Origin of the sequence: Marinomonas rhodophyticola (assembly GCF_026113935.1) — a bacterium.
In the GTDB taxonomy this organism is placed as follows: domain Bacteria; phylum Pseudomonadota; class Gammaproteobacteria; order Pseudomonadales; family Marinomonadaceae; genus Marinomonas; species Marinomonas rhodophyticola.
On the sequence record NZ_JAPEUL010000004.1, the window covers coordinates 346030 to 402302 of the forward strand.

At 44.5% G+C, this 56273-nt stretch carries 60 protein-coding genes and 5 pseudogenes (2 of these 65 only partly in view); 37 read left to right on the forward strand and 28 right to left on the reverse strand.

Features of this window, described 5'->3' with window-relative positions; genetic code table 11:
- From ONZ52_RS02285 to ONZ52_RS02330, 10 genes are all read left to right on the forward strand, one after another.
- Positions 1-2, forward strand: a 2-nt sliver of a protein-coding gene (locus ONZ52_RS02285; RefSeq protein WP_265217014.1) for a 3-hydroxyacyl-CoA dehydrogenase. 766 nt of this gene lie to the left of the window's left edge; only 2 of the gene's 768 nt are visible here; the start codon falls outside the window, past its left edge; the stop codon is cut by the window's left edge — 2 of its three bases fall inside, at positions 1-2.
- 24 nt (positions 3-26) lie between these two features.
- Positions 27-1562 carry an acyl-CoA dehydrogenase family protein gene (locus tag ONZ52_RS02290; protein WP_265217015.1) on the forward strand — a complete coding sequence of 512 codons (1536 nt, stop codon included), beginning with the start codon at positions 27-29 and terminating at the stop codon, positions 1560-1562.
- Positions 1549-1809, forward strand: a complete 261-nt coding sequence (locus ONZ52_RS02295; protein WP_265217016.1) for an acyl-CoA dehydrogenase C-terminal domain-containing protein — start codon at positions 1549-1551, stop codon at positions 1807-1809. The genes ONZ52_RS02290 and ONZ52_RS02295 overlap by 14 nt, the downstream gene beginning before the upstream one ends.
- 115 nt (positions 1810-1924) lie before the next feature.
- Positions 1925-2368 carry an AMP-binding protein gene (locus tag ONZ52_RS02300; RefSeq protein ID WP_265217017.1) on the forward strand — a complete coding sequence of 148 codons (444 nt, stop codon included), beginning with the start codon at positions 1925-1927 and terminating at the stop codon, positions 2366-2368.
- Complete coding sequence (locus tag ONZ52_RS02305; RefSeq protein WP_265217018.1) at positions 2365-3174, forward strand: AMP-binding protein; 810 nt, start codon at positions 2365-2367, stop codon at positions 3172-3174. Before ONZ52_RS02300 ends, ONZ52_RS02305 begins: the two co-directional genes overlap by 4 nt.
- Positions 3161-3496, forward strand: coding sequence for a hypothetical protein (locus ONZ52_RS02310; protein ID WP_265217019.1), 336 nt, complete (start codon positions 3161-3163; stop codon positions 3494-3496). The genes ONZ52_RS02305 and ONZ52_RS02310 overlap by 14 nt, the downstream gene beginning before the upstream one ends.
- A gap of 31 nt (positions 3497-3527) precedes the next feature.
- Positions 3528-3791 (forward strand): hypothetical protein, encoded by a 264-nt coding sequence (locus ONZ52_RS02315; RefSeq protein ID WP_265217025.1) that lies wholly within the window; start codon positions 3528-3530, stop codon positions 3789-3791.
- A gap of 10 nt (positions 3792-3801) precedes the next feature.
- The gene (locus ONZ52_RS02320) at positions 3802-4212 is read left to right on the forward strand and encodes an acyl-CoA thioesterase (RefSeq protein ID WP_111639332.1); all 411 of its coding nucleotides are present in this window, start codon (positions 3802-3804) and stop codon (positions 4210-4212) included.
- A gap of 35 nt (positions 4213-4247) precedes the next feature.
- Positions 4248-5000 carry an electron transfer flavoprotein subunit beta/FixA family protein gene (locus tag ONZ52_RS02325; RefSeq protein ID WP_265217026.1) on the forward strand — a complete coding sequence of 251 codons (753 nt, stop codon included), beginning with the start codon at positions 4248-4250 and terminating at the stop codon, positions 4998-5000.
- Entirely contained in the window at positions 4997-5929 is a 933-nt protein-coding gene (locus ONZ52_RS02330; protein WP_265217027.1) for an electron transfer flavoprotein subunit alpha/FixB family protein, read from the forward strand. The genes ONZ52_RS02325 and ONZ52_RS02330 overlap by 4 nt, the downstream gene beginning before the upstream one ends.
- Before the next feature lie 94 nt (positions 5930-6023).
- Here ONZ52_RS02330 and ONZ52_RS02335 read toward each other — a convergent pair whose 3' ends face one another.
- Entirely contained in the window at positions 6024-6149 is a 126-nt protein-coding gene (locus ONZ52_RS02335; RefSeq protein WP_265217028.1) for a hypothetical protein, read from the reverse strand.
- Between the two features lie 284 nt (positions 6150-6433).
- Here ONZ52_RS02335 and ONZ52_RS02340 point away from each other — a divergent pair, with 284 nt between their 5' ends.
- Complete coding sequence (locus ONZ52_RS02340; protein WP_265217029.1) at positions 6434-7888, forward strand: TrkH family potassium uptake protein; 1455 nt, start codon at positions 6434-6436, stop codon at positions 7886-7888.
- A gap of 166 nt (positions 7889-8054) precedes the next feature.
- On the opposite strand, the gene ONZ52_RS02345 is transcribed toward ONZ52_RS02340, so the two are convergent.
- Genes ONZ52_RS02345 through fdhD form a run of 3 tightly spaced genes read right to left on the reverse strand, consistent with a single transcriptional unit; the run spans position 8055 to position 11213 of the window.
- Complete coding sequence (locus ONZ52_RS02345) at positions 8055-9698, reverse strand: FdhF/YdeP family oxidoreductase (protein ID WP_321160237.1); 1644 nt, start codon at positions 9696-9698, stop codon at positions 8055-8057.
- Positions 9692-10381: a molybdopterin-dependent oxidoreductase gene (locus ONZ52_RS24510; RefSeq protein ID WP_321160238.1), complete on the reverse strand. Its 690-nt coding sequence runs from the start codon at positions 10379-10381 to the stop codon at positions 9692-9694. The genes ONZ52_RS02345 and ONZ52_RS24510 overlap by 7 nt, the downstream gene beginning before the upstream one ends.
- The gene (gene fdhD / locus ONZ52_RS02350; protein ID WP_265217030.1) at positions 10374-11213 is read right to left on the reverse strand and encodes a formate dehydrogenase accessory sulfurtransferase FdhD; all 840 of its coding nucleotides are present in this window, start codon (positions 11211-11213) and stop codon (positions 10374-10376) included. The genes ONZ52_RS24510 and fdhD overlap by 8 nt, the downstream gene beginning before the upstream one ends.
- 441 nt (positions 11214-11654) lie before the next feature.
- On the opposite strand from fdhD, the gene ONZ52_RS02355 reads away from it, so the two are divergent.
- Positions 11655-13037, forward strand: coding sequence for a peptidoglycan DD-metalloendopeptidase family protein (locus ONZ52_RS02355; protein WP_265217032.1), 1383 nt, complete (start codon positions 11655-11657; stop codon positions 13035-13037).
- An 87-nt stretch (positions 13038-13124) separates the two neighbouring features.
- On the opposite strand, the pseudogene ONZ52_RS02360 reads toward ONZ52_RS02355, so the two are convergent.
- Positions 13125-15249 (reverse strand): annotated as a pseudogene (locus ONZ52_RS02360) (TRAP transporter permease).
- 110 nt (positions 15250-15359) lie between these two features.
- A complete protein-coding gene (locus ONZ52_RS02365) occupies positions 15360-16388 on the reverse strand; it encodes a TAXI family TRAP transporter solute-binding subunit (RefSeq protein ID WP_265217033.1) in 1029 nt (342 codons plus the stop codon).
- Between the two features lie 277 nt (positions 16389-16665).
- Between ONZ52_RS02365 and ONZ52_RS02370 the strand changes: the two genes are divergently transcribed.
- The 5 genes from ONZ52_RS02370 to ONZ52_RS02390 all read left to right on the forward strand — a co-directional run bounded on the left by ONZ52_RS02370 (position 16666) and on the right by ONZ52_RS02390 (position 20852).
- Positions 16666-17283, forward strand: coding sequence for an HAD family hydrolase (locus ONZ52_RS02370; RefSeq protein ID WP_265217035.1), 618 nt, complete (start codon positions 16666-16668; stop codon positions 17281-17283).
- Positions 17284-17346: 63 nt separating this feature from the next.
- Positions 17347-18060 carry a class I SAM-dependent methyltransferase gene (locus tag ONZ52_RS02375; protein WP_265217037.1) on the forward strand — a complete coding sequence of 238 codons (714 nt, stop codon included), beginning with the start codon at positions 17347-17349 and terminating at the stop codon, positions 18058-18060.
- A 150-nt stretch (positions 18061-18210) separates the two neighbouring features.
- Positions 18211-20169 (forward strand): acetate--CoA ligase, encoded by a 1959-nt coding sequence (gene acs, locus ONZ52_RS02380; RefSeq protein WP_265217038.1) that lies wholly within the window; start codon positions 18211-18213, stop codon positions 20167-20169.
- A 28-nt stretch (positions 20170-20197) separates the two neighbouring features.
- Positions 20198-20605 (forward strand): response regulator, encoded by a 408-nt coding sequence (locus ONZ52_RS02385; protein WP_265217041.1) that lies wholly within the window; start codon positions 20198-20200, stop codon positions 20603-20605.
- Positions 20595-20852 carry a response regulator transcription factor gene (locus ONZ52_RS02390; RefSeq protein ID WP_265217043.1) on the forward strand — a complete coding sequence of 86 codons (258 nt, stop codon included), beginning with the start codon at positions 20595-20597 and terminating at the stop codon, positions 20850-20852. Before ONZ52_RS02385 ends, ONZ52_RS02390 begins: the two co-directional genes overlap by 11 nt.
- Here the strand turns inward: ONZ52_RS02390 and yidD are convergent.
- On the reverse strand, positions 20849-21109 hold the full coding sequence (gene yidD / locus ONZ52_RS02395; RefSeq protein ID WP_265217045.1) for a membrane protein insertion efficiency factor YidD: 261 nt from the start codon (positions 21107-21109) through the stop codon (positions 20849-20851). The two genes, ONZ52_RS02390 and yidD, sit on opposite strands and share 4 nt — an antisense overlap.
- A gap of 117 nt (positions 21110-21226) precedes the next feature.
- On the opposite strand from yidD, the gene ONZ52_RS02400 reads away from it, so the two are divergent.
- Genes ONZ52_RS02400 through ONZ52_RS02420 form a run of 5 tightly spaced genes read left to right on the forward strand, consistent with a single transcriptional unit; the run spans position 21227 to position 25021 of the window.
- Positions 21227-22093, forward strand: coding sequence for a prephenate dehydratase (locus ONZ52_RS02400; RefSeq protein ID WP_265217047.1), 867 nt, complete (start codon positions 21227-21229; stop codon positions 22091-22093).
- A gap of 19 nt (positions 22094-22112) precedes the next feature.
- Positions 22113-22919 (forward strand): TonB-dependent receptor plug domain-containing protein, encoded by an 807-nt coding sequence (locus ONZ52_RS02405; RefSeq protein WP_265217049.1) that lies wholly within the window; start codon positions 22113-22115, stop codon positions 22917-22919.
- On the forward strand, positions 22885-23457 hold the full coding sequence (locus ONZ52_RS02410) for a TonB-dependent receptor (RefSeq protein ID WP_265217052.1): 573 nt from the start codon (positions 22885-22887) through the stop codon (positions 23455-23457). The genes ONZ52_RS02405 and ONZ52_RS02410 overlap by 35 nt, the downstream gene beginning before the upstream one ends.
- Positions 23367-24098, forward strand: coding sequence for a TonB-dependent receptor domain-containing protein (locus ONZ52_RS02415; RefSeq protein ID WP_265217054.1), 732 nt, complete (start codon positions 23367-23369; stop codon positions 24096-24098). The genes ONZ52_RS02410 and ONZ52_RS02415 overlap by 91 nt, the downstream gene beginning before the upstream one ends.
- Positions 24099-24115: 17 nt before the next feature.
- Positions 24116-25021, forward strand: a complete 906-nt coding sequence (locus ONZ52_RS02420; RefSeq protein ID WP_265217056.1) for a hypothetical protein — start codon at positions 24116-24118, stop codon at positions 25019-25021.
- Here the strand turns inward: ONZ52_RS02420 and ONZ52_RS02425 are convergent, their stop codons facing one another.
- The gene (locus tag ONZ52_RS02425) at positions 25022-25783 is read right to left on the reverse strand and encodes an alpha/beta fold hydrolase (RefSeq protein WP_265217058.1); all 762 of its coding nucleotides are present in this window, start codon (positions 25781-25783) and stop codon (positions 25022-25024) included.
- 115 nt (positions 25784-25898) lie between these two features.
- On the opposite strand from ONZ52_RS02425, the gene ONZ52_RS24515 reads away from it, so the two are divergent.
- Both ONZ52_RS24515 and ONZ52_RS24520 read left to right on the forward strand, forming a co-directional pair.
- Positions 25899-26219: a CDP-alcohol phosphatidyltransferase family protein gene (locus ONZ52_RS24515; RefSeq protein WP_321160239.1), complete on the forward strand. Its 321-nt coding sequence runs from the start codon at positions 25899-25901 to the stop codon at positions 26217-26219.
- Positions 26203-26502, forward strand: a complete 300-nt coding sequence (locus tag ONZ52_RS24520; protein WP_321160240.1) for a hypothetical protein — start codon at positions 26203-26205, stop codon at positions 26500-26502. The genes ONZ52_RS24515 and ONZ52_RS24520 overlap by 17 nt, the downstream gene beginning before the upstream one ends.
- On the opposite strand, the gene yfaE is transcribed toward ONZ52_RS24520, so the two are convergent.
- From yfaE to ONZ52_RS02450, 4 genes and pseudogenes are all read right to left on the reverse strand, one after another.
- Complete coding sequence (gene yfaE / locus ONZ52_RS02435; protein WP_265217059.1) at positions 26499-26795, reverse strand: class I ribonucleotide reductase maintenance protein YfaE; 297 nt, start codon at positions 26793-26795, stop codon at positions 26499-26501. The two genes, ONZ52_RS24520 and yfaE, sit on opposite strands and share 4 nt — an antisense overlap.
- Positions 26779-27911: pseudogene (gene nrdB / locus ONZ52_RS02440) on the reverse strand (class Ia ribonucleoside-diphosphate reductase subunit beta). The gene yfaE and the pseudogene nrdB overlap by 17 nt, the downstream one beginning before the upstream one ends.
- Positions 27912-28072: 161 nt before the next feature.
- A complete protein-coding gene (gene nrdA, locus ONZ52_RS02445; RefSeq protein WP_265217060.1) occupies positions 28073-30337 on the reverse strand; it encodes a class 1a ribonucleoside-diphosphate reductase subunit alpha in 2265 nt (754 codons plus the stop codon).
- A gap of 301 nt (positions 30338-30638) precedes the next feature.
- Complete coding sequence (locus ONZ52_RS02450; RefSeq protein ID WP_265217061.1) at positions 30639-31406, reverse strand: heparan-alpha-glucosaminide N-acetyltransferase; 768 nt, start codon at positions 31404-31406, stop codon at positions 30639-30641.
- On the opposite strand from ONZ52_RS02450, the gene ONZ52_RS02455 reads away from it, so the two are divergent.
- Positions 31388-31945 carry an alpha-ketoglutarate-dependent dioxygenase AlkB family protein gene (locus ONZ52_RS02455; RefSeq protein ID WP_265217762.1) on the forward strand — a complete coding sequence of 186 codons (558 nt, stop codon included), beginning with the start codon at positions 31388-31390 and terminating at the stop codon, positions 31943-31945. The two genes, ONZ52_RS02450 and ONZ52_RS02455, sit on opposite strands and share 19 nt — an antisense overlap.
- A 37-nt stretch (positions 31946-31982) precedes the next feature.
- Here ONZ52_RS02455 and ONZ52_RS24525 read toward each other — a convergent pair whose 3' ends face one another.
- The 5 genes and pseudogenes from ONZ52_RS24525 to ONZ52_RS02475 all read right to left on the reverse strand — a co-directional run bounded on the left by ONZ52_RS24525 (position 31983) and on the right by ONZ52_RS02475 (position 35956).
- A complete protein-coding gene (locus tag ONZ52_RS24525) occupies positions 31983-32318 on the reverse strand; it encodes a pyridoxine/pyridoxamine 5'-phosphate oxidase (RefSeq protein ID WP_321160263.1) in 336 nt (111 codons plus the stop codon).
- A 65-nt stretch (positions 32319-32383) separates the two neighbouring features.
- Positions 32384-32623: pseudogene (locus ONZ52_RS24530) on the reverse strand (pyridoxamine 5'-phosphate oxidase); the annotation flags it as partial.
- Between the two features lie 2 nt (positions 32624-32625).
- Positions 32626-33258, reverse strand: a complete 633-nt coding sequence (coq7, locus tag ONZ52_RS02465) for a 2-polyprenyl-3-methyl-6-methoxy-1,4-benzoquinone monooxygenase (protein WP_265217062.1) — start codon at positions 33256-33258, stop codon at positions 32626-32628.
- A 14-nt stretch (positions 33259-33272) separates the two neighbouring features.
- Positions 33273-33614, reverse strand: a complete 342-nt coding sequence (locus tag ONZ52_RS02470; protein ID WP_265217063.1) for a histidine triad nucleotide-binding protein — start codon at positions 33612-33614, stop codon at positions 33273-33275.
- 44 nt (positions 33615-33658) lie between these two features.
- Positions 33659-35956, reverse strand: a complete 2298-nt coding sequence (locus ONZ52_RS02475) for a 7TMR-DISM family protein (RefSeq protein ID WP_265217065.1) — start codon at positions 35954-35956, stop codon at positions 33659-33661.
- A 58-nt stretch (positions 35957-36014) separates the two neighbouring features.
- On the opposite strand from ONZ52_RS02475, the gene ONZ52_RS02480 reads away from it, so the two are divergent.
- Positions 36015-36266, forward strand: a complete 252-nt coding sequence (locus ONZ52_RS02480) for a hypothetical protein (protein ID WP_265217067.1) — start codon at positions 36015-36017, stop codon at positions 36264-36266.
- An 82-nt stretch (positions 36267-36348) separates the two neighbouring features.
- Here ONZ52_RS02480 and purD read toward each other — a convergent pair whose 3' ends face one another.
- The 9 genes and pseudogenes from purD to dsbD form a co-directional block, all read right to left on the reverse strand.
- Complete coding sequence (gene purD, locus ONZ52_RS02485) at positions 36349-37635, reverse strand: phosphoribosylamine--glycine ligase (RefSeq protein ID WP_265217069.1); 1287 nt, start codon at positions 37633-37635, stop codon at positions 36349-36351.
- Between the two features lie 105 nt (positions 37636-37740).
- Positions 37741-39318 carry a bifunctional phosphoribosylaminoimidazolecarboxamide formyltransferase/IMP cyclohydrolase gene (gene purH, locus ONZ52_RS02490; protein ID WP_265217763.1) on the reverse strand — a complete coding sequence of 526 codons (1578 nt, stop codon included), beginning with the start codon at positions 39316-39318 and terminating at the stop codon, positions 37741-37743.
- Between the two features lie 87 nt (positions 39319-39405).
- Positions 39406-39684 (reverse strand): DNA-binding transcriptional regulator Fis, encoded by a 279-nt coding sequence (gene fis, locus ONZ52_RS02495; protein WP_012070668.1) that lies wholly within the window; start codon positions 39682-39684, stop codon positions 39406-39408.
- Positions 39685-39802: 118 nt separating this feature from the next.
- Positions 39803-40770, reverse strand: a pseudogene (dusB, locus tag ONZ52_RS02500) (tRNA dihydrouridine synthase DusB).
- A 156-nt stretch (positions 40771-40926) separates the two neighbouring features.
- Positions 40927-42228, reverse strand: a complete 1302-nt coding sequence (locus tag ONZ52_RS02505; protein WP_265217071.1) for a zinc-ribbon and DUF3426 domain-containing protein — start codon at positions 42226-42228, stop codon at positions 40927-40929.
- A gap of 45 nt (positions 42229-42273) precedes the next feature.
- Positions 42274-43164, reverse strand: coding sequence for a 50S ribosomal protein L11 methyltransferase (prmA, locus tag ONZ52_RS02510; protein WP_265217073.1), 891 nt, complete (start codon positions 43162-43164; stop codon positions 42274-42276).
- 119 nt (positions 43165-43283) lie between these two features.
- Positions 43284-44624, reverse strand: a complete 1341-nt coding sequence (gene accC, locus ONZ52_RS02515; RefSeq protein ID WP_265217074.1) for an acetyl-CoA carboxylase biotin carboxylase subunit — start codon at positions 44622-44624, stop codon at positions 43284-43286.
- Between the two features lie 20 nt (positions 44625-44644).
- Entirely contained in the window at positions 44645-45094 is a 450-nt protein-coding gene (gene accB, locus ONZ52_RS02520) for an acetyl-CoA carboxylase biotin carboxyl carrier protein (protein WP_265217075.1), read from the reverse strand.
- 393 nt (positions 45095-45487) lie between these two features.
- The gene (gene dsbD, locus ONZ52_RS02525) at positions 45488-47308 is read right to left on the reverse strand and encodes a protein-disulfide reductase DsbD (RefSeq protein ID WP_265217076.1); all 1821 of its coding nucleotides are present in this window, start codon (positions 47306-47308) and stop codon (positions 45488-45490) included.
- Positions 47309-47418: 110 nt separating this feature from the next.
- On the opposite strand from dsbD, the gene ONZ52_RS02530 reads away from it, so the two are divergent.
- From ONZ52_RS02530 to ONZ52_RS02575, 10 genes and pseudogenes are all read left to right on the forward strand, one after another.
- The gene (locus ONZ52_RS02530) at positions 47419-48216 is read left to right on the forward strand and encodes an SPOR domain-containing protein (RefSeq protein ID WP_265217077.1); all 798 of its coding nucleotides are present in this window, start codon (positions 47419-47421) and stop codon (positions 48214-48216) included.
- Between the two features lie 12 nt (positions 48217-48228).
- Positions 48229-49246, forward strand: a pseudogene (locus ONZ52_RS02535) (DUF2333 family protein).
- A 9-nt stretch (positions 49247-49255) separates the two neighbouring features.
- Entirely contained in the window at positions 49256-49759 is a 504-nt protein-coding gene (locus ONZ52_RS02540; RefSeq protein WP_265217078.1) for a GNAT family N-acetyltransferase, read from the forward strand.
- Between the two features lie 886 nt (positions 49760-50645).
- Positions 50646-51083 carry a hypothetical protein gene (locus tag ONZ52_RS02545; protein ID WP_265217079.1) on the forward strand — a complete coding sequence of 146 codons (438 nt, stop codon included), beginning with the start codon at positions 50646-50648 and terminating at the stop codon, positions 51081-51083.
- A gap of 101 nt (positions 51084-51184) precedes the next feature.
- Complete coding sequence (locus tag ONZ52_RS02550) at positions 51185-51661, forward strand: hypothetical protein (protein WP_265217080.1); 477 nt, start codon at positions 51185-51187, stop codon at positions 51659-51661.
- Positions 51662-51794: 133 nt separating this feature from the next.
- Positions 51795-52058 carry a CopG family ribbon-helix-helix protein gene (locus ONZ52_RS02555; RefSeq protein ID WP_265217082.1) on the forward strand — a complete coding sequence of 88 codons (264 nt, stop codon included), beginning with the start codon at positions 51795-51797 and terminating at the stop codon, positions 52056-52058.
- Complete coding sequence (locus tag ONZ52_RS02560) at positions 52055-52345, forward strand: type II toxin-antitoxin system RelE/ParE family toxin (RefSeq protein ID WP_265217084.1); 291 nt, start codon at positions 52055-52057, stop codon at positions 52343-52345. The genes ONZ52_RS02555 and ONZ52_RS02560 overlap by 4 nt, the downstream gene beginning before the upstream one ends.
- Positions 52346-52635: 290 nt before the next feature.
- A complete protein-coding gene (locus ONZ52_RS02565; protein ID WP_265217086.1) occupies positions 52636-52857 on the forward strand; it encodes a hypothetical protein in 222 nt (73 codons plus the stop codon).
- A 52-nt stretch (positions 52858-52909) separates the two neighbouring features.
- Complete coding sequence (locus ONZ52_RS02570) at positions 52910-53386, forward strand: GNAT family N-acetyltransferase (protein WP_265217088.1); 477 nt, start codon at positions 52910-52912, stop codon at positions 53384-53386.
- 61 nt (positions 53387-53447) lie between these two features.
- On the forward strand, positions 53448-53819 hold the full coding sequence (locus tag ONZ52_RS02575) for a VOC family protein (RefSeq protein WP_265217090.1): 372 nt from the start codon (positions 53448-53450) through the stop codon (positions 53817-53819).
- 338 nt (positions 53820-54157) lie between these two features.
- Here ONZ52_RS02575 and ONZ52_RS02580 read toward each other — a convergent pair whose 3' ends face one another.
- A complete protein-coding gene (locus ONZ52_RS02580; protein ID WP_265217092.1) occupies positions 54158-55504 on the reverse strand; it encodes an anti-phage deoxyguanosine triphosphatase in 1347 nt (448 codons plus the stop codon).
- A 110-nt stretch (positions 55505-55614) separates the two neighbouring features.
- On the opposite strand from ONZ52_RS02580, the gene ONZ52_RS02585 reads away from it, so the two are divergent.
- Complete coding sequence (locus ONZ52_RS02585) at positions 55615-55920, forward strand: LysR family transcriptional regulator (protein WP_265217094.1); 306 nt, start codon at positions 55615-55617, stop codon at positions 55918-55920.
- A gap of 32 nt (positions 55921-55952) precedes the next feature.
- Here the strand turns inward: ONZ52_RS02585 and ONZ52_RS02590 are convergent, their stop codons facing one another.
- On the reverse strand, positions 55953-56273 hold the final stretch of the coding sequence (locus tag ONZ52_RS02590) for a phosphoadenylyl-sulfate reductase (protein ID WP_265217096.1). The gene runs 414 nt beyond the window's last position; 321 of the gene's 735 nt are visible here — the last part of the coding sequence; its start codon lies beyond the right edge, outside the window; it ends in the stop codon at positions 55953-55955.

Below are 56273 nucleotides of genomic sequence, written 5' to 3' on the forward strand. Positions count from 1 at the left end.
AGTTTGATGATTGTATTCTGGAGTCGATGATGACCTATCAAGCGCCTTATAAAGATATGCAACGGCTGGTGGCACAAGCCTATCATCAACAAGGTTTAGCGACGCTGGAGTCGCTAGACGGTTTTGATCCTGAATTGGCCAATGCGGTGATGGAAGAAGCGGCGAAATTCGCCGCTGGCGTGCTTGCGCCATTGAATTCCGTTGGCGATGTGCAAGGCTGTCGTTTTCAAGACGGCCATGGGCAACAGGGAAAAGTCATCACACCAGATGGCTGGCAAGAGGCGTATCAGCAATTTGCTGCATCAGGTTGGATTGGTCTGGCGTTGCCAGAAAAATTTGGTGGACAAGGTCTTCCTAAGTACATCGCTCAGCCGGTTAATGAAATGTGGCTGTCGGCTAATTTGGCCTTTGTGATGTTTCAAGCCTTGGCTCAAGGCGGTTCAGAGATTCTATTGAACTTTGCCAGCGACGCCATTCAAAACCGCTATTTGCCCAACATTGTCAGTGGTGAATGGACCGTGGCAATGGCGTTGACTGAGCCTAATGCCGGATCGGACTTAGGGGCACTTAACACTAAGGCGATTCCGCAAGCGGATGGCACTTATGCCATTAAAGGCCAGAAAATTTACATTACCTATGGTGAGCATGATCTAACTGACAATATTGTTCATTTGGTATTGGCGAGAACCCCTGATGCGCCAGCAGGGAGTCGCGGCATTTCGTTATTTATCGTGCCCAAATATCGGGTGACGGACAACGGGGCGTTAGGAGAATTTAACGATATTCGTTGCACTGGCATTGAGCACAAAATGGGACTTCATGGCAGCCCAACCTGCTCCATTAGTTATGGCGATCAAGACAATTGTATTGGCGAGTTAGTGGGGGAGCTGAATCAAGGCTTAATGGCGATGTTTGTGTTGATGAACGAAGCCCGATTAAGTTGTGGTTTGCAAGGCGTGGCCTTAGGTGAATTAGGTTATCAACGTGCTTTGGCCTACGCCCATGAGCGCACCCAAGGGACAAATAAACAAGGCGAAAAAGTGGCCATTGTTGCACACGCTGATGTGAAGCGCATGTTGCTAGAGATGCGTTCGGAAACCTTTGCCTTACGTGCTTTGGGTTATCAGATTGCGGCGCAAATTGATGCGACCGAGGCGGCTGATCATTCCTCGAAAAACAGTCAATCGAAAAAAGAACGAGTCGCTTTGTTGACACCGATTTTTAAAGCCTTTGCCACCGAGCGCGCCAATGTGATGGCGGGGCAAGTGGTTCAGGTGTTTGGCGGTATGGGCTTTGTGGAAGAAACCGGCGTCGCGCAAATCATGCGTGATGCACGGGTTACGACGATTTATGAAGGCACAACGGGGATTCAAGCCCGAGACTTGGTGTTTAGAAAAGTGCGTGGTGATCAGGGTAAGGCGGTAACTGAGTTGTTGGCAGAAATGGCTCAATATATTCGCCCTTTTGAGTCAGACGTGATGTTGGCGCCTATGGCGAAAGAAGCCTTGCAAGTGGTTGCTGCGGTGAAAGCTGTATTGAGCCTCGCGCTTGTTAAACGATGACTCTGATGCTGAGACTCTGCATGCCGTATCTGTGCCATTTTTAGAAGCGATGGGTGTGCTGTGTTGTATTTGGCAGCTTTGTAACACCTTGTCTTATCAGCAAGTAGAGGGCAGTTATGATGCCTCTTACGAGCAAAATATTAAGGCCATGGTGGCTTTTTATGGTGCTTACCGTTTGCCGTCAGCCATGGCGGCGTTGAAGGTCGTTGAAAACGCTGGCTTAGGTCTTAGCGAATATGAATTTTAAAATAGGCCGTAAGGTCTGAAGTCGAGAAAACAATAACAATTCGGCCGTGGTTAATAAATCACGCCCTAACACTCTAGCCGCATAAAAATAACCAAAGTGGTTGTGGGAGCAAAAAATGAACGGTGAATTTCATCCTATTAAAGTCGTTGCCCATCCTATTGATATTGAGAAACGAGAGGATGGTGTGCAAATCATTAATAGTCAAAAGGCGTTAGATGACTACGCGCGTTGTTGGACGGATCAGCTTGAATATTGGGCGGAAAAAACACCAGACCAATTGTTTGTTGCAGAACGCGATGAACAAGGTGATTGGCATAAGGTAACCTATGCACAGGCGGTGACCAGAGTGCGTAAAATCGCCTCTTGGCTATTGACCCAGCCTGTTTCGGTTGAGCGTCCAATTGTCTTTCTGTGTGGCAACAGTTTGGAGCATTTAATGCTGGCCTTAGCGGGCATGTATGTTGGCATTGCTCATTCGCCGCTCTCTCCCGCGTATTCTCTTATTGCGACGGACTACACAAAACTGCAGGGGATTTTTGATATTTTGACCCTGGTATGATAGTGGTTGATGAATTAGCGCCTTATGAATCTGCCATTCAAGCTGTATGTCATGATGATCAAATCCCCGTGATGGTGTTGAAAGGGAATACTCTTGAAAACGCAGTAGCGGCAAAGATTGCTAATCCTATTATCTCCTTTCAATCTGCTTGGGATTACCCAGAATCTACGGCGGTTGATGTACAGAACGCTCAGGTTACTGGTGATACGATTGCGAAGATTTTGTTTACATCTGGCACCACAGGCATGCCAAAAGGCGTGATCAATACTCAGCGTATGATTTGTGCTAATCAGGTGATGATTCATCAGGTTATGCAGTTTTTGAAAGATCAGCCGCCGATTATGGTGGACTGGTTGCCTTGGAATCATACATTTGGTGGCAACCATAACATCGGGATTGCCTTGTATAACGGCGGCAGTCTGTATCTTGATGACGGTAAACCAACCGAAAAACTGTTTGCCAAGACCTTACGTAATTTGGCCGAGGTTTCGCCTACTGTGTACTTTAACGTGCCAAAAGGCTTTGAGTTGTTGGTGAAACATTTAAAAGCCGACAGTGAGCTTGCAGAGAAGTTTTTTGCCCGTTTACAGTTTACTTTTTTTGCCGCAGCGGGTTTGGCTCAGCATATTTGGGATGATTTGGATGCTTTGGCGATTCAATATACGGGCAAGAAAATCCCCATGGTGACTGGGTTGGGTTGTACGGAAACCGCGCCTTCTGCGACCTTTGCCTCGGTTGAAGAATCCACGTCCGGTGTGATTGGCGTGCCAGCTCACTGGGGTTTCTATCAAGTTGGTGCCAAATGAAGGTAAGTTAGAAGCGCGTGTCAAAGCGGAAACCGTGATGCCGGGTTACTGGCGTCAACCAGAATTGACAGCGAAAGCATTTGATGAAGAAGGCTATTATTGTTTAGGTGACGCCATTGCTTATCTTGATGAAAACGCGCCACAGCGTGGTTTTCGTTTTGATGGCCGAGTGTCCGAAGATTTTAAATTGGACAGCGGTACTTGGGTGAGTGCGGGAACCTTGCGGGCAAAATTCATCAGTGCCTTTGCGCCCTTTGTGCAAGATGTTGTGTTATGCGGGACTAATCGTAGTTATATCACCGCGTTAATTTTTCCTGATTAGTACCCATTGTCAGGCTATTCTGCCACATGATTTGCAGGAAACTAACGAAGACATTATTGCTCATAGCGCGGTACGTGAAGCCTTTAAACAGAAGCTGGTGGCGTTTGCAAAACAGAGTACGGGAAGCTCTACCGTTGTTGAGCGCATTCTCTTGCAGGCTGTGCCACCGAGTATTGATGCTCATGAAATTACGGATAAAGGCTCTTTGAATCAACGTGCAGTGCAAGCTCATCGTGAAGATCAAATTGCATTACTGTATCAAGAGCCTCTATCGGATTTGGTAATCAGTCTGTAAGGGGCGCGTCATGTTTAAAAATGAGCGTCAATTACACATTGAATGGGGGGATTGCGACCCCGCCGATATCGTGTTTTATCCACGATATTTTGCCTTTTTTGATGCGTCAACAGGGGCGTTATTTGAGGCCATGGGTTACACGCTTCGTTATATTCGTGATGAGTTAAAAGACGTGGGTTTTCCCATGGTGGACACTCGCTCACAGTTTTTTAAGCCATCTAAATATGGTGATCAGGTCACGATTAAGAGTGAGTTTACTCAGGTGGGACGAGCCAGTTTTGGCATTCGTCATCAGCTATTTAATGGTGAAGATCTGGCGGTTGAATGCCTCGAAAAACGTGTATGGGCGTGTCACGATGCGTCGGGAGTATTAAAAGCCAAAGCCATTCCCGAAGCAGTCAAAGCGCGGATGTTGAGTTGAAAATGGTTAGACAGTATTGATAAGGCAAGAGAAAGATGAAAATACTAGTGGGTGTTAAGCGCGTGATTGATTACAACGTTAAGGTGCGCGTGAAAGCCGATCAAAGTAATGTGGATTTAACCAATGTTAAAATGTCGATGAACCCATTTTGTGAAATTGCGGTTGAAGAAGCGGTACGTCTCAAGGAAGCCGGTGTGGCGTCGGAAGTCATTGTTGTGAGTGTGGGAACCACTCAAAGCCAAGAGCAGTTGCGTAATGCCATGGCATTGGGGGCTGATCGTGGTATTTTAGTTGAGGCCGAAGGCGAAATAGAGCCTTTAAATGTCGCCAAAGCGTTTGCTGCAGTGATTGAAAAAGAGCAGCCTGAACTGGTGATACTGGGTAAGCAGTCGATTGATTCTGATAATAATCAAATGGGGCAGATGTTGGCGGCGTTGACCAAGCGTCCACAAGGAACTTTTGCCTCTCAGCTGGTTATTGACGGCGACACGGCGTTAGTGACGCGTGAGATTGATGGTGGTCTACGTACGATCGCTTTGACACTTCCTGCGATTGTGACAACGGATTTACGCCTTAATGAACCCCGTTATGCCAAATTACCAGACATCATGAAAGCCAAACGTAAGCCTCTAGAGACTCTGACTATGGCAGATTTGGGCGTGACACCAAAAGCCCATTGCCGATTAGATAAAGTCGAAGCGCCAGCCATGCGAAGTGCGGGCGTAAAAGTGGCGTCGGTGGATGAATTGATCAGTAAACTAAAAGACGAAGCAAAGGTGATTTCATGATTACGTTATTAGTAGCAGAACATACTTCAACTACCTTGGCCTCGTCTACTTTGTCTGCGTTGACCGCCGCTCATCAGATCGGTAATGACGTGCATATTTTGGTTGCGGGTAACAATATTGCCTCAGTAGCTGACGCGGCGGCACGTTTGTCTGGCGTGAGTAAGGTTCTCTGTGCGGACGCTGGTTGCTATGAGCATGCTTTAGCAGAATCTATGGGAGATCTCATTGTTCACTTGAGCGAGCATTATTCACACATTATTGCCCCATCTAACTCTGAATCGAAAGATTTTATGCCCAGAGTGGCAGCCTTGTTGGATGTGGGTCAGGTGTCGGATATTTGCGCGGTATTGAGTGCCGAGCAATTCAAACGTCCGATTTATGCGGGGAACGCTATTGCGACGGTGACGGTATTGGACGATAAAAAAGTCATTACCGTGCGAGCCTCTGCCTTTGATAAAACGACTCAACAAAGTGCTCAAGCGTGTGAGATTGAGTCGGTGGGCTTTAGTGTAGATAACACTTTGTCATGCTGGCAATCGGATGACATCACGGAGTCAACTCGTCCGGACCTTGCCAGTGCCAGTCGCATAGTGTCAGGTGGTCGTGGTGTGGGCAGTGGCGATAACTTCGCGCTAGTGGAAGCTTTAGCCGATAAATTAGGCGCGGCGGTGGGGGCGTCTCGTGCGGCGGTGGATGCAGGTTTTGTCTCGAATGATTTGCAAGTTGGGCAGACCGGTAAGATCGTTGCACCAGAACTGTATATGGCATTTGGTATTTCTGGCGCGATTCAGCATTTGGCGGGTATGAAGGATTCTAAGGTTATCGTGGCGGTCAACAAAGACGAAGATGCCCCAATTTTCCAAGTGGCCGATTATGGTTTGGTTGGGGATCTGTTTGTGGTTCTGCCTGAGATGACAAGTAAGCTTTAAAGTGAGAGCGCTTAAATAAGAATATAACGGTCTGTGCTACAAGACCGTTAACTGTCAATTTGGTGATATTAACCGAGCTTAGGCTCGGTTTTTTTTATTTGCCTGACTGGGTTTGAGAACACAATTCAATGACACGTTTGCTGCTGATCACTAAAAAACAGCAAACCGTGGTGGCAAGAACAGTGAGGTGAAAAAAATCAACGAGAATTATGTTTTCCATAGCGGTTCCTTTCTGAAGTATTTATTGTTTTGTTTAATAAAAGCACAGGATGCGCAATTCGTCCACACTGTTTACATATTTAAGTTTTTTTGATGTTTTGGACGGATGAAAAAGGTTGAGCCTAGAGTCAAAGGTCTGATTGTCTTATAGTGTGCGCATTAATTCACTCTGTGTCGGTTTGTCTTTAAAAAAGCACGGGTTGAATCACATTTCTGTTAGGCGGCTTGGCCGTTCATTTTATCATGTTGTACGATATTGATTGTTTATAGGAGTGGCCGCTTCCGATGATTCGCCCATTGTTGATTGTGCGTTTGCTGACCATGCCTTGTATCTGGATGAGCGTGGTCCAGTTTGTGTTTGGCGAGTTGTCCTTTATGTTTTTTAAGGATGGTGTAGGCCGTGCCTTTGTTACGCCAGCTATTGTTACTTTTATTATTTCTTTGATTCTGTTGGTAGGTTTTAAGAAGATTCCCTTGCCTTCGGTAAACACTCGAGAGGCGATGTTGTTTGCCAGTTTAACTTGGTTGTGTGTTGGCATATTAGGTGCCATTCCTATTATCACGATTGCGCAGGTTTCTTTTACAGATGGGGTGTTTGAGTCCATTAGCGCGTTAACGACTACTGGGGCCACTGTCTTATCTGGATTGGATGATATGTCACCCACTTTTTTGATGTATCGCCAGTTTTTACAGTGGATGGGGGGCCTTGGTGTGGTGATTTTTGTGGTCGCTATTCTTCCCATGCTTAATATAGGAGGCATGCGCCTTTTAAAAGCGGAAACACCGGGGCCGATTAAAGACGACAAACTCTCTCCCCGCATGTCCAGCACGACGCATTACTTATGGATGGTGTATTTAGCGATTACGGTATTGTGTGCAATGAGTTATTACGTGGCAGGCATGTCGGCGTTTGATGCAATTGGTCATAGCTTTACCACGGTTTCTACGGGCGGTTTTTCTACCCACGATGCCAGTATGGGGTATTTTCAGAGTCCACTGATTCTATGGATTTGTAACCTTTTTATGGTGTTGGGGGCGGTCAATTTTGCTTTGCATTATCGTGTCTATATTGCCCGTAGTATTAAGCTGTATTGGAAAGACGAAGAAACCCACGGATTTTTATGGATTATTACCGTCGTGGCCTTGCTATTGGCTTTGTTTCTTTTCCAGACAAAGTCGGAAGCGGGTTTTTGGGTGTCGATAACCCAATCTTTTTTTCATGTAATTTCATTTATTACCAGTACAGGTTATGCCGCAACGGATTTTGGTGCTTGGCCTGCTGCTACCTCGATAGTGTTAATTTTTGTCGGTTATATTGGTGGCTGCGCTGGCTCGACGGCAGGCGGGAATAAAGTCATCCGTAATATTATTTCGTTTAAATCAATCGGTTTGGAAATCAAGCGTTTAGTGCATCCAAATGGCGTGTTTGCGATGAAGTTTCAGGGGCGAACCATCAGTGAGTCTGTGCGCCATTCGATAATGGGTTTTATGTGTTTGGCGGCTATTGTGACGGTAGTATTTACGCTTTTATTGATGGCAACCGGAATGAGCTTTATGGCGTCTCTAAGTGCCACTGCCGCTTGTTTAAATGTATTGGGTCCAGGGTTTGCTGAACTTGGTAGCAACTTTGCGCCATTGAGTGATACCGGGACATGGTTGATGAGTTTTGCGATGATTTTAGGGCGATTAGAATACTTTACCGTGTTGGTGCTTTTCTTTCCGGTTATGTGGCGTCATTGACCCGTGTTTTATTTTTCATCTTTTAGGGGCATTCTCTGCCGCTAACAACCCTTCGTCATTTTCTCTTCAGAGGCTGTCGCAAAACGAATGCCGTCGATTTACAGGTGATTACCTTTAACGTCACTACCTCTTCCGAGGAAGTGACGTATAAACAAGTTAGTCTTACTTAAAGTGTAGCAACCGCGATGTCGTTGCTTTCTTCTTCGAAAGCTTCTAACTCTATGGCAATACTTTTTGAGGTTGGCGTATTGCTGAATTCCCCATGGCTATCGAGCGGAACTAATGGGTTGGTTTCTGGGTAGTAAGCGGCAATGTTGCCCGCTGGAATACTATAAGGAACCAGTTTGAAGCCACTGATTTTTCGCTCAACACCATCATCCCAAATTGAGCGCAATGTCACGCTTTGGCCTTCTTCAAAGCCGAGACGTTGTATGTCGGCTGGATTGATAAAGACCACTTTGCGTTCGCCCTTTATGCCACGGTACCGGTCGTTCATACCATAAATTGTGGTGTTGTATTGGTCGTGTGAACGCAGTGTTTGTAATATCAGGGTTTTATCTGACAGCAAGTCTTGCGCACGTTTTGGCAAAATGGACTCAGGTAATACATGGCTGTGGCAAATGGCTTTTCCTGAAGGGGTTTTCCAGCTTCTTTCTCGTGCGCTGTTGCCGAGATAGAACCCACCATCTTGTAAAATTCTCTGGTTAAAATCATTGAAGCCCGGAACGACTGCTGCGATGTGCTCACGAATTAGGTCGTAGTCGCTGACCACTTCGTTCCAATCGATCGGGAAATTGCCTAATGTAGCCGCGGCGATGCCTGCGATAATGGCGGGTTCAGATTTTTGCTCTTTGCTTAAGGGTTCTAATACGCCGCCAGAAGCATGAATCATGCTGAAAGAGTCTTCTACGGTGACTTTTTGCTGGCCTTTTGCTTGATGATCTATGTCGGTACGGCCAAGACAAGGCAGTATAATCGCTTCGGTGCCCGTAATCAGGTGAGAACGGTTGAGTTTAGTACTGATTTGAACCGTAAGTTGGCATTGTTTTAATGCCTGCACTGTGGCTTGTGTGTCCGGTGTGGCAGCGGCAAAGTTACCACCAAGAGCGATAAAGACACCGACTTTGCCATCACGCATAGCACGGATGGTATCCACAACGGCCAAACCGTGTTCTTGTGGTGGCGTGAAGTGGAAGCGTTTTTCTAAGGCATCAAGGAATGCCTGAGAAGGGCGTTCATTAATGCCCATGGTTCTGTCACCTTGCACATTACTATGGCCGCGCACAGGACAAACACCGGCGCCTGGTTTGCCCAAATTGCCACGTAATGCCATCAAGTTGACCATTTCATGGATGGTCGCCACAGAATGGTGGTGCTGAGTGATGCCCATCGCCCAAGTTAAAATAACCCTTTCTGCTTGGGCATAAACGTTGGCAGCGTGAGTGATGTCTTCTTTGCTTAGGCCTGATTGATCAATAATGTCTTGCCAAGAGGTTTGTTTGACCTGCTCAAGATAGTCATCCAAGCCTTGGGTATGTTGTTTGATAAAGTCATGATCAAAAACGGCTTTGCCTTGTTGTTGAGCAGCTTCTTCTAAGTCGATAAGCACCTTGACCATACCGCGCACCACTGCCATATCGCCGCCAATTTTTGGACAGAAGTAGCCGGTATTGGTTGGTTTTGAACCATTGGTGAGCATTTCCACTGGACTTTGAGGGTTTTGGAAACGTTCTAAACCCCGTTCCCGTAGCGTATTGAAGGTGAGTAGTTGGGCGCCACGTTGCACGACTTCTTTTAAGGTTTCTAGCATACGAGGGTGGTTAGTGCCCGGTTTTGCCCGAACACAAAGACGGCATCTGCGAGTTCGAAGTCGTCTATTTCCACTGTGCCTTTACCGATACCAATGCTGCTGGTAAGCGCATAACCACTGGCTTCGTGGCACATATTTGAGCAATCTGGAAAATTATTGGTGCCATAGGCACGAGCGAATAGCTGATACAAGAACGCGGCTTCATTACTGGCGCGTCCAGAGGTATAAAAGGCCACATTGTTAGGATCGGCTTGTTTTTTTAGGGTTTCGCCAATGTGTCGATAAGCGTCTTCCCAAGAAATGGCTTCGTAGTGATCGGTTTCTCGGTTGTAGCGCAAGGGTTCTGTGAGTCGGCCTTGATATTCTAAGAAGTAATCACTTTGCGTGTTTAACCAACTAACGCTATGTTCGGCCATGAATGCGGCATCGACTTTGCGAGAGGTGGCTTCCCAGTTAACAGCTTTGGCGCCATTTTCACAAAAGCGAATTTTCGCAGGGTCGTGTTTTTCTCCCCAAGCACAGCCTGGACAATCAAAACCATGGGGCTGATTGGTTTTTAGTAACGTGTGAATATTGCGTACGGCATTTTCACTTTTTAGCCAGTGTTTGGTGGTGCTTTGTAATGCGCCCCAGCCTCCAGCCGGTCCTTTGTATGGTGTGTAAAAATCGGTTTTTTTACTCATCGTTTGAGTCCTTTGACTGGATTGAAGACGCGTATACTCGAGGCGCATCTTGCTTGGGTAAATGAATCAATGTTAGTCCGTAATGTTGAGCAAGCTTGACGGCCAATGTGCTTGGTGAGGCTAGGTGAATCAATCTGGATAGTCCTACACGAACGGCTTTTTGTACCAGCTCAGTGCTGCATCGGCTTGACATCAAAACACTGTGATTCTGTAAGTTTATATCCTGTTGCAGTGCATAGCCAATTACCTTATCAAGGGCATTATGTCGTCCAATGTCTTCCATGCAGACTATTGGGCTGCCGTCAGGTGAGATTAATAGGGCACCATGCACCGCCCTGGTTTTGTTACCTAATATTTGGAACTCAGACAAACGTGATTTTAATGCGATTAGCGCCGCTTCTTCCATGACTTGGCATGGGGGAAGTGTTGCTAGATTGGGGATAGCTTGAGTTAAGGATTCTATGCCGCATAATCCGCAGCCTGTGGCACCAAGATGAGTTTGTCGTTTTTGTTTGAACTGAGCAAACCTACGTGGACTTAGCTCTACATTGATGGCAATACTGTCGATGCTAGGTGGTGTTTGCGTGCGCTGAATATTCAAATCCCGTATATCGTTAATCTGTTCAATCAGGCCTTCACTACGAGCAAAACCGACGACAAAGGCATCCAAGTGGGTTGGGGTGGCCATCATCACGGCATAAGAAATATCATTAATACTGATGGCAAGTGGCATTTCTTCCACCAGCTCAGTCGACTCTAATGGACTTGATGTGTCACAACGATTAAAAAATACGCGTTGCGAACTGGCAAAAGACAAAGGCGAATACTGCATAATTTAATTCAGTAGAGTTAGGGTTCAATAGTGATCTTTTAATACTACGTAGAGTCACTATAAGCGTCCAATCATTTTGCCTGTGTTATATGCAAGAAAACGACAGAAATTTAGCTAATAAAATGGCTAATCTAAAAAATATCTTAGAAAAACAGTGTGAAGATGCTTTCAATAGGGTGAGTGTTTCTTTGACTGGGTAAATGCCGTATCCTACGCCGAAAAATTGAGTGTTAAATGTCCTATCCGTATGGGTTGTGTAAAACCATGGGATAAAAGGGCATGGATTGTGATTATTTTCATTCCACCAGTGGCAAGAAAATAAGCATATGCTACAAAGCATGGCTTTGTTTTTGTCCTATATTTGAGAGTATGTACGAACTATGGGTTAGTGCATAGTTAGGTTCTTTATGGGCCATATCTTCGTTTAATGAGTTTTTATTTATGCAATTTATAACACGCCTCTCGCGTTGGATCTTGTCTGGTCCCAGAGTTTGGTTATCTCTTATATTTGTTGTTTTTGTTATCTTGTTGTTTGTCTATGAATCGCTTGTATCACCAACTCAGGATGTAAAAGATTTTACTTTACCCAACAGTAAAAAAGAGACAACAGTTCGAAAAGAAGCAACGACTAGAAAACCCGTTGTTAAGGAAGATACCAATACGGATGAAGACAACGACTATGACTCTTTGGTGACAACGGATCCACTGAAAAATGTTGAAACAGTCACAGCGCCACTTCCTTCAATAGACTATGTGATTAAGTCTGGTGATACTTTAGAGCGTATTTTTGCGCGTCTTGGGTTGTCCAGAGAGTCTATGTATGCTGTGCTTGAAGCAGATCAAGAATATCTGGTACTTGAGCCTTTACTGCCGAATGATAAGTTCACCTTTAAACTAGATGAAAACGGCGAATTGCTCTCTCTTACCCGACGTATTGATATTAGTAAAAGTGTTTCTTATGTTCAGCATGACAGCGGTGGTTTTGTTTATGAAGAACACATTAAGCCTATCACTTATAAAGACAAAGTGGTTCATAGCAAAATAGTCGGTAACTTCTATCTTTCGGCTAAAAAAGCCGGCTTATCTGATGCAAACATCCTCATAATTAATGATGTTTTAAAAGGCCGAGTAGATTTTCGAAAAGATGTTCGAGCCAATGACACTTTTAATTTTGTGGTTAAAAACGGCAGTATTAATAATGTAAAAGTTGGCGAAAGCCAATTAGAAGCGTTGGAAATTACGGTTCAGGGACAAACTTATCGTGCTTTTTTGCACTCAGATGGTCGTTTTTATGATCAGAATGGCAACAGCTTAACACCGGCTCTACTGCGTTGGCCTACCCGTAAGGAATATCGAGTTACTTCGCCTTTTAATGCTAACCGCTTGCACCCTATCACAGGCCATCCAGCGCCCCATAATGGCGTGGATCTGGGGACGCCAACAGGAACGGAAGTGTTAGCGACTGGTGATGGCATAGTGACACGTATTGCCACTCATAAGTATGCAGGCAAATATGTGGTGGTGGATTACACTGGACCTTACAGCTCACGCTTCTTGCATTTAAGCAAAATTTTAGTGAAGCAAGGTCAAAAAGTTAAACGTGGTCAAGTTATTGCTTTGTCTGGTAATACGGGGCGTACAACAGGTGCTCATTTACATTATGAGTTGCATGTCAGAGGACGTCCGGTTAATCCAATGACTGCTGAAATACCGACCACTCAGTCCATCTCTAAAGCCGAGCGGGTTGAATATGATGCGAACGTTAAACGTTGGCTAACTTTGATGTCTGGTGACAAAAGCGAAGGCAAAAGCATAAAACCATAATGAGTCAGCCATATGGGTGACGCTGATTAAGTGAAAAAAGGCACTCTCACCATGAGGTGCCTTTTGTTTTTGGCCGCGCAGAACGTTTTAGGCCGTCTTTTTAAAAGATCTATTCCCCATCACAAACAGCGCCAAGAAAATACCAAGACCGATAAATTGAATCCAAAGGGCCAAATCCGGCCATAGCATCATGATAGAAGCGATCAATGCAATCAGTCGAGTTAGTAAGGACAGTTTGTCTTCTAAATATCCCTCCATGGCGCCAACCAAAGCATACATACCAAAAATAGCGAAGAATGACAGGCGTAGTAATGTTTCGCTATCACCACCAATTAATGGGGTATATGCCATTAAAAGAGGCACAATGTACAACCCTTTTGCTAATTTCCATGCTGTCATCCCTGTTAGCATTGGCGGTGTTTTGGCAATGGCGGCCGCAGCAAAAGCGGTTAAGCAGACTGGCGGGGTGACGTTACTGTCTTGGGACAACCAAAATATGATCATATGGGCAGTGACCAATATCATGGCAACACTTTGCGCCCCTAGCGCTTGATCCATTAGCATGCTTTTGAAATCGTTAGGCACTTGTGTTAGTAAAGCTTGCGCTTGCTCCATCGGCATACCTTGGGCCAATGCTGCGATGGCGGAAGGATCGACCAGCATAAACACCGCACTGGCTGCTTCGGGTAAATTGCCTGTCGTCATCATCTCTAATAATTGGCTTTCGGCAATCAAGTTGAACAAGGCTGGTGCAGAGAGTGTGCCCAGTACAATATAGGCGGCCGTTACAGGCAGACCCATGCCTAAAATTAAGGACGCAATCGCCACCAGAATAATGGTGAAGAGCAAGCTTCCGCCCGCCCAATTGGTAATCAAAATAGAAAAGGTATTGCCTACACCGGTGGTGCTGATCACATTAACGACTAAACCAATACCGACAAGCAACACCGCGGTGGTTGACATGTTTTTTGCCCCTTGCGCCATGGCATCAAGAACGGCAGCAGGTCCCATTCGGTGTTTGCTAGATAAAAATGAAGCGGCAATTACGGCTAGAATGCTGATGCCTGCGGCGTAAGTTGGGGTAAAGCCTTGGATTAACAATGTTACTAACACGCCAAGCGGTACGATGTGATGCCAGCCATCTTTGAGAACTTGGAGTATGTCGACGGCATTGTCACTTTCTGTCGCGATCACTTTACTGCGTTTGGCTTCCACACGCACAAAGAACCCGACGGAAAGAAAATAAAGTAGCGCTGGAATGGCCGCGACACTGATGATCGTCACGTAGGAGACTTGTGTATAGGATGCCATAATAAAGGCACCGGCCCCCATAACTGGGGGCATAAGTTGTCCACCTGTAGAAGCCGCCGCTTCTACGCCTGCGGCAAAGCGTGCTGGGAATCCAGCTTTACGCATTAATGGAATGGTAATGACACCAGTGGATACTGTATTGGCAACAGAGGAGCCTGATACTGAAGCCCATTAAGCCCGAGCCGAGTACGGCAACAAAACCTGGTCCACCAATCATCTTGCTGGCAAGTGAGCGAGATAGATCAATGATAAAATCGCCTGCACCAGACTTGACTAAAAAAGCGCCGAACAAAATAAACATGAAGACAAAGCTCCATGAGATCCTAGAGATGGAACCAAACATACCGTCTGTGCTGAAAAAACTGCGATACAGTAAGGTTTCAAGGCTCAGGCCAGGAAAATTAAACATGCCTCCTAGCCAACTTCCCCAGAGGACGACATAGGTCAATGCGACAAGGATAAGGAAAGGGATAAACCAGCCGCTGGTTCGGCGAATAAGCTCAAGCGACAATAACACCGCCATACTGGATACAATCCAATCGGAGGTGTTGAACGTTACTCCTCTGGCATAAAGTGCGTCTTCAAAAAAGACGATATAAAGCACCATGCCAATTAGCGCAAATACGATGGCGCCGTCGATACATAGCGCGGTTTTGCTGTCTCGCCATTTAGGGTTGGCTGGAATCAGCAAAGCACATAGGATACCGAAGCCAGAAAAATGAAAAGCAGAGACCCAAAGTTCAGGCAGTGTGGCGATAGTGTTAATATAAATATGTGCCGTTGCCAAAAAAATCGACAGGATAAAAACGAACCTATTTAGCCAAGGGCCAGAACGGTATTTTGTTTCGAAATCGTCAAGATTGATGTCTTGAGGTGCGGTGGGTTGCGATGAAGCAGTCATAGACAAGCTACCTTTATAAGAGCAAAAGAACGTGTTGAGCAAGAAGAAAAGTGTCGCGCCGCACAGGCGTACGACGCGATAACCCTTGTATGTCTTGTTATTTTGCGCTGTTATTTTGCGATTAGGCGAGTTGGTATATTAATACCGCGTTCACGATAATAACGTGCGGCGCCTGGATGCAAGGGTACAGGCAGTCCTTCGATGGCTTTTTCTATCGACATCACCGACGTTGCTTTATGGATAGCACTGAGGTAGGAGAGGTTTTCATACAGTGACTTGGTCAGTTCGTAGACATCCTCTTCTGATAAATCTGCACGCGTTGCTAAGAAGTTAGGCTGAGCGACTGTATTAATGTCTTTGGTTTGACCTGGGTAGGTGTTGGCAGGGATGACGTAGCGAGTCCATAACTCGTAATTGCCGTTTGCTTGTTTGATTTGCTCATCGGTAAAGTCTAGTACTTTGACTTTGTCGCCCATCGAAGCATAAAGACGTGTCACTGCGCTGACCGGTACACCTGCAGGAGTGTTCATACCATCTATGTTGCCATTTTGCATGGCATCTGCGCTGGCACCATAGCCCATATAAGCAAGGGCAAATTTGTCTGGGTCAATGTCTAAGCCTTTGAGTTGTTGGCGACCAGAGCCTTCTGTTCCTGAGTTTTTAGTGCCAATTGAGAATTTATGATTGGTATCCTCAAGGCCTTTCAAGTCGGCGACTGTGCCTGTTTTGGCTAAATCGGATTTGAGTACAAAGTGCTCGACGTTTTGCCACAACATAGAGACAGAGCGAAGTTCGGTTTGCTTGCCTGAGCTTTCAAATGGACCTTCTCCATCCCACGCCCAAGCACCATAAAGCCCTTGTAGAATAGCGAATTGAGCTTGATTTTCACGCAAAAGCTTGATGTTCTCACCGGATCCAGCCGAGCTGATTGCTGATACAGAAAGGCCAAATTTAGGCTCGAGTTTGACTTTACTTAGCGTGGCTATCGCCACACCAACAGGATAATAAGTACCACCTGTTGAGGCCGTTGCTAAAATGTAGTTGCGGTTCTCCGCAGCGGATACGTTTCCTGCTGATAGGGCAATCGCTGCTGCCGTTGCAGTAGAAAGAAGCGTTTTGGTAACAAATCCCAATTTCATATTATTTTTCTCCTAGTTAGTGGGGTTAGTTAAATAACCTATAGCGATTTTCATGCCAGATATTTATCTATTTGATATTTATGGCTTTATTTTAATAATGTCAGTGATCTTTCATTTTTTGTGCACATATGCGCTATTTGTTGCTTATAGATGAGGTTTCCATATCGGCAAAAAGTTGCTTATGATAAAAGCGAGTAAAGACAGACCATAGCAGGGTATTAAAGCCTTTATTCTTTTTTACATGAGCAATTTTTTGCCGATGGGGTAAGGTAAGGAAATGATGAGAGAAAGCCATAATATTCGTGTTGTACTGTTCGATTTGGGCAATGTTTTGGTTGATTTAGGCGACATTTCCGAAATGCATGCTATGTTGAATACTCAAGGTGAAGAGTCTGAGATTTGGCTGAAGTGGTTACGTTCACCAACCGTAGCAGCCTTTGATTCTGGTAAAATTACCTTTGACCAATTTGCAGATAGACTGTTAAAGGAAGTAAACAGTAATATAGACAAGGAGACATTTAAGGCGTCTTTTAAGGCATGGCCCAGAGGCTTGTTTGCAGGAGCGCTTGAGTTGGTTGAGTCGGTTAAGCCGGAATATCATCGAGCTATTCTATCGAATACAAATGCGGCGCACTGGCCTAGGCTCATGGATGAAATGGCACTCGCAGGTAAATTTCACAGTTATTATGCTTCTCATTTGGTGGGCTTTGTGAAGCCTGATGACGCCATTTATCAGCATGTTATTGAGCAGTTACAGGTTTTGCCTGAACAAATTTTGTTTATTGATGATAATCAAGTGAATATCGATACCGCGAATCGGTTAGGCATGCAGGCCTATCGAGTAAAGGGGGTTGATGAAGCTCGAGATGTGCTTTATCGATACGGAGTTATTTAGTAAAGATAGTGAGATGGCAAAAGCCATGTTGCTTTGAACCTTCATTAAGCGGTTGGGGTGTGAATGCTATTTAGTCCTGGGGTTTCTATGCGTACTTTTGATGGGCAATCTTCTACTTATTATTCACGCACTCGGCCTTTGTATCCGGCTGAGCTCTATTATTGGTTATCTCAGCAAGTAACTTCGCCTAGCGTGGTGTGGGATTGTGCTTGTGGCACGGGACAGGCTTCTGTTGATCTGGCGGCGTATTTTGATCGTGTAGAAGCATCTGACATAAGCGAATCACAAATCACCGCAGCGACACCGCATCGCAAAGTGAATTATCAAGTTTGCCCAGCTGAAAAGACCCCTTATCCAGATCATTATTTTGATGTAGTGTGTGTGGCTCATGCATTGCATTGGTTTGATTTAGAGGCTTTTTGGACAGAGCTTAAACGTGTTTTAAAGCCTGGTGGGATGTTCGTTTGCTGGGGATATAACTGGTTGCAGGTAGGGGAGGCTGAGGACAAAGCCATTGCAGAGTCTGTGTTGCCGCATTTGACGACTTATTGGCCCCCTCAGAGCCGTTTATTATGGAATCAGTATCGGGATATTCAATTTCCTTTTGCCTTAATGGATGTTCCTGAGTTTGAGACTCAATTGCCATTGGACTGTTACGCAAACCTTGGACTTTATTCGAACCTGGTCAGCCTCTCAATTACGCATACAAGAGCAAGGCGAGGATTTTTTAGTAAACGCATCACCCATTATTCGCGACGCTTGGTCAGAGCCGAGTAAGAAACAAGAAGTGCGTTTGCCATTTTTTGTCAAGGCTGGACGGTTTACCTGATTCTATTTTGTCATAAGACTAAAGTGGAATAGATTGTCATGCTTGGCGGGTTATAGTAGTTCAGCATCCGAATAACAAATTTAACAATGGAGCGGGTTATGAAGTCATCATATAGCGCAACCTCAAATGAGGCGGCAAAAAATGCCAATGTGAGTCAAGCAGAATTTGAAAAACGCTATCAGGAGTCGATTGAAAACCCAGATCAATTTTGGGGTCGAGAAGGCAAGCGTTTGGATTGGTTCTCACCTTATACAAAAGTCAAAAATACCTCTTTTAAACGTGGTCAAGTAAGCATTAAATGGTTTGAAGATGGTGAGCTTAACGTAGCCTACAATTGCATTGATCGCCATTTAGCATTGTCTGCTAACAAAGTCGCTTATTACTGTGAAGGCGATAAAGAAAGTGATGACAAAATAGCGATTACCTATCAAACGTTGCACGATGAAGTCGGTCGCTTAGCCAATCTTTTAAAGCGTCAGGGTGTCAAAAAAGGCGACCGTGTCGCTATCTATATGCCGATGATTCCACAGGCCGTATACGCCATGCTGGCTTGCGCTAGAATTGGTGCTATCCATTCGGTTATTTTTGGCGGCTTTTCTGCTCATGCTATTGCCGATCGACTCAACGATTGCGAAGTGAAGTTAGTGATTACCGCCGACGAAGGTCGACGAGCTGGCAATACCATTCCCCTTAAGCATAATGTTGATATGGCATTAAGTAACAATGCTTGTCCATCAGTAGAAGCGGTTGTGGTGTATCGCTATACTCAAAAGGACGTGCCTTGGTTTGAAGGGCGAGATCTAGACTGGGCAGCTGAAGTTAAAAGCGAAAGTACCCAGTGCCCAGCTGAACCGATGAACGCGGAAGATCCACTCTTTATTCTTTATACTTCTGGCTCAACGGGCAAACCAAAAGGCGTGGTACACACCACTGGCGGTTACTTGGTTTATGCGTCTTTAACTCATGAGTTGGTGTTTGATCTTAAGCCTGATGACATTTATTGGTGTGCCGCTGATGTCGGTTGGATTACAGGCCACAGTTATATGGTCTATGGGCCATTAGCGAATGGCGCGACCAGTATCTTGTTTGAAGGGGTACCGACTTATCCCGATTCTGGCAGAATTGGTCGCGTTGTTGACAAATTTGGTGTCACCATTCTGTATACGGCGCCAACGGCTATTCGTGCGTTGATGGCAAAAGGCGATGAGGCGACTTGTTCTAGTCATCGTGATTCATTGCGAGTGCTAGGTAGTGTGGGCGAGCCTATTAACCCTGAAGCTTGGTCTTGGTATTACAGTGAGATTGGTAAATCTTCTTGTCCTATAGTGGATACTTGGTGGCAAACAGAAACGGGTGGCATGATGATGTCGCCACGGATAGTCCAAGCGGATGTGAAACCTGGCTCTTGTACTGGTCCTTTATATGGTGTGCTGCCAGCGTTAGTGGATGCCCAAGGTACTTTGCTAAATGAGCAAGGCGTGCAAGTGGACGGGGGCTTAGTGATCACGGATTCTTGGCCTGGCCAAGCTCGTACCGTGTACGGTGACCATGATCGTTTTGAGCAGACGTACTTCAGTACGTTTGAGGGGATGTATTTTACTGGTGATGGTGCGTCAAGAGATGCGGACGGACATTATTGGATCACTGGGCGCATGGATGATGTCCTGAACGTGTCCGGTCACCGTTTAGGCACCGCTGAGATAGAAAGCGCGTTGGTTGCGCACCCTGCGGTCGCGGAAGCCGCTATTGTTGGTTATCCTCATGACATTAAGGGGCAAGGTATTTATGTTTATGTCAGTGCTGTCGCCGGTGTCGTGCCGGATGAGGAATTGACTAAGTCGCTGAAACAATTTGTCCGCCAAGAAATTGGTCCGATTGCCACGCCAGATTTGATTCAGTGGGCGAGTAAAGGATTACCAAAAACGCGATCTGGTAAGATCATGCGACGCATTCTAAGGAAGATTGCTGCTAATGAACATGATCAACTTGGTGACACAAGTACACTCGCTGATCCAAGTGTGGTTGATGATTTAATCGAAAACCGTTTAAATGTGTGACCGTTTACATGTTTAAAAAGGACAGAGAGTGATTTCACTTGTTATCGCGGATGATCATCCCTTGTTCCGTAGCGCGCTATCTGGTGCGCTACGGGCGGAGATAGAAGGTATTGTTATAGTGGAATCCCATGATTTGGATTCCACTTTGCAATGTTTGGGCAATCTAAACGATCTTGATTTGTTGCTGCTGGACTTAAATATGCCTGGTAGTGGCGATTTATATGGATTGGTTCGAATTCGCAAAGACTTTCCAGATGTTCCCGTGGCAGTCATTTCTGGCAGTGAAGACAGCACAATGGTCGCAAAAGTCATTGATGCTGGTGCGCTTGGGTTTATTCCGAAGACCAGCGAGTCCCGCAACTTATGTGCAAGCTATTCATGCTATTTTGGCGGGCGATATCTGGTTGCCGGAGGATCTCAGGCTAGTGGTTGCTAATCAACCCAAGCCTGATCTATCAATGCAAAATAAAGTGGCAGAATTGACGCCTCAACAATACAAAGTGCTGTGCTATTTGCATGAAGGCTTGTTGAATAAGCAAATTGCCTACGAGTTGTCTATCTCGGAAGCGACGGTTAAGGCACACATTACCGCGATTTTTCGTAAGTTGGAAATCAATAACAGAACACAAGCTGTGTTGGTTGCCAGTGACTTGAAACTACACATGTCGTCGTCACAGAGTTAACTTTTTTCCTCTATCTTGTTGGTCTTTTCTTTGTTGCATTGGCATGCAGGAACAGGGTCAATACCGCCCTCGTGCCATGGATGACATTTCGATAATCGTCTCAGTCCAAGATACACGCCTTTTATTACCCCATACATTTCAATTGCCTGAATCATGTATTGAGAGCAACTCGGATAAAAACGACAGTTGTTTCCCAATAGTGGGCTAATAAAGAATTGGTAGCCTTTTACCAGTTGAATAAATATTTTTCTAACCATTTTTTATCATACTATTTTTTGTGAGGGACATTGGCGAATCGGCAGGCGTCATTTTAGTGTATATAGTAGCGTCTATTTGTTAATCTAAAAGAAATATATGATAGAGCTTTTTATTTTATGCCTGACCAACATTTAACACTCGATGCGACACAGATAGTGGCGTATCAGGGTGAGCCTGGTGCTTACTCTCATTTGGCTTGTAAACACACTTTTCCTGATTGGACCAGTGTCAATTGTGCGACGTTTGTCGACGCTTTACAAATGGTCGAACGAGGGGATGCGTATTACGCTATGATTCCGGTTGAAAACTCTACCGCAGGGCGGGTTGAGGAAATATATCGCGAATTAAAGCGGACTCAACTTTATGTCGTGAAAGAGCATTTTGAACCAGTGAATCATTGCTTGATCGCGCGTCACTCTATGACACTAGAGCAAATTACTCGGATAGGCAGCCATCCTCAGGCGTTGGCCCAATGTGACGGTAACATTAAGGCCTTAGGGGCAAAAAGCCAAGCTATGTATGATACGGCTGGGGCCGCCAAACATATTGCGGAATTTGAAGAACCTGGTTTGGCGGTGATTTCATCAGAGCTGGCAGCCGAGCTTTATGGTTTGAAAGTACTGAAAACCTATTTTAATGACTCGGTCGGCAACACAACACGTTTTTTGGTGTTTTCTCGTCAGCAAAAAATGCCTGTTTATGAAGAAGGGCGAACGTACATCACGTCTTTTATGTTTCGCGTGCGCAATATACCAGCAGCGCTTTATAAAGCCATGGGCGGTTTTGCGACACAAGGGATTAATATGTTGAAACTAGAGAGTTACATGGTGAATGGAAATTTTACCGCGACTCAATTTTATGTCGATGTTGAAGCGCATTTTCAATCTTCTTCGATGCAGTCGGCTATTGAAGAATTACGCTTCTTCTCTGAAGATGTTCGTGTATTAGGGACCTATCTTGCTGATGATTATAGGTTGAAATAAACGTTATGAAGCGATGGATGTGCGCGGTTTTTTTCTTTCTCTGAATATGCCGGCGAGTGCCGAGACTGATAATTTTCTATTGGCTACTGAACTTTCTGATGAGACAGTATACGAGTCTTTTATAGATAGTATCCCTGTTGTGGTAACACCGTCTAAAATGCCTCAGCCGCGAGTGGATGTTTCTTCCTCTTTGTCTGTATTAGATGGCGAGTTTATTCGTCGTGTTAATATGCAATATGTAGAAGATTTACTGCAATTTGTCCCTGGTTTTTCTGTTGTACCTTATAAAACGTCGAGTCAAAAAGTGGCGTCCTATCACGGCACGCAACTGGATCAATATCGTCGTATTCAAGTGCTTGTTAATGGTCGTTCTGTTTACAGTACGGGACTCGCGCGGGTGGAATGGGCAACCTTGCCATTGAATATAGAAGATGTTGCTCGGGTAGAGGTTAACCGCGGCCCCAATGCAGCCAGTTATGGTATTAACTCCTTTTTTGCCGTTGTGAACATTATTACCCGGTCGCCTTTAGAAACCTTGGGCAATAGTATGTCGGCTTATTCTGGCTCCCGTGGGGATTATCGACTTTACGGGCAGCACAGTGGGTTGAATGGCGATTGGAGTTATCGGGCGTCGGCTTCGACAAGTGCCGTCCATGGCTTTGATGAAGATTTCGATGGCAATGACAGACATGATGGTCATCGCTCGTCCATGGGAAACATGCTTATACAAAAGGAAACAGTCAATAGTTCTTTTGATTTAGACATCGGAGCGAGCCATTTAAAGGATAAGGTTGAAGTCCGCAGATTATGGTTTAGATTCGTATGATATTAATAAGCCGATGCGATTGATTGACCGTGAACATATTAAAGTGAGCTATCGCCAGCAAGTCTCAGCCGATCATGAAGTAAAAGTGCAGTATTATTATGACCAATCAGATATGGGGGAATATCATCAAGCTGTACTCAGTCCATCATTTTATAATTTGCTATTTGGTGGTTCTGTTACTGCCCCTGTATACGCTTCTTCTGAAGTCGATTTATTGGAGACTCGCCATGATCTCGAACTACAGAGCACGTGGGAAGCTGCAAAAAATCTACGTTTGATTTCGGCGGTAGGGTATCGTTGGGATGAAGCCGATTCAGAACATTATTTATCTGGTAAAGCCAATGATGAGGTGTTTCGACTTTCTAGTAATCTGGAATATCGAGCCAGTGATCGCTGGGTAGTGAATACCGGCGCTATGTTTGAGCGCAGCCAAATGGGAGGGAGTTTTTGTCTCCCAAATTCGGTGTGGCCTATAAACTGTCAGAGCAGGAGTCGTTTCGTTTTAATGTCTCTGAGGCGGTTCGTACGCCTGACTTAGCAGATCAATATTTCAAATGGCACTATGTTCTGTTTAGTGGTGAAGTGTCGCCAACTACCTATGCAGTGAAGGGGGAAAAAGAAGAAAAAATTACGTCTTACGAAATAGGCTACTATCATTATTGGTCAAATCAAGGCTTGTCCACAGATATAAAGTTGTATCACGATAAAGTGCAGGATATGGTGTTAAGCCAGAAACTATTTACAGCCTATACTGTCGATAGTCCTATTGAAGAAGGTGTGGTGGAAGACGTCAATATAAATGGTGTCGAACTTGAGTTGGATTGGCGCTTCCAGTCTGGCGCCATTACCCGCTTTACCTATGCCTATCAGGACACTCAAACCGATAACGTTAAACTCAAAGACGCAACAACACCAATCATGATGTCGTTTTTTGGTAGTCAACCACTAGGTGATAGATTCGCTGTGAATGGCTACTTTTGGTACGGTAGTGAACTAAATAATAGGGAGTATAAATTCCTTAACTCCTGGTTGTCTTATAAGTTGGCTTTAGGTGGGTACTCTAAAGCAACGATGGGGGTTGGGATGGAAACGCGTTTAGACGATAACGCACTTGTCTCTAGACACAACAATTTGACTAAAGACACGTTTGCCTATGTCTTTACCAATATTACGTTCTAATCAAGGTGAGTAGGAACGTGAAAAGGATTTTATCTCTTATATGTATATTGCTTGCCTCAATGAATGTATCGGCATCGGTTTATGTGGTCCATGATATTGAAGAAAGTTCGGTACGTTCTTTGATTTTCCAATTGTCTAAATTGTTGCCTTCCGATACTCAGTTAACACCAGTACGACGTGCTTTGTTTATGCAAAACATCGGCTATTCTAATGATAAAGATGTCTTCATCACCCTTGGGGCGGACAGTTTTCGGCAGGTATGTTCATCAGTGTCTGAAGGCATGGTGGTGTCGATTTTTATTGGCAAAGAAGAATATTTGAAGGCTCAACCACAGTGCTCGGTTCCGACCAGTGCGGTTTTTTCTGGCGCCCCTATTGAAAAGCGTTTGGCTTTATTGGAAGCGATTTGGTTTGATAAAAAACCATTGGCCGTGATCTATAGTGAACATCTTTTAGTTGATGAGCAGGAGATGTCGCGTCAGGCTGAGCAATATGGCTTTGAGTTTCAGTTTTTAAGAACAGAGACGGACCGCCTTTCTATTTTAAGGTCAGTAAACTTTGTTTTGGATGAATCTACGATGATTTTTTCGTTAGTGGATACCGAGCTTTATAAAAATGGCATTGCACAAGATATTCTCAAGCTACTTTTTCATAAGCAGCAAGTCATGATAGGTCCTTCTTTTGCTTTTGTACGCGCAGGCTCATTGTTCGCCATTTATTCCGATACAGACACGAAATTAGAGGGATTAGCAGAGCGGATCACGATGTGGCGTACCAAAGGGGTACTGCTAGACGCTGTGTACCCCGAAAAGCTAAGAGTCAGTTTTAATCCCTATCTTATTAAAGCCCATGGTGTGGTGCCGCCATCGGCCTCTTTCTTGAAAGACCGCTATGGCTTATGTTCCGAAACACTATGTGATTGATCATTGTAAAAATCGTCTTACCAAACTGGTAAAAGGAAGGGGTTTTTCGGCATGGAGCCAGTGACCTGCACCGGGTATTATTTTTACACTGGCATTAGGGAAGAGTGTGGCCGTTTCTTCTTGGTATGCGGCGATAATGTAGTCTGAATTTTCGCCTTTGATAAACAAAGTGGGTGTGTTTATCGCGTTTTCAATGATGGGTTTTTGTAAGATGGTGGCGTAGCTTTCAGCGATGTTTTTTATTGAGAGTTCTAATGTAAAGCCATGTTCACTTTTCACCAGATTTTTTAATAGGAACTGTCTCACGGCTAACTGTGGTTCGTATTGGCTTAACAGTGTATCAGCCGCTTTTCGTGACGCTGGCTGCGATTCCTCAACGGCTTTCAATCCCTCTAAGATGCGAGTATGGCTAGGCTGATAATCGACCAGGGCTATGTCAACGACAATGAGTTTTTCTATTTTGCCTGGTGTTGCCATCGCTGCCATTTGCATGGCAACCTTGCCACCCATAGAGTGTCCTAGCAAATAAAAAGCGCCGATATTATTAAGTGTTGCCCAATCAAGTACTGCCTCTGCCATTTTTGGGTAGTTGGCGTCTGTCATACTGTCTGATTTCCCGTGGTTAGGAAGATCAATGCAATGTACCGTGAAGTGTTCCGATAAGTTTTGTGCGATGGAGTGCCAATTGTCCGCGTTGCCAAATAGTCCGTGGATAACGATAAGATTAGGGCCTGCGGAGCCGTATTGTTTTGCGTATATCATAGAAGCCTTATCATGCAGGGAAGTGAATAAGTAGGTGCGCGATGAGCGCGGCTTTGTTTATATTGTAACAAGTCTTTGAAAGTTTCGTCCCTAAAGAATCAAGGTAGTTGTCTGAATGTTAGATACATTGTTTATTAAAACGCTGAAACATCCCTTGCGTTTAGCGGCGGTTGTCATTGATAAGCTAGGTGTAAAAGCCAATTGGATTACCTTGTTAGGTTTTGTGATAGGCATGATGGTGCTGCCTGCTTTGTACTTTGGAAACACCTCTTTGGCATTGGTGCTTGTGATTATAAATAGGGTCATGGATGGCCTAGATGGTGCGGTAGCTAGGCTACAAGGCCCTACGGATCTGGGGGTATTTAGACATTACCTTGGATTTCATTTTTTATTCGGCGGTGGTCTTTGGCTTTGCCCTAATGAATCCTGTCGATAACGCGTTGGCGGCGAGCTTTCTAATTTTTTCCTTTATGGGAACGGGCAGTAGTTTTCTGGCGTTTGCCATTATGGCGGAAAAACGCAAGATTGAGCGTCTAGAATACGGACATAAGTCACTTTATTTTCTGGGGGGATTGGCCGAAGGGACAGAAACCATCGCATTTTTAGTCTTGATTTGCTTACTACCCAGTTACTTTGCCGTTATGGCCTATTTGTTTGGTGTGATCTGTTGGATAACAACAGTAACCCGGATTTATGCGGGTTACTGTACGTTGCGTTAGTCAAAAAAAGCAATTTCAATATCGCTTTTGACAATGGCACAGCAAGCCAATAAGTAGCCACTTTGTACCCATGCTAAAGGCTCAAAGGGATAACTGACGTTGCCCCATAAAAGTTTGATAGAACAAGAAGAGCAATAGCCTTCACGACACTGGTATTCAACATGAATACCAGCACGTTCCAGTTGTATCAATAGGGGCTCGTCTTCTGTGACAAGGATTTGTTTTTTCCCCAATAAGACACGGTGAACTTTGTCGCTTGCTGTTTTGTTTGCTGGCTTAGAGATCAAAGTCATCGAAATCTGAGTCGTCTAGATTGTTGTCCGTTTGACCCACTAGGTAAGAGCTGATTTCTGCTTCCTGTGGCGCCACTTGAACATTGTCGCTGACTAGCCAAGCGTTGATCCAAGGGATTGGATTATGTTTGGTTGCAAAGCAGGTTTCTAGACCCACGGCTTGCATGCGTACGTTGGTGATGTATTCAACATACTGACCTAGGATTTGAGCATTCAAACCAATCATTGAGCCGTCTTTGAATAGATAAGTGGCCCATTCTTTTTCTTGTTCCGCGGCTTCGATAAAGATTTGACGGACCTCGTCTTGGCATTCTGCAGCAATGATGGCCATTTCTGGATCATCTTTACCAGAAGCCATTAAATTCAACATGTGCTGAGTGCCCGTTAAGTGAAGAGCTTCATCGCGAGCGATCAGTTTGATAATTTTGGCGTTACCTTCCATGAGCGTACGCTCTGCGAAGGCGAAGCTGCAGGCAAAGCTAACGTAAAAACGAATGGCTTCCAATACGTTGACAGAGGCAATAGTTAGGTAAAGCGCTTTTTTGAGCTTAGGCATGGAGATTTCAATGTCGCCTTTGCCAGGAACATTAAATGTGCCCATGCCCATGGTGTTATAAAGATTCACCATTTCAATAAGGCGGTCATAATAAATCGACACACTGTCAGCGCGTTTGGTAATTTCTTCATTAGTAACGATGTCGTCAAAAATCTTGGTCGGATCGTTAACAATATTACGGATGATATGTGTGTAAGAACGGCTGTGAATGGTTTCACTAAAAGACCAGGTTTCAATCCAAGTTTCTAACTCGGGCAAAGAAACAATGGGCAAGAAAGCAACGTTGGGTGAACGACCTTGTACGCTGTCTAATAAGGTTTGGTATTTTAGGTTGCTCAAGAAAATGTGTTGCTCGTGTTCTTCTAGGCGTTGAAAGTCTTTGCGATCGGTTGAAAGATCGACTTCTTCTGGACGCCAAAAAAGGACAGCTGCTTTTCAATCAGCTTTTCAAAAATAGGATGTTTTTGTTGGTCGTAACGAGCAACATTGACATTTTCGCCAAAGAACATAGGTTCTTTCATACTATCGAAGTGCTTACGGTTGAAAGTCGAGTAACTCATGTCTTAGGGGATTCCTCAAAAGCATAAGGCATTTTCCAAATAAAAATGTCTTAGTTATTAATAGATTTGGGTATTTCATTAAAGCATTAAACGTAGCAAAGCCTCATTTGGATGAGGCTTTGCTTGTCTATCGTGCAAAAAAATGTACGACGACAGATGAATTAAATCTTGCAAGCACCGCCAGCGCAATCATCCATGTCTTCTTGCTTGTCGTCAGCGCCATCACGAGTATTGTGATAGTACAGGGTTTTTACCCCTAGTTTGTAAGCTGTCAGCAGATCTTTCAAAATGACCTTCATCGGTACCTTTTGCGACTCGAATTTTTGTGGGTCGTAGTTCGTATTTGCAGAGATCGCTTGGTCAACAAACTTTTGCATGATGCCCACTAATTGCAGGTAACCATCGTTTGATGGAATGGTCCATAACAATTCATAGTTTTCTTTCAAGCGTTCGAACTCAGGCACGACTTGCTTTAGGATACCGTCTTTACTGGCTTTCACAGAAACAAAACCACGAGGCGGCTCGATGCCGTTCGTTGCGTTGCTGATCTGAGAAGACGTTTCAGATGGCATCAAGGCGGTTAGCGTTGAGTTACGTAGACCGTGAGTCACGATCTCTGTACGCAAGCTTTCCCAATCGTAGAACAATTCGTTAGAAACGATATTGTCGATTTCTTTTTTGTAAGAATCGATTGGTAAAATGCCTTTAGAATAAGTGGTTTCATTAAAAGCCAAGCATGGGCCAAACTCTTTTGCTAACTTGTTAGACGCTTTCAATAGGAAGTATTGAATGGCTTCAAAGGTTTTATGTGTTAGCTCGTTGGCGCTGCCGTCAGAGTATTTAACGCCATTTTTCGCTAAGTAATACGCGTAGTTAATAACGCCCACACCTAGGGTACGACGTAGTTCCGTTGCACGTTGTGCTGCTGGAATCGGGTAGTTTTGGTAATCCAATAAACTGTCCAAGGCGCGAACAATCAGTTCTGCTAACTCTTCTAGTTCATCTAGGTTTTCAAGCGCGCCTAGGTTGAATGCCGATAGAGTACAAAGGGCGATTTCGCCTTCTTTGTCATCGATACTGTTCAGTGGCTTGGTTGGAAGGGCGATTTCCAAACACAAGTTACTTTGTTTAACTGGCGCTACTTTTGGATCGAATGGACTGTGCGTATTACAGTGATCCACGTTCTGCAGGTATATACGGCCCGTGCTGGCGCGCTCAGAAGCAAACAAAGTAAATAACTCCGTTGCCTTGATCGTTTGCTTACGGATAGTAGGATCTTGCTCATACAGGGTGTATAGACGATCGAATTCTTCTTGGTCGGCGAAGAAGGCATCGTATAGACCTGGTACGTCTGATGGGCTAAACAGCGTGATGTTACCGCCTTTGATTAAGCGTTGATACATCAAGCGGTTAAACTGCACGCCATAATCTAGGTGACGAACGCGGTTTTCTTCTACACCACGGTTGTTTTTGAGTACCAATAGGCTTTCGACTTCAAGGTGCCAAATAGGGTAGAACACAGTGGCGGCACCACCACGCACACCACCTTGAGAGCAGCTTTTCACCGCAGTTTGGAAGTGTTTGTAGAATGGGATACAACCTGTGTGGAAAGCTTCACCACCACGAATTGGACTACCTAGAGCACGAATAGCACCAGCATTTACACCAATACCAGCACGTTGGCTAACGTATTTTACGATGGCGCTGGACGTTGCGTTGATCGAGTCTAAAGAGTCGCCACATTCAATCAATACACAGCTACTGAACTGACGAGTCGGAGTACGAATCCCAGACATGATCGGTGTGGGTAATGAAATTTTGAACTTAGATACAGCATCATAAAAACGACGGATTAGGTTCAAACGCTCGTGCTTGTCATAGCCTGCGAATAAACAAGCCGCAACGAGTATGTAGATAAACTGAGGGCTTTCGTAGATGGCCCCCGTTACTCGGTTTTGTACCAAGTATTTACCTTCAAGCTGTTTTACCGCTGCGTATGAGAAATTCATATCACGTGAGTGGTCAATGAAATCATTCATTTGATTGAAGTCATCTTCTGAATAATCTTCAAGCAGATGTGAGTCGTAGCGCTTTTGTTGGACTAGGTTTTTTACATGTGCATAAAGATGTGGCGGTTCAAAATTGCCAAAGGCTTTTTTACGCAAATGAAAAATAGCTAAGCGCGCAGCGAGGTACTGGTAATCTGGTGTGTGCTCAGAAATTAAGTCGGCAGCAGATTTGATCAAGGTTTCATGTATATCTGTAGTACGAATGCCTTCAAAAAATTGGATTCGTGCCTTTAGCTCCACTTGGGATACAGAGACATTTTCTAGACCTTCAGCCGCCCAGGCGATGACTTTATGGATCTTTTCTAGGTTGATGTTTTCGGTCGACCCGTTACGCTTAGTAACTGTGAGAGTGCTCATGCCTTAACTTCCCATTAGTGCATTGTAAAAAAGAGGTAAACTACTCTATATAGTGTGTGTTTTTTGTCTGACACACTATATGTAGTATTTTTGCTAATGATTTGTCACGAACAATAGTGCGCATTCAATTGAAAATCAAGGCTTGAAAAAAACTCTAAATTCAGAAACAAATAATGCCTAAGTGGTCACTTACTTTGTTTGCCAGAAGAAGCGTAAAGTTAGCAATTGGCAAGGCTATAAAATCAAATTTCATCTATTTTTTCAGGACGAAGTCGAACGGTTTGGTATGCACGAAAAGTGATCAAGAAAATTGCAAAAGCACCATTTTGAACGCCGCCACAAGGCCAAATAAAATAATCTGGTGGCTAAGATAAATAGGTAGGGCGTAACGTCCCATAAACGCTAATGCATGAGTGACGATATGATTGGGGGTTGGGCATTGGTGCCAGTTTAAATAACCCAACAAAGGGCCAATAAACACAACGCCAATCCATGGAAATGGAAAAACGATATCCAGTGTTCGATCAGGGAGTGGGACATAGCGAGTGATCGTTGAGAAAGCGTTAGGGAAGTGAAGCCATTGAGTGAGGTGGTAAATCATAACAATGGTTATGCCTAGTATGGCACAAGCAATAGGCCATTTCGCGGCAGGTCTTACGAGGATGGAGGCGACAAAAATAAAATGCAGGATACCGAAATAAATCCATTGATTCGGCATAGCTAAGTAGGTGGCCAGTGAAATAGCCCCAGCGGAAAGAAGCAGCTTAATGTCGCGTTTCCAAGTGAATGGCTTGCTAAACTGATTGTAGGCTATGTAGGCGGACCAGCCAACCGCAGTCAGAAATAGGGTGAGGATGAGGCTGCGGAAATATACCCAAAAAGGGTCGTATATGGAAAACTCCATGAAACCAAAATTACGTAAATCCCAACAAAAATGGAATATCATCATCAGTAAAACAGCAAAGCCACGATAAACATCTAAAAATGCGCTGCGTTTGGTTGGGTCAAAAACAGGAGAGGTTTGCATTGAAGTCCAAAGTAAAAAATGGGGTGGAAGTTCGGCCATCATACCGATACTCATTTTCTAGCTCAAGTTTACAGCACCTATTGCCGCGACTTAAGGGAGATTTGCCGTGGGAGCGAGAGAGTTTGTTGATGTTTGGTCGTCCTATTGTAGTGCCCCGTCAGGTGGCTTTCGTTGCGGATGCGGGTATATGTTATCGCTACTCAGGAAAGGATCATTTTGGCACCGGCTGGCCCGATTGGCTGGTACCCGTCAAAGAGGAGGCTGAATCGTTAGCGCAGCAGCCTTTTAATGCTTTGTTATTGAATTGGTATCAAGACGGTGACGAATACATGGGTTGGCATGCTGATGATGAGAAGTCATTGGGTCCTGCGCCTGTCGTGGCCATGCTCAGTCTTGGCGCGCAACGATCTTTCCTATTTCGTTTGAAAGCGAATCACCAGATTAAGCACAGTCTTGAGTTGGAAGATAGCAGTTGGCTAGTAATGTCTGCTTCTACACAGGTGCTTTGGCAGCATTCTTTGCCTGTAAGAAAACGCATCAAAGAGGAGCGAGTGAGTTTAACCTTTCGTCTCCTGCTTTGAATGCGAGTTCTGTTAGTGACCGAAATGTATTGGATCGCTATGGGGCTTTGCGGGTGATGATCCAGTTGTTGTCTTGTTGTGTGAAGCAGATGCGATCATGAAGACGACTGGGTCTACCTTGCCAAAATTCAATAAATTTGGGTTTTAATACATAGCCACCCCAGTTTTCAGGGCAGGGCACATCTTGACCATTAAAAGCTTGCTCTTCTTCGTTAAACGCCGTCTGCAGCGCGTCGCGATTGGCAATAACAGTGCTTTGCTTGGATGTTCTGGCGGCGAGTTGGCTGCCTCGAGGGCGGCTAGCAAAATAGGTTTCTGATATATGGCGAGCGACTTTTTCAACATGGCCTTCGATACGAATTTGGCGTGACAGGGCAGGCCAAAAAAAGTCATGCTGGCCTTATTATTAAGGGCTAATTGTTGGCCTTTTTCGCTATCGTAATTAGTGAAAAAAGAAAAACCAGCGTCATTACGTTGTTTTAACAGCACCACACGGGAATGTGGCCAGCCATCGCTACCAACCGTACTCAATACCATAGCTGTTGGGTCGTCAGGGCAGGAATCTATGGCTTTTTCGAGCCAATTGTCAAATAAGGTAAGCGGATCATGTCCGACATGCTCTTCTAGGAGGTCATCGAACTGATAGTCGCGTCGAATAGAATGAAGATCTCTGTTCATGATTAAATCCGGTAAGTTGTTGTGGTCATGACTTTAGATACTTGTGTCATGATAGCCATAATAGGCTTAGGAAACTCGTATCCGCCTGCAGCCAGAGCCATGGCTTTGTGTTTGGCTTCATCTGTATGCATTTGTGCTAACACCGCTTTACTCTTTTCATCTTGTGCTGGCAAGGTTGCCATGTGCTTTTGAAGATGAATACAAACCTGATCTTCTGTTGCGGCAACAAATCCCAAGCTTAGTTTATCGCTGATCAATCCTGCTCCTGCACCTATAAGAAAAGATGCACCATAAAAAAATGGATTAAACAGGCTAGGTCTGCTGCCCAGTTCATAAAGTCGTTGCTCACACCATACTAGATGATCGATCTCCTCATCTGCCGCATGTTCCATTTCTTCGCGCACTGCAGCAAGTTTTGCTGTGGTGGCTTGTCCCGCATACAGTGCTTGGGCACAGACTTCTCCTGTGTGGTTGATGCGCATCAAACCGGATGAATGCTTACGCTCAGAAAGGTCTAGAGTACCTTCTTCCAGCAAATTTGCAGGAGAAGGGCGCGATGCTTTAGCGGCATGAGGTACCAGCGTTTGCAGTGCACGATCAAATTGCAATACGGCTTTATCTAAAAAAGAGATCATTGTATTTCCTCTTGCTAACCTGGAGGCCATGTCATGGCGCGGCCACCCAGTACATGCATATGAATATGATAAACGGTTTGTCCGCCCATCTCATTGCAGTTCATCACAACGCGATAACCTGCGTCACTAATGCCCTTTTGTTTTGCTATCTTGGCCGCCGTGATAGGCAGTTTTCCTATTACCGCAGCATCAGCATCTGTGAGATCATTTAAAGTGCTTATATGACGCTTAGGAATAACTAGGAGATGGGTTGGCGCCTGAGGCATGATGTCTTCAAAGGCCAGAACATCATCGTCTTCATATAAAACGGTCGCCGGAATATCTCGGTTCACTATTTTGCAAAATAAACAGTCCATATCATCTCCTTTCATTGGTATTATTCAAGGTTAGTTGTGTTGCTTCAAGGTGTTTTGCGCAAAGGCTTGATCCGTGACAAGGATGTACTTCTTAGCCTCTCTCCCTTTTGTATAAGGCGCGATATTCTCTGCTGCAGTTGGCTCTCTAATTCTGAGCAGGCGATCAGTTCATCAAACCCCAGTTTCTTGGCGTAATCTAATGACATTTTAACATTGTTGCTGATGAGTAAGCACTGATCTTCATGGCGCATTAATGGAAGTAGTCTCTGTTGTGTGACATGGGGGATATGTCCCCCATTGTCGAAGACTAAAATAATGGACCCAGACTCTCTTTTGGTAGGTAGTTCTAAGTAATCGAGTAGACTCTCTAAGGTAGTAAAGTGTTCTATTTTATTGATATGACTTTGCAGCAGCGTGAGGGCTTTTTGCAAATCATGGTCTGTTTGACCAAAAAGTATAATATCAAAGTGGTTGTGCTGGCCGATCTCGCTGTTTGCTGGACGAATGTGCGCACGTATCGGGAGTTGAATATCAATACGTCGATAATGGTTGCTCTCAGATATTTGCATTTCCCCCTCTATGTGTTGAATAAGCAGTGTGATGTAGTGCATGCCCAGGTCAAAGCTTGCTGTACTTGTGTGGATACGTTTAGGTAGAGGGTAACAGCTGAGTTCTAATATTGTGATGCCTTCTCGATTCAGATCGTGTCGAGTAATATCAAGAGTAAGCACTTGGTCCGTAAAGTGTTTGAACTCCTGAACGAGGCTTTCAATAAGGTGTTGCAAGATAGAGGCATGCTGCAATATTTCCACTTGGGCCGTTTTGTTGCTATTGATTTCTATTAAAGCATTGTCTTGGTCTAAGCGTTGCACATTGTTGTATGCGTTGTCGATTAGTTGATCGAGTGGTATCGGATAAGATTGTTCTGGTGGTGAGTTTTCTCTTACGTCATTCAGTAGATCAATTCGTTCAATCAGATTTTTTAAATTATTGTTGGCCGTTAGGCTGCTCGATAAAAACAGTCTTGTTTCGTTTGATGTAGCGGCTTGTTCAAGGTGCGTGAAATCCCCGCCAATGATATTGACTTGACGACGCAAACGACTGGACAGATCAGACAAAAGGTCTGCGATCTCAGTTTGAGAATGTTTGGTTCTGTGGGCATGTCGCTGCAATAAAGGGGTTGTTTGTGCAATGATGCCAGTGAAATGGATCATCGCTTCAATAATAATCGTGATGGTTAGCCCCCACTCCAATAGCATGGCACTGGGTATAATGCCATAAACGGACAATATCCAAGCAAAGTGTCCTATAAGCAATATTAGTCTGGCAACCAAGTAATACCCAGAAAAAGGGACTTTATAAATAAACGCAGCAACAGCGTGAATGGTCAGTAGCGTCAGTGTGATTACCACCATCGAGGACAGAATCACTATGTTTATTTGCTCTGGAGAAAGGGTAAATACAACCGCAAATAGGGCATTAATTGAACCAATGATAAGCAATGCTTTGTCTATTCTAGGTAGATAGTTTTTAGTGTCTATGTAGAGCCGAGAAAAAAACACAATAGCGCACAGGCATGATAGCGCCGCTAGATTGTAGATGCGCTCTTGAATATTTATCTGATCCGGAAAAAAGGCGGATATCTGATCATGAATCGAAAGATGCAATGCTGTGATACCAATTAGCAAGCCACTGTAAATGAGATACATAGGATGTGAGGTTTTGATAAAAAAGAACACATTACAAACAAACAGAGTGATGAGTATGCCAATTAAGATGCCGGTAAAGGTTAGGTTCTTTTGGGCATCTAGGCTCATTTGTGAAAGGGTTTTGAGTTCAATTTTAGCGTTAATCGGCAAATCAGAAGAAAGCTTCAAATACAAGGTAAAAACAGGTGGTGAGTTCGTTGGGATGTTAAACACATAGTGGGGCGCTTTAATTGGTCTATTGTTATAGGGGCGTGCGCCACCGAGTTCTGCTTGGACCTGATTTTCGTATAAGTTAGGAAGGTATATATCAAGGTATTGTAGTCTGGGGGTGTTTATTTCCAGCAAGATAGGCATGTTGCTGGTGGTCCGGATGGCAATGTCTGTGCGTATCCAAACATTGCCTTTGACTAAGCCAAACTGCAGGTAGTTTCGATTCAGTGGGCGAAAACGTTTTGCGTATAGATCCGATGAAATGGTGTCAAATGAGAGGTTTTTATCGGCATCAATAAAATAGGTGCCACTTTTACCAATATTGAAGACACTGTTTGAATCATCAATAATGGCGATCGTGTTTGAGTTCCACACTATGTTGGAGGTGCCGAGTAAAAATAGTAAAATCAATTGGTAAAACAAAACGCTAGCCCAAACAAGTTCTATGAAGGCTATCATTATTAACTAGATAGGGGATTGAATGCTATATCCAATTTTGGTGGAACATTATGTTTGGTTTAGTCTATTGCTGTTGGGGGTCACTTGGTTTGCCAGACAGTCGAAGCCTGCAACACGAACAAATCTCATGTATGGCTATGGGATGATCGCCACATTAGGCTTCGTCCTTGGTTTTGATTGGGTGGCCGGTATTATATTTGGTTTGTTGGTATTGGAAGTTGGGCGTTTATTCAAGGCGTGGTTGGATAAGAAAGAGTCTCAGCTAAAAAAATAGCATACAGTGTATATATTGCGTATTTAGATAAGAAAAAGGCCTCAGAGAGGCCTTTTTAGCAATTTGTGTATTTTATAGAAGGCTATTTTTGTTCGCGAGCAATGGCACGGTGGCCGATGTCGGTACGGAAATACACCTTATCCCAAGACAAAGTTTTGACAACCTCGTAAGCAGACGCTTGTGCTTGAGCAACCGTATCGCCAAGAGCAACAGCGCAAAGAACACGGCCGCCGTTGGTTACTACTTGGCCGTCTTTTAGTGTTGTGCCGGCTTGAAAGACTTTCTGACCTTCAGGAAGGACTGTGTCCAAACCAGAAATGACATCGCCTTTAGGGTAATCGGCAGGGTAGCCGCCAGCAGCAAGAACAACACCTAAGCTTGCGCGTGGATCCCAATCTGCTTCAATGGTATCCAGTGTGCCATTGATGGCAGCCAAACACATTTGTGCTAAATCAGAACGCAAGCGCATCATGATTGGTTGTGTTTCTGGGTCACCAAAACGGCAGTTGTATTCGAGAGTCTTTGGTGTTCCATCCGGTGCGATCATCACGCCAGCGTATAAGAATCCACGGTAGCGGTTACCTTCAGCGTTCATGCCTTTAACCGTTGGCATGATAACTTCATTCATAATGCGATCATGAATTTCTGGTGTCACAACCGGAGCAGGAGAATAAGCCCCCATGCCGCCTGTGTTTGGGCCTTTGTCGCCGTTATCGCGTGCCTTGTGGTCTTGGCTTGTCGCCATCGGTAATACCGTTTCGCCATCTACCATACAGATAAAGCTGGCTTCTTCGCCTACCAAGAACTCTTCGATCACTACACGGCTGCCCGCATCGCCAAAGGCATTGCCTTGTAGCATGTCTTCAACCGCTTCAATGGCTTCGGCTTCCGTTTGCGCCAAGATAACGCCTTTACCAGCGGCTAGACCATCGGCCTTAACCACAATCGGGGCACCGTGTTGCTTGATGTAAGCAACCGCTGGCTCGATCTCAGTGAAGTTGCCGTAAGCAGCCGTTGGAATGTTGTGGCGCGCTAAGAAATCTTTTGTGAAGGCTTTAGAGCCTTCTAGCTGTGCTGCCGCCGCTGTGGGGCCAAAGATCGCCAAACCTTCTTTTTCAAAGGCATCGACTACACCGATGACCAAAGGCGCTTCTGGTCCAACGATCGTTAGATCAATGTTCTCACGTTTTGCAAAGGCCACAAGATCTGCAATATCAGTGACACCGATGTTGACGTTCTCTACTTTATTTTCAGTGGCAGAGCCTGCGTTACCTGGGGCAACATAGACTTTTTCGACTTGGTTCGATTGAGCGGTTTTCCATGCTAGAGCATGTTCACGACCGCCGTTACCAATAATAAGAACTTTCATTATCTAATCCTTTGTATTGCAAGCCAGAGACTTAGGTCTCTGGCGACTAACTAAAGCGTTACGTCTTTTTAGCGTGTCTAATAACGATGTGTTAATGACGGCTCTTTAATGACGGAAATGACGCATACCTGTGAAGACCATTGCCATACCAGCTTCGTCTGCCGCCGCGATGACTTCTTCGTCACGCATAGAGCCACCTGGCTGAATAACCGCTGTAATACCGGCTTGTGCTGCTGCATCGATACCATCACGGAATGGGAAGAAGGCATCAGACGCCATGACGGAGCCAGCGACTTCTAGGTTTTCATCAGCGGCTTTAATGCCCGCAATTTTAGCGCTGTATACTCGGCTCATTTGGCCTGCGCCAACGCCAATGGTTTGTTCTGCTTTGGCATAAACAATGGCATTAGATTTAACAAATTTTGCCACTTTCCAAGCAAACAATAGATCTTTTAGCTCTTCTTCGCTAGGTTGACGTTTAGAGACAATTTTAAGATCGTCTAACGTAATGACACCATCGTCACGGTCCTGAACTAATAAACCACCGTTTACGCGCTTGTAATCTAGTGCTGCTGGCTTGTCTTTTGACCATTGGCCGCACTCAAGTAGGCGAACGTTTTGTTTTGTCGCCACAATGTCGGCCGCTTCTTTGCTAACGCTTGGGGCAATGATCACTTCAACGAATTGACGATCAACAATCGCTTGTGCTGTTTTAGCGTCTAGCTCTTGGTTGAAGGCAATGATGCCACCAAATGCAGACGTTGGGTCTGTTTGGAAAGCAAGATCATAGGCTTCAAATTGAGTCGCTGCTGTAGCGACACCACAAGGGTTAGCGTGCTTAACGATAACACAAGCAGGTTTATCAAAGCTTTTTACGCATTCAAGGGCGGCATCAGTGTCAGCTATGTTGTTGTAAGACAACGCCTTACCTTGGATTTGTTTAGCCGTGCTGATAGAGGCTTCTTTCGGGTTCGCTTCTACATAAAAAGCCGCTTTCTGGTGTGGGTTCTCACCATAGCGCATTTCTTCTTGTTTGTGGAATTGTAGGTTAAATGTACGTGCAAACTCTTCGCTGCCGCCTTCTACTTTTTTACCTAGGAAGTTAGCAATGGCGCCATCGTAATGTGAAGTGTGTTCGAATGCTTTAACCGCAAGGTCGAAACGCTGTTCAAACGTCAAGCCACCATCTGCTTTAAGAGACGCTAAGATGCTTTCATAGCTGGAAGGTGAGACCACGATAGCTACGTCTTTGTGGTTTTTGGCAGCAGAGCGAACCATGGTAGGGCCACCGATATCAATATTTTCAATCGCCATCGGTAAATCGCAATCAGGACGTTCTATCGTTGCTTCGAATGGATACAGGTTAACCACCACCATATCGATTTCTTCAATGCCGTGCTCTTTCATTACAGCGCCATCGATATCACGACGACCAAGAATGCCACCGTGCACTTTTGGGTGCAGTGTTTTTACACGTCCATCCATCATTTCTGGGAAGCCTGTGTAATCAGACACTTCTGTTGCTTTAACGTTGCTGTCCAATAAAAGACGGTAAGTTCCACCGGTTGAAAGAATTTCAACACCTTGAGCGGTCAGTTCGCGCGCGAATTCGACAATGCCTGTTTTGTCGGAAACACTGATTAACGCTCGTTTGATTGGAGTTACGGTATTTTGATTTGCCATCATGGTTCTCGCAGTTAATTTAACACTAAATAAACAAGGGGAAGATAAGACGAAAAAAAGGGCGAATTCGCCCTTTTTTCTTTGTGATTATAGCATGCCGTATTGCTTTAACTTCTTACGAAGTGTTCCTCGATTTAACCCAAGGATGGTGGATGCTTTGGTTTGGTTATCCTTTGTGTAGCTCATGACAGACTCTAGCAAAGGCGCCTCAACCTCGGCTAAGACCAACTGGTATAAGTCTGTTATTGGCTGCCCATCAAGATGAGCGAAATAGTTTTGTAGGGCTTTTTCAACGTTGTCACGTAGTGTTTGTGACTGCTCTGAAGAAGCGGCTTGAAACGTATGAGTATGAGTTTGTTCTACCACAGAATGACCTTCTATTTTTAAAGCTAACCATTTGTTAATGTATATTGAGCATCGTATAGAAGGGCGATCTAACTCTTCTTTTTTGATGTTCATTACATTAAGTGTAAGGTTCGTTTGCCTATTGGCAAACAAAGAACTCTTCCAATTTATCAAGCTGTTCTTGCGTATTATCAATACGATTAAACAGGCTGCGAAATTGTGTGTTATCCGCTAACGTTTGCAGGTACCAACCAACATGCTTGCGAGCAATACGCACACCCAAATAATCACCATAAAATTGATGTAGGGCGTGCACGTGGTTAATAACAAGCTGTCTCACCTCAGATAAAGAGGAGGTGTTAACAATTCGTTTGTTTCTAAATAGTGGTTTATTTCGCGAAAAATCCACGGTCTTCCTTGGGCAGCTCGACCAATCATGATGCCATCCGCCTTGGTGTAATCTTTCACAAATTTTGCTGATTGCGCGTCTTTAATGTCCCCATTCGCAAAAATAGGGATACTCAAATGATGCTTAATCTCTGCAATCGTGTCGTATTCAACTTGTCCTTGGAATTTGCATTCCCGCGTTCGCCCATGAATGGCTAGGGCTTGAATGCCAATGTCTTCTGCCATTTTTGCAATCGCAAGACCGTTTTTTTGATCGAGGCTCCATCCCGTACGAATTTTTAGAGTGACTGGAACAGACACACTATTTACAACTGATTCCAGTATCTCACGAACAAGCGCTTCATCTTTCAGTAATGCAGAGCCTGCCGCTTTGTTGCATACTTTTTTGGCGGGGCATCCCATGTTGATATCAATGATTTGTGCGCCTAGCTCAACATTTTGTTGGGCTGCTTCAGCCATCATTTGGGGATCGCCACCAGCAATTTGAACGGATCTCGGCGAGACTTCTGCATCATGAATTAAGCGATGACGGCTTTTGGTCGAGTTCCACAGGCGAACGTCAGAAGTAACCATTTCTGATACCACTAAGCCTGCACCTAGGTCATGACAAAGGCGGCGAAATGGCAAATCTGTGACGCCAGCCATAGGGGCTAGAATGACAGGTTTGTCAACGCAATATGGGCCAATAGCAAATGCCATGATGTTCCTGAATACTGGATTGAATGTTAAAGATCGTCGACAGTGTCGAGCGGGCGTGAATAATACCTATGCAATCGTTGTTTTTGAAGTCTTGACAGGCTAAAAACTGACTATTTTTTGTCCTTTTTTAGCCCTTTATAGAAAAAGACTCCAAAACTAGTAGGACCGAGTGTCTGCTGGGAAGGCTTTGAGTTGGTGGGTCACTGCGCGCGCTCCAGGATCTTGTATGGGAATAACAAGATGAATGGGCGTACTTGGTGGCATATAAGTAATATCTAGAAAATCTTTGTGAAGGTAATCGCTGGGTGAAAAGAGTCTAGCGGCAACTGGCTTACCATTTAAATCAAAAAACTCTAGTGCGATTTTGGGCATCGGCTGAGAAAAACGGCTGATGTTGTTGATAATCGCATTGACTAATAATGTGTTGGGGAGGGTTGGGTGGCTTTGTATGCGCACATGCTGGATAGTGATGGTACTGACATCCTCAAATCGTGGTAAAACGCAGCCAGAATAAGAACAAATAGTCCTGTAAAAGGATCGAAAGTTAGAAGATCTGCTGCCTTCTTCAAAAAAGTGCATGGCAATCTGCAAGGCAAGTAGTGCTGCACCTAAGAGCGATGCGAAAAACCACAACCATGGATGACCGTTTTTGCGGCGTGAGTTGGATTCATTTTCACCGAGTAAAGGAGCAAGGCTTTGCTGGGCAGACAATTGCTCAAGAATGCTGTGTTGGTACTTGAGGTCAGATGGCCGTGTTTGTTCTGCTGCACTTTGCGCTAGCGAATGCAGTGCTGTCATGTAATCGGGTTCTTTTTGCGTTGCTGACGGCTGTTCGATGTTTGTCAGCTTTGCCGTTATGCTCTCTGGTGAGAGTGTTCTTGCTATCGTGTTGTTGTTCGCTGGGGTGTTATTGGTCTGTATATTGACTGTTGGTGTGGCTTTAAGAGCGGCCTCAACTTCGGCAAGCTCAACTTCCCAAGGGGCTGGTTCGTCAGACCGATTCGCCGCCATTGAGCGCTTAGCATTTGTGGCCGGTCTAGGAGGATCTAATGGTTTGTTGGCTGTTTTCTGGTCGATACTTTTAGGAGATGAGGTCTCATCTTGGTAAGGATCCAGTGTCGTGACTAAGCTGTTTTCATCAAAAGGATTAAGATCTTTATCGTCAAATAATGTATCCAGCCAATCTGGATTGACAATTTCTTCTGTTGGTGGCACTCGTTTTTCTACCTGTGTGCCCACATCGCCGGTTTGTATGTTTGCCTTATCTGTCTGTACGATTGGGGAAGCCGATGATATTGACGGCTCAACTTTTGCCTTGTGGTTGATGGAGTCGCTAGCATTGAAGATGTGAAAACATTGGCCACATCTGACTTTGCCCTTGGCCATGCTTAATACTTCATCGCTTACTCGAAATGCGGTTGAACATTTTGGGCAACGGGTTATTAGGCTATTGGCCATGGGGTGCTGTCTTCCTGTTTAAATCTTGACTGGGTTAATGGATTATTATGCGTGTTTAGTGCCAACGATACGAACCCATTCTTCTTTTTCTGTAATGGAATCAATGGTGAACCATTCTTGATAGGCTTCTATCACTTCCTGTGCTTGGTTGGCCAGTATTCCCGAAAGGGCTAGTTGACCTTGTGTTTTAACTAGCGCAGAAATAGTCGGTGCTAGGTTCGCTAATGGGCCTGCAAGGATGTTTGCTACCACAATATCGGCTTGTAGATCGGATTCGTAAGGCGGAAGCTTTACTTCTAGACGGCTAGGGTCGATGTTGTTGCGTTCTGCATTGGCCTCGGTTGCTTGCACGGCTTGTGGGTCGATATCAATGCCCACCATATTGTTAGCACCAAGCAATAAGCCTGCGATGCCAAGAATGCCTGAGCCGCAGCCGTAATCTATGATGATTTTGCCTTGGCAATCAATGCTGTCTAGCCATTGTAGGCATAATGCGGTAGTAGGGTGGGTACCTGTGCCAAATGCCAAGCCAGGATCTAGCATTAGCGTAACAGCATTTGGATCAGGGACTTCACGCCAGCTTGGGCATACCCAAAGGCGTTCACCAAACTGAATGGGATGATAGTTATCCATCCATTCTCTTTCCCAGTCCTTGTCTTCCAGTATTTCAATTTTCATATCGATATCTGTTTCGCCTAGAGACACGGCTTTGTGTTCTACAACGGGGCGAATGTGTTCAACATCGGCATCAGCCTCGAACAATCCTGTTACTTTGGTGTTTTTCCATAGCGGCGTAGTGTTAAGGTCTGGCTCATATACCGGATCGTCATGGACATCTTCAAAAGTGACAACCAAGGCGCCGCACTCAAGAAGGGTATCTTCAAAAGCTGGGACATGATCGGGCGTGGTGTGAATACGTATTTGAAGCCAAGGCATAAAGTGGAGTCCAACAATAAAACAAACAGGAATAGAATAGCGAAGCTTGAAGCGAGAGGCGAGAGGAAAATGATTACCCCTAGTGATTTATCTTATCACTAGGGGTAAAACTGCGGCCTTTATAGACCGAGTTTTTTCTCCAAATAATGGATATTAACGCCACCAGCAATGAAATTAGCATCATTTACTAGGTCTTTTTGTAGCTCTATGTTGGTTTTAATACCATCGATGAAGGTTTCATCTAGAGCGCCAGAAAGGCGTTTTAGTGCAGCCGTACGGTCCGGTGCATGGCAGATGATTTTGGCAATCATTGAGTCATACGTAGGAGGTACTGTATAGCCGCTGTACAAATGCGAGTCAACACGAACACCCATGCCGCCTGGAGCATGGAAATAATCCACTTTACCTGGACAAGGCATGAAGGTTTTCGCGTCTTCTGCGTTGATACGAGATTCAACGGCGTGGCCGTTTAGCTTGATGTCTTCTTGTTTCAAGGACAATGGCAAGCCACTTGCGATGCGAAGTTGTTCTTTAACGATATCTACGCCTGTTACCATTTCAGTCACAGGGTGCTCTACTTGAACACGAGTATTCATTTCGATGAAGTAGAAATTGCCGTCTTCGTATAAGAATTCAAACGTACCTGCGCCACGGTAGTTGATCTTGATACAAGCATCAACACAGGCTTTTAAACACGCTTGACGAGATTCTTCGTTAAGCATTGGAGCCGGAGCTTCTTCCAATACTTTTTGGTGGCGACGTTGTAAAGAGCAGTCACGATCGTATAAGTGGATCGCGTTGCCTTGACCGTCGGCCAATACTTGTACTTCAACGTGACGAGGGTTTTGTAGGAATTTCTCCATATAAACCGTGCTATCACCAAAGTAAGAGCCAGCTTCAGATTGAGTAATGCTGATGGATTTTAGTAGGCTGCCTTCGTTATGAACAACACGCATACCACGACCACCACCACCTGCAGCAGCTTTCACAATCACAGGGAAGCCGATTTCTCTTGCAACACGTAAACATTCATCTGGATCAGAAGGCACTGGGCCGTTTGAGCCAGGAACGGTCGGCACGCCTGCTTCTTTCATGGCTCGAATAGCTGAAACTTTGTCACCCATTAGGCGAATGGTTTCTGCTTTCGGGCCGATAAAAACGAATCCTGAGTTTTCAACTTGTTCTGCAAAGTCTGCGTTTTCTGCAAGGAAACCATAGCCTGGGTGAATGGCAGAGGTGTCTGTTAATTCTGCTGCGCTAATAATCGCAGGGATGTTTAAGTAACTTTGAGACGATGGGTTGGGTCCTATGCAGATAGACTCATCTGCAAGGCGCACATGTAACAAGTCACGGTCAATCTTTGAGTGAACCGCAACGGTTTTGATACCGAGCTCTTTGCACGCGCGTAAAATACGCAGTGCGATTTCGCCTCGGTTAGCAATCAATACCTTATCGAGCATGATGAAACCTTTGCGTTGGATTAAATGATAGTAATAAGAGGCTGGTCAAACTCAACTGGTTCACCATCTTCTACAAGAATGGCACCAATCGTACCAGATTTGTCGGCTTCGATTTGGTTCATCATTTTCATTGCTTCAACGATACAGATAGTATCGCCTACATTAACTTTTTGGCCTACTTCGATGAAAGGCTTGGCACCTGGTGCAGAAGATTTGTAGTAAGTGCCAACCATTGGAGAATTTACTGTGTGGCCAGTAACTGCAGCTGGAGCCTCTGGCGCTGCAGTCGAAGCAGCAGCAACTGGGGCAGCAGCAGGGGCTGCCATCATTGGAGCATGCATCATAGGTGCTTGAACTGGCGCACCACCACGACTAATACGAACTGCTTCTTCGCCTTCTTTGATTTCAATCTCGTAGACGTTAGATTCTTCTAATAGTTCGATTAGTTTTTTGATTTTACGAATGTCCATGGTTACTCTCTTCTGTCTGTATGGATGATATCAGCGATACTTAGGTCGCTGACTATTAGAGGTTTTGTACAGGATCACTGACTATTAAGGTATGGCTTAAATATACTTAAAAGACGAATTTATACAGTTATAAATGCGGCTTCTGCGTCTATTCTTGCTTTCACCCAGATCTGTTAGTACCTAGTGCAAAATTCTCTATGTATAAATTTCTGTGTACAGTTTGCTGTGATCTGCAAATCGCGCTTTTATGAAAAATAAGAATTGTAAAAGCATGTAACTGGAAATTATCGATAAAAAGCTGGATATTGTCCAGTTATGCGGCAAAAAAACCTAAAAATGTTTGCCTTGGTTGTTTTGTGATCTCTAGTAAACCCCTTCCTTTTTCAATCTAAATCACGGCAAGGTAATGGCTTCCAATCTGTTTATCAGGGTGGATTTTGTAGGTTCGCCCATCAAGGTCAGCGCTTTGCGTTCGTTACCTTCTTGGTCTAAAAATACCAATGATGGGGGGCCAAACAGGTGGAAATGCTGCATCAATGCTTGATTTTGTGCTGAATTTTTCGTGACATCGACTCTAATCAATTGCACCTTTTTGATCAGCGGTGAGACGTCTGGAGCCACAAACATCTCTTCTAGTACCCGACAGCTGACACACCAATCAGCATAAAGGTCCAGCATAATAGGTCGAGTGTCTTGATTGGCGATGATGTTATTAAGTTCATCTAAACTGGTAATGGTGGCATCAAAAACAACCTCTTTGTTTGTTATTGAGGATGACGACATATTTTTCAAGGGGGATAATGGGGTACTGCTACCTGTGGTGGCACCGATAAACTGAAGACTGCCTACAATGAAGAATAGTAAAGCAAAAAACCAGCGAACGGGATGAGAGAGGGCCTGTCGCGTTCGGTGAAAAAAATAGCCGCTTATTGCTATCGCGAGTGCGCCCCAAAGATACAAATGGCTGTTTGAAGGTATCCAGCGAGTGAGTAGCCAGATGGCCATAGCAAGTAACCCAAACCCCATTAGTACTTTTATATCCTGCAACCATTCACCGCTTTTGGGCAGTATTTTAGGGCCAAATGCACCGACTAGCAGTAAAGGAACCCCCATTCCAAGCGCCATCACAAAGAGTATCATTGCCCCATACCAAGCATTGCCTTGGCTGCTTATAAACAGCAAGGCACCAGCGAGTGGTGCCGATACGCAAGGTGAAACAATAAGAGTGGACAGCACACCAGCGACAAAAATACTCAAACTTGATCGCCACGTAGAATTAGAGACAGAGTTCGACGTTTGCAAACGTTGTTGCCAAGCACTGGGTAGCCTTAGCTCATACACGCCAAACATAGCGAGAGCAAGTAACACAAATAACAAGGCACTGATCATTAATAATACGGGGTTTTGCAGTTGAGCTTGCATATTCAGTTGAATACCAAAAACACCCACTAATCCACCTATCATGGCGTACGTTAGCGCCATGGCAAAAACATAAACCGCGCTATAATAAAAACCGCCTAGCTTTGAATGGCGAGATCCGATCACAATAGCGCTAACGATAGGGATCATCGGTAGGACACAGGGCGTAAAAGAAAGCAGCAACCCTAAACCAAACACTACGGCCAATGTGGTCCATAAGGTATTGGTGCTGATCAATTGGCTTACCGTTTGTGCTTCTGAAAGCTGGAGAGGTTTATCTTGGACAGTAGAGGTATTGTTACCTTGTGGGAGATTTTGTGCATTATTATTTGTAATTTCAGGCGATAGAGCGGGTACGGTAAACTGAATGGGCATGGCCTGAGGGGCGTAACATAATCCCTTATCAGCACAGCCTTGATACGTTAACATAGCGTTAATCTCTGTGCCTGGTGTCAGCGTAATGTCGTAGTAAATCGGCAAGCTTAATTGCTCTCGATAGACGATTACGTCACCATAATAAGGGTCTTGTTGAGATTCACCAGCTGGGAAAGGCGAAAAGTGTAATTTATGAGCTTGTTCACCAGACAAGCTGAACTGTTCTTGGTATAAGTAGTAGCCATCTTGAATCTGCCACGTTGCTGTGAGTTTGCCATCTATAGGCGCGGAAATGGATAATTGAAAGGCTTGATCCACTGGTAAGAACTCTGGTTCTGAAAGTCTTGACGTCGGGCCGAAAGTGAACGCTTGGCAAAGGCTGTGAAATAGCAATAAGAACAGTAGAGCGAGTGGGCGCATAAATATCTTCAATCAAGTTAGGCGAGTTGTGTAAATCCATATTTCATCACGCTGAGTATAAGGTGTAGACTACCAACCCATCTTTAAGTTGCCAATCACAAGGGGATAAATTGAGTAAAAACCTAGTTTCTTTTCTAATTGCTGTAGTATTCTTGACAGGTTGTCAGGGAAACGTAAAGCCGACACAGAAAAGTCAGCCCGCACCAAAAATACAATCCCAGCAGACAGCACCAAAACAAGTGTCTGCAAGTAAGCCTTTGGCGCCAGCGACAACACCGACTCAGCAGCCGAAAGTGGTAAAAACACCAACAGCTTTTGAGCGTATTACACTTAACTTGATTGCCATGGGCGAAGAGGCTCTTGCCGAAGAGCGCCTTTTGACCCCAGTGGATGATAATGCCAATTTATATTTTCAGGCCGCATTAGGTCGAGATCCTGGCAACTTTAGAGCCAGTCAAGGTATAAGCGCCATTGTTGATATTTATACCCAATGGGCGTGGAAAGCGGCACAGAGTAAAGACTATGCAAAATCTGCACTGTATTTAGAATATGCACGTTCTGTTAATCCAGAAGATCCGTCTATTACGGAAATGTCTTCTCGCATAAAAAGTCAGCGTGGCAATACCAATAGAAATTCGAACACGCAGGGCGTTAAGAAAGCATTAAAAGAAGGGCAGTACTTATTGCCTAGTAATCTTTTCAGCCTAAGTGAAAAAGAAATACTTGCCAATATTCAGCCTATTATAGATGACGTGGCAAAGACACAGCAGTCAATTAATATTTATTGGCCCAATGACAAAGAAGCACGTTTGCTTTATCAGATCATTAATAGTCGTGTTACAGAGTTTCGTGTTCGTGCGATGACGTATAATCGTGCTGATAACATGGTGGAATTACAACAAGATTAAGGTAGGTCGATGATGTCACGGTTCAAGGGCAAAATGCAGAGTTTAAAACCAAACATTAATATGTCCGGTATGGGGAAAATCGTTTTTTTTGCTGTACTGATAATGGCGGTGTTACTGAGCTTTTTAGGTATGTACTGGAGCCGTGAGCCAGATCAATTTGACGTTGTGGCTGCCGCAAAAGAAAAAGCAGCTGAACGAGGTTATTTAAATAACAGCAAAAAACTCGCCGTTGGTTACACTACAGCCAGTACTTTGCATTCTATAGTAGATACTTTGTTGGAAAAACCGGGTGGCTTTATATCCAATGATATTATGCCGCCAGGAGTGTTCATGGATAACATGCCAGCATGGGAGTTTGGCGTATTGGTCCAGTCACGAGATCTTGCCAGAGCATTTCGTAAAGAATTTAGCCGTTCGCAATCTCAGTCCACAGAGGATGTGAACTTAAAAATAGCCGAGCCGCAATTTAATTTTGATAATAAAAGTTGGGCCTTACCATCCAGTGAAAGTGAATATCGTCGTGGCAATAAAGAGTTAATGGAATACCTTGATCGCTTGTCGAGCGAGTCTAATAATAAAGCTCAGTTTTATGCCCGTGCTGATAACCTTGCTGATTGGCTATCGGATGTCAGTACTCGGTTAGGTAGCCTTTCTCAGCGATTATCGGCCAGTGTTATTGACGACAAGCCACAATTGGAGTCGGATGAAAACACGCGTTATGTCAGAACTCCTTGGTCTAAAGTCGATGATGTTTTCTACGAAGCGCGAGGCACCAGTTGGGCTTTGATTCACATGTTACGTGCGGTAGAAGTGGATTTTGTTTTTACCTTGCAAGATAAAAATGCCTTGGTTAGCTTGCGTCAAATTATCCGTGAACTAGAAGCAACACAAGCCAGCATTTGGTCGCCGTTTATCTTAAATGGCAGTGGGTTTGGTGTCTTGGCAAATCACTCTTTTAGTCATGGCTTCTTACATCGCTCGTGCTAACACCGCGGTCATTGATTTACGTCGTTTGCTCCAACAGGGGTAATCACACCGTATGCCATTTACTGTAAGTCAGGGGATTCGTCGCGCCATACTGGACGATGCCCCTGCTATTCTAAGCATATTCCAACAGTGCGATCTCTTCGATAACTCTGCTCATCGCCAATTGAGCATCGGCTTATTAGATGTTATCGATTGGCTGGAAAATGCGACGGATAAACATCCCATGTTCGTATTAGAAGAGCAGGGTGACGTGATAGCATGGTGCTCAATTGAGTCCTTCTACGGACTGCCAGCTTTCGACGCTGCTAGCGAAATCAGCTTGTATGTATTGCCAACACAGCACCGAAAGGGCCTTGGTACTGCGCTATTTCATTATCTAGAAAAAGAACGTCACCACATTGGTTTTACCCACCTTATCGCATACATATACGCCAGTAACCTAGAAAGCCAAGGCTTCTTTAAACGCCAAGGATTTGAGCAATGGGGGCTACTGCCCAACATTGCCCAGAATGAACAGATCAAAGAAGACGTGCTTTTATTGGGACGAGAGTTTTAGTTCTTCAGGTATATTTGTTTCCTTTCAAGGGCTTTGTTTTCCCAACCTTTATTCCGCTCTGCTGAGCTGTCTATTGGGTGAAATAACGCGTCGAACGGACTTCTTCGTGACTATTCGTGTAAAGGCAAACCGCAGGGCATCATGAGCGCAGCGACTCTCTAATTAAAAAAATGCCGTTGGAAGCGAAGCTTTCACATGTAGGTCGTCCTTCAGGGCGACAAAAACTAAACGTGCAGGCGCACTATTAATTGTTGAACTAAGTCTAATTACTGAGATAAGCCGCTTCGCGGATCGACAGAGAAGAGTAAGTAAGGCCATAAGGCCTGAGCGAATCGCTTGCCTCGCGGGTCAAATCGCGCTACAAAGAGCAAACAAAGAACCAACATAACAGTGCTCAAAGAGCATCAGAAGCAGCATAGTCCAGACAGGCTTTGGCATTTAGCGAGTTATATAACAGGGAAGTCCTACCATGAAAGAAGCAAAACCCCTATACAGACAACGCTGCCGTTCAACAGTGGGTTATAGCCGCAGCTACGCTGCCGTATAACCCTTAATTGTTAAGCAACACTAAGGCATAGCATGGAATTCTTAACGAAAAATTTTAAAACGTTCTGGTGGGCTGTCCTTATATTCTCCATAGGTTTCTATCTATTTGACAGGTATCCAGAGTTACAGAAATCACAGGCCCAGTGGTTTGATGCGCTTGTTTTTATAATATGGGTTGTTTTGTGTTTGGTGCCCTTTTTTAACGAAATGGAGTTGTTTGGTCTTAAATTTAAAAATCAGATTGAAGAGGTCAAAGAGCACGTTTCTAAAGAAATAGCGTCTATAAGAAACGAAGTTAAAGTGACTAGTGATAATTCACAGTCAATGAAGTCACAACTTCATGTTCGGTTATCCACCTCCGCCAGACTCACAACTTCACAATATTGAAGAGCAGGTCAAAAAAGCTGTCGAATCTGCAATGCAAGGGTATGCGCCAAGGAATTCAGATGTATCCCAGTTTTACAGTAATCCTGCTACTACCGACCTAGACATATTATTCAGGGCACGTTATTCAATAGAAAAATCACTTAGAACAATATTTAACTCTATAGCAGAAGACAAAAGGCGTAGGCCAGAACCGGTTTTTCGCATTGTAGAGTATTTGATAAAAAATGAGCTAATCGCACCTCAAATGGGCAATGCTATTAGAGAAGTTTATTCTGTTTGCTCGCCAGCCATACACGGCGAAGATGTTTCTCCGGCGCAAGTTGATTTTGTAAGAAATACAGCCCCGGAGTTAATATCTGCATTAGAAGTAATCTCAGAGCGTTATGCTTAACAACGTCATCAATTTGACCGTCTTATGCTGCGCTTCAGGCGGCAAATTATGGCGGTGTTAAACACTAAGATCAGTCTGAGGAGTACGATGAAAATGGACAAGTGGCCAGCTTTTGTAGCATTTTTGCTCACTGCTTCCTCGTTATTTTCTTCGTGGTACTCGGAGGCATCTTTCACGAAATCCCGACTGCAATTACTGCCTTTATTTATGGTGTGGCGCTAATCACAATCTATGCATTGCTTATTGGCAAAAATCTCGGGCATAACGGACTTTTGGGTTCGCGACTTGCTTTTATTCATCTTGGCTCGTCCCTTATTCTCCTTGTACTCGGAATCGTTGCTGAAAAAGTAATTCCGTTGGTTGGCGGTGCAATCAGTTATGTTTCGGTAATGGCCTTTTATATTCTTAATATGCCTGGGCTTCCTTTTTCAAAGCTACTGCCGTATCCAGGAGAACCAGAATTATTGTGGCAGGTACTCGGGTATGCTGTCCTAATCGCAACTACAACGGTATGGCTGTTTCTAGCATCTGTTATTGGCAGTTTGCTCTTAAGGGTGCTTGATAAAAGCCATGCTTAACAAGCGCATGTGGTCGGACTGGTTTTCCGCTGCGCTCCAAACCAGTCGCAAAACCGAGCATTACAAATCACTCTAGCCTTGAGTACTCGTATGTACTAAAGTGTATTACAAACTAGTACAGGAGAGCGTTTCAATGGGTATTACCAGTATTCGGCTAGCAGATGATATAGATAAGCCACTTGAGATTTTAGCTAGCAAGCTAGATAGAAGTAAAAATTATCTTATAAATCAAGCAATTAAAGAGTTTTTGGCAAGGCAGTCCGTAGAGGAGTCTAGGTGGGCAGACACTCTGGAGGCTCTAGAGTCTATTAAAGCAGGTAAATCCATTGCTGAAGCAGATGTGAATGCCTGGCTAAACAGCTGGGGCACTGTTGAGCGCAAAGAGCCACCGAAATGATAGAGGTTGAATATTCCCCAGAGTCGATGAAAGACCTTCAACGGATTGTTGAGTTTGTTGAGGTTAAGAATCCTTACGCTGCACGAAGAATCGCAATTGATCTTCAAGAAGGAATTTTCAAACTAAAGCAATTCCCTGAAATTGGCTTGCCGGTTATAAAAGCGCCTGATCCTGAAAAAATCCGAGATCTATATATTGGTGATTATACCGTACGGTATTTAATCACCAGTGGTATTGTTTATATTTTGAGAGTTTGGCACAGCAAGGAAAATGAGAAAAATTTATAACAAAACAAAGTAGCGGATTCGCTATGCTCCCTGCTGTTTGTGGCGTTATGTCTAAGGAGATAAAGTACCTATCAATGGCAACATACAACATGTCTCTGCACAATTAACGATTATTTGCTGTTCTTACGAGTAAAGTGGAGTTTACTTAAAGTGAAATATCTTGGTGTTGATTCATCCCGACACTTTTTCGAAGATTTTTTGCTTGTTAGCTGCACTCTATTTTTCGTTGTGCTTTGCTCTACTACAAATGGTCGTCAGCTGGCGGTGTTATGTTTACTGAGGGATAGTTCATGAAAGTCGCTTTTAACAAAAAGCTATGGTTTGCGATCTTTGCCCTATGCTTTAGTTTTTCTACGCAAATTGCATTCGCCGATGAACCGCCAGTTAAGAAGAGTAAGAGTGGGATTTGTCATGCGAAAGGAAGCACCTATTATTCTAAAACTAAGAACTTTACTGCATATCAAACAATGGAAGCGTGTTTAGAAAGCGGAGGGCGTCGTCCAAAGCGGTAAGCATAGAAAATGCTTTAAATCGCTCTATTAATTTAATAAAGAGAAGCAAGTTTTGTGTATTATCCGACCTTATAAAGACTCTGACGCCAGTGTGTTGTGGGCTATTTATTTTCACACGGTTCGTCATATTAACATCCGTGATTATTCTCAGGCTCAGGTAGAAGCATGGGCGCCACAATCATTCGATGTTGCTGTCTGGCGTCAGAAGATGTTAGAAATATCGCCGTTTGTGGCTGAAATGGATGATCAGATAGTAGGCTATGTTGATTTGCAGTCAAACGGTTTGATTGATCATTTCTTTTGCCATCATCAGTACCAAGGCCGAGGCATAGGGCGAGCTTTGATGGCGCATATTTTTGCTGTAGGGCGTTCACAAGGGATAAAGCGCTATTATTCTCATGTCAGTATCACGGCGCGTCCTTTTTTCGAACATTTTGGTTTTAAGGTGGTGAAGACGCAGCAGATTGATGTTCGAGGTCAGACATTAACGAATTTTGTCATGGAAAAAATAGAAAACACAGATGAATAGATAGCGCTCTTTTTTGGTTTAACAGTGTGCTTATTGCTCATAAACTTGATAGGGAAAATGCATGAAAACAGGTTTGGTGATCTATACGTCATCGATAGAAAAATTGGCAACATTTTATGCTCATGTTTTTGACATGCAGATGATCGAAAGTGACCGTTCCTGTGCGCTATTGGTTGGTGGTGATTTTGAGTTGGTGTTGCTTGAAACAGACGTGTCTAAAAAGGGGTTGAGCCCGTTTGAAGCGCGAGAGAACACCGCACTAAAGCCAACATTCTTTGTGAACACGCCGCTTGAATTCATAGAAGAAAAGATCAAAGCAAAAGGTGGCGTTGTATTCTCACCTAAAAATTGGACGTTTGGCGGCCGACAGGTTTGCGATGCGCACGATTGTGAGGGGAATATTTTCCAGCTGAGAATTGGGAATGATGGTTAACAATCCCGATTGCGCGACTTTATGCAGTTTCAGAGTCAGTGTTTGAGTCTTTATCTCCTCACCAAATTAACAATCTATGCCTTACGATATAAGTCGTCTTGTTAAACGTTAAGTTAGCCAACGTGAAAGAGACGTTTGGGCTGAAAGTCCGACAAAAGATTTTTTGCTTTCCTATTAAATGAAAGCGTTGCATCGATTGGCAAAAGTTACCCGCTCAGCTTTTTTTCCTGAATTAAAGAGCGGAATAAAGGTTGGGAATACAAAGCGTTTGAACGGAGCCAAAGCTTGCAACCCCTCCCTAACCCTCCCCTTGGAAGACAAAAGGGGAGGGGACCAAACTACATTGGCTCAAACACTGAGCCTAAGCTTGGAACAAACAATTTGTTGTACATGCGGCTGGCGTAGTCGTCGGTCATGGAGGACATGTAGTCGCAGATGATGCGCAGTCCGTTTTCTCCGCGTTCTTGGCTTTTTTGCCATTCTTTGGCGATTTCTCTGGGCAGCAAGCGGGCGGGGTCGGCGGAGTAGGCTTCGAACATTTCTAATAGCATTTGCTGGCCTTTGTAGACAAGCATTTGCACTTCTGGGCGCTGGATGATGTGTTGCATTTCAAATTGTTTTAACAAGTTTAAGGCTTGGCGCTGACCTTCTGGCAAACCCACTTGAAAGCGTAACAAGGGGTGTTCGAACGCTGTTTTTTCGACCACTTGGCAAGAGGTGATGAACCAACTGACCAGGCTGCCAATAGCCTCTTTACGAAGATGGCTTTGGCGGCTGAACAGTTGCGTGCGAATGTCATTTAGGTGCTCGGCCAAAAACGGAGACGCCAAGGCGGCCAGTTTGGGTTCTAGGTGTTCTAACCACATGTCTTTGGTGACCATGCCGAGGACGATGGCGTCTTCTAGGTCGTGTACACCGTAAGCGATGTCGTCAGCGAGATCCATTATGCTGGTATCGAAGCTGGCGTGTTTTGCTTTGGCGTGATTGTCATTATTGGTCTGGTGGACTTCTTGTAATAAGGTTTTGTCGGCTTGGCTAAAAGGTTCAATTATCCAATTGAGCAGGTCTTGTTCTTCTTGGTAGACACATTTTGGTGGTGCCCAATTAGATGCCTTGAATTGGCGGAAGTTGGCTGGTTTTTCTGGGTATTTGCCAACCACGTTGGCGTGTAAAACAGGATATTTTAAAATCCCTAATAAAGTACGACGCGTGACGTCCATGCCGTAGGTGGGCGAGTAGGAACCGCGTTTACCAAGGATTCTCAGTGACTGGGCGTTACCTTCAAAACCGCCATAGGCTTGCATCATGTAATTGAGCGCGACTTCGCCGCCATGGCCAAAGGGTGGGTGGCCGATGTCGTGGCTTAGGCAAACGGTTTCTATTAAGGCATCGTCGGCCAACCAAGGCTGAAAAGCCGCCTCTGAAGGATAGCTGTGTTTCAGTTGGTGGACAATGCCGTTGCCGATTTGGGCGACTTCTAGGGAATGCGTTAAGCGTGTACGGCTGTAGTCGTTTTGTCGAATGGCGAGGATTTGTGTTTTGGATTGTAAGCGACGAAACGCAGCGCTGTGTATGATTCGTGCTCGGTCCCGTTGGTAAGGAGTACGGTAATCGTTATCGCGTGATTCTTGATGACCAGATTGTCTTTCGTGCCAAGGTAACATCTCGTCTCGTGCATTTGTCATGTTGTTAATCCATAGGGCTAATAATTCTCAGTCTTTCACGAAAACACGATATAGGTCAATGTTCATAAGATTGGCATTGGGCATAATAGAATTAACTATAAGGAATCTTTATGCTTAATACACAACATCTCATTACATTTAAGGCGTTGGTTGATACTGGTAGTTTTACTAAGACGGCGAAGCTGTTGGGTTTAACTCAGCCTGCGGTGAGCCAGCACATTCAAAAATTAGAACGAGAAATGGGCGAGGCTTTGTTGATTCGACATGGTCGGACAACCAATATGACGCCAGCAGGGGAAGTATTGCTGCAACACATATACGATTTGGAAGCTTGCTATGCCAATTTTATGGCATCGTGGAAAAGTCATCTTGATCGTCAGTTAGATGACGTCGTCACTGTAACAAAAAGTGCCTGATCGTCACAGGCACTTTGAATTCAAAATGGTGTTTATTGCTGGGCTGTCGGTATCAGATTGCCAATGTGTAAGCCACATTCTTTGTGTTCTGATTCTTCCCACCACCAGCGACCTTCACGTTCGTGCTGATTTGGCAAAATAGGGCGTGTGCAAGGTTCGCAACCTATGCTGGTAAACCCTTTCAAATGCAATTCGTTGTACGGCACGTCAAACATTTTGATGTAGTTCCACACGTCTTCAGAAGACCAGTTTGCCAATGGATTGAATTTAAACAGGTCTTTTTTATCCGTACTGAATGCACTGTCTTTTTCAGCAAAAGCGAGAACGTTGCGTGTGCCAGGGCTTTGGTCTTT

Excerpts from the sequence above, each read along its gene's own strand:
- ONZ52_RS02470 (WP_265217063.1), bottom strand. The coding sequence starts at position 33,614 with ATGGACTGTTTATTTTGCAAAATAGTGAACCGAGATATTCCGGCGACC.
- ONZ52_RS02355 (WP_265217032.1), top strand. The coding sequence starts at position 11,655 with ATGCAATTTATAACACGCCTCTCGCGTTGGATCTTGTCTGGTCCCAGA.
- ONZ52_RS24520 (WP_321160240.1), top strand. The coding sequence starts at position 26,203 with ATGAATCCTGTCGATAACGCGTTGGCGGCGAGCTTTCTAATTTTTTCC.
- dsbD (WP_265217076.1), bottom strand. The coding sequence starts at position 47,308 with ATGCGCCCACTCGCTCTACTGTTCTTATTGCTATTTCACAGCCTTTGC.
- ONZ52_RS02325 (WP_265217026.1), top strand. The coding sequence starts at position 4,248 with ATGAAAATACTAGTGGGTGTTAAGCGCGTGATTGATTACAACGTTAAG.
- ONZ52_RS02555 (WP_265217082.1), top strand. The coding sequence starts at position 51,795 with ATGGGTATTACCAGTATTCGGCTAGCAGATGATATAGATAAGCCACTT.
- ONZ52_RS02560 (WP_265217084.1), top strand. The coding sequence starts at position 52,055 with ATGATAGAGGTTGAATATTCCCCAGAGTCGATGAAAGACCTTCAACGG.
- ONZ52_RS02330 (WP_265217027.1), top strand. The coding sequence starts at position 4,997 with ATGATTACGTTATTAGTAGCAGAACATACTTCAACTACCTTGGCCTCG.
- ONZ52_RS02300 (WP_265217017.1), top strand. The coding sequence starts at position 1,925 with ATGAACGGTGAATTTCATCCTATTAAAGTCGTTGCCCATCCTATTGAT.
- ONZ52_RS02575 (WP_265217090.1), top strand. The coding sequence starts at position 53,448 with ATGAAAACAGGTTTGGTGATCTATACGTCATCGATAGAAAAATTGGCA.
- ONZ52_RS02290 (WP_265217015.1), top strand. The coding sequence starts at position 27 with ATGATGACCTATCAAGCGCCTTATAAAGATATGCAACGGCTGGTGGCA.
- ONZ52_RS02505 (WP_265217071.1), bottom strand. The coding sequence starts at position 42,228 with ATGGCCAATAGCCTAATAACCCGTTGCCCAAAATGTTCAACCGCATTT.
- purH (WP_265217763.1), bottom strand. The coding sequence starts at position 39,318 with ATGGCAAATCAAAATACCGTAACTCCAATCAAACGAGCGTTAATCAGT.
- ONZ52_RS24510 (WP_321160238.1), bottom strand. The coding sequence starts at position 10,381 with ATGAGTAAAAAAACCGATTTTTACACACCATACAAAGGACCGGCTGGA.
- accB (WP_265217075.1), bottom strand. The coding sequence starts at position 45,094 with ATGGACATTCGTAAAATCAAAAAACTAATCGAACTATTAGAAGAATCT.
- ONZ52_RS02400 (WP_265217047.1), top strand. The coding sequence starts at position 21,227 with ATGCCTGACCAACATTTAACACTCGATGCGACACAGATAGTGGCGTAT.
- yidD (WP_265217045.1), bottom strand. The coding sequence starts at position 21,109 with ATGGTTAGAAAAATATTTATTCAACTGGTAAAAGGCTACCAATTCTTT.
- ONZ52_RS02345 (WP_321160237.1), bottom strand. The coding sequence starts at position 9,698 with ATGCTAGAAACCTTAAAAGAAGTCGTGCAACGTGGCGCCCAACTACTC.
- ONZ52_RS02425 (WP_265217058.1), bottom strand. The coding sequence starts at position 25,783 with ATGATATACGCAAAACAATACGGCTCCGCAGGCCCTAATCTTATCGTT.
- ONZ52_RS02370 (WP_265217035.1), top strand. The coding sequence starts at position 16,666 with ATGATGAGAGAAAGCCATAATATTCGTGTTGTACTGTTCGATTTGGGC.
- nrdA (WP_265217060.1), bottom strand. The coding sequence starts at position 30,337 with ATGAGCACTCTCACAGTTACTAAGCGTAACGGGTCGACCGAAAACATC.
- ONZ52_RS02545 (WP_265217079.1), top strand. The coding sequence starts at position 50,646 with ATGTTCGGTTATCCACCTCCGCCAGACTCACAACTTCACAATATTGAA.
- ONZ52_RS02580 (WP_265217092.1), bottom strand. The coding sequence starts at position 55,504 with ATGACAAATGCACGAGACGAGATGTTACCTTGGCACGAAAGACAATCT.
- purD (WP_265217069.1), bottom strand. The coding sequence starts at position 37,635 with ATGAAAGTTCTTATTATTGGTAACGGCGGTCGTGAACATGCTCTAGCA.
- acs (WP_265217038.1), top strand. The coding sequence starts at position 18,211 with ATGAAGTCATCATATAGCGCAACCTCAAATGAGGCGGCAAAAAATGCC.
- prmA (WP_265217073.1), bottom strand. The coding sequence starts at position 43,164 with ATGCCTTGGCTTCAAATACGTATTCACACCACGCCCGATCATGTCCCA.
- ONZ52_RS02375 (WP_265217037.1), top strand. The coding sequence starts at position 17,347 with ATGCTATTTAGTCCTGGGGTTTCTATGCGTACTTTTGATGGGCAATCT.
- accC (WP_265217074.1), bottom strand. The coding sequence starts at position 44,624 with ATGCTCGATAAGGTATTGATTGCTAACCGAGGCGAAATCGCACTGCGT.
- ONZ52_RS02335 (WP_265217028.1), bottom strand. The coding sequence starts at position 6,149 with ATGGAAAACATAATTCTCGTTGATTTTTTTCACCTCACTGTTCTTGCC.
- ONZ52_RS02365 (WP_265217033.1), bottom strand. The coding sequence starts at position 16,388 with ATGAAATTGGGATTTGTTACCAAAACGCTTCTTTCTACTGCAACGGCA.
- fdhD (WP_265217030.1), bottom strand. The coding sequence starts at position 11,213 with ATGCAGTATTCGCCTTTGTCTTTTGCCAGTTCGCAACGCGTATTTTTT.
- yfaE (WP_265217059.1), bottom strand. The coding sequence starts at position 26,795 with ATGACTTTGATCTCTAAGCCAGCAAACAAAACAGCAAGCGACAAAGTT.
- coq7 (WP_265217062.1), bottom strand. The coding sequence starts at position 33,258 with ATGATCTCTTTTTTAGATAAAGCCGTATTGCAATTTGATCGTGCACTG.
- ONZ52_RS02585 (WP_265217094.1), top strand. The coding sequence starts at position 55,615 with ATGCTTAATACACAACATCTCATTACATTTAAGGCGTTGGTTGATACT.
- ONZ52_RS24515 (WP_321160239.1), top strand. The coding sequence starts at position 25,899 with ATGTTAGATACATTGTTTATTAAAACGCTGAAACATCCCTTGCGTTTA.
- ONZ52_RS02320 (WP_111639332.1), top strand. The coding sequence starts at position 3,802 with ATGTTTAAAAATGAGCGTCAATTACACATTGAATGGGGGGATTGCGAC.
- ONZ52_RS02540 (WP_265217078.1), top strand. The coding sequence starts at position 49,256 with ATGCCATTTACTGTAAGTCAGGGGATTCGTCGCGCCATACTGGACGAT.
- ONZ52_RS02340 (WP_265217029.1), top strand. The coding sequence starts at position 6,434 with ATGATTCGCCCATTGTTGATTGTGCGTTTGCTGACCATGCCTTGTATC.
- ONZ52_RS02480 (WP_265217067.1), top strand. The coding sequence starts at position 36,015 with ATGCTATATCCAATTTTGGTGGAACATTATGTTTGGTTTAGTCTATTG.
- ONZ52_RS02305 (WP_265217018.1), top strand. The coding sequence starts at position 2,365 with ATGATAGTGGTTGATGAATTAGCGCCTTATGAATCTGCCATTCAAGCT.
- ONZ52_RS02450 (WP_265217061.1), bottom strand. The coding sequence starts at position 31,406 with ATGATGGCCGAACTTCCACCCCATTTTTTACTTTGGACTTCAATGCAA.
- ONZ52_RS02565 (WP_265217086.1), top strand. The coding sequence starts at position 52,636 with ATGAAAGTCGCTTTTAACAAAAAGCTATGGTTTGCGATCTTTGCCCTA.